Here is a 57347-nt window from a genome sequence, read left to right on the forward strand (position 1 = left end):
ATGTACTCAGGGCGGGAGGTAGCGCCGTGCGCAGCCCTTTGGACTCATTGGCCGGCAGTGAGACACCCCAAAGCGGCCGTTGGTGAACTTCCGCAACCAGCCTGCCACGGCCTTTCACAGGATGGCAGGCAGGTCCGCAGCGGCTGCGGCACTTCACATTGCCAAACTTGACGCCCGAGAGCGGCCGCTAAACGTTGGAGGAAAGTAGTTGGTTGTAGGGAACTCGCAGACAAGCATGCTCATGCATGCGCGACGTAGGCAAAGCCAGTACCCGGAACTGAGCCTCAGGGATTTTCTGAGACGGCTTCGGGCGGGCGTGGCTCAGAAGGGTTGCCCGAGGGAACCCCAGCCGTTCTTCTTCGGGCGTTGGCAGCAGGCCATCGGCAGAGGAGATAGCACAGCTACAGCGGAAGGATTGTTTCGCATGGATGACTGGCCGGTGTGCGAAGTCGGCGAGCACACGCAGCCGCTGATCCTCGTGCACCTCACGGGCCACCGTGTTGCCCTCTCGGGTGGAACAGTAGTACATCGGCGGCCCCCCCGAAAGGTCAATCGTGCCTAGGCTCGGCCGGGCACTTGGCACTTGGGCCGCCTGCAGTCAGGAATGCCAGTACATCAATTTCGTCCTTAAGGATTTCTCTCTCTGGAATCCCGTGCATCCGTGCAAGGTGCGTACTCAGTCGAATGCACTGAGCATTGGCTTCCGTGGAGAAGACGAATTCAACCATTCGCGCCTTCGGCAGGAACTCAGCACGCAACTCCTCCAACGCCTTCCGATGCTCAGCACTCAGGGCCGCGAGGTTGTCCTCCAACTTCTTCTGCACCGCATCCTGCAACTCCTTTGACGCATTGCTCACGATGGTGGTGACCATCTTGCCGGCAATAGAGCCGATGAGCGCGCCGAGAATGGGGACAGGGATTGCCGTCTGACCAGCGACAGCGAACATCGTCGCGATGCTCACGTCCGTACACAGGAAAAGCGCTTGGTCCACGAAGGCCGGAGCGTCGATTTCGCCGGATGTATAGCTCGGCAGGAGCACCGCGATGCCGCGGACTGCACCCACAAAAGCACCGGCTACAGGAGCAGACGTCCCAACGAAGTTCGTCAACACATAGATTACGCCAGCCGAAACGCCTCCGACAGCCGCGCCTTTGGCGGTGTCGAGCCCCACGTCCTTCCAGTCTTGGTTGCTGAAGTCGCCTTTAAAGAGGTTCTTACCTTCCTTGAAGTACTTGTTCGCTGCACTGCCCACGAAGCCAAATGCGCCGCCAACCGCCGCGCCGCCAGCAGCGGCCTTCAGCGCACCGCCTAATGAAGGTGCGTGTTCGTCAACGATTTCCTGTTCGCGTTCATCGTTCTTCTCGTACAACTCCTCTTCGACGTCATCCAGCGTCTTATGCACCGCTCCCTGCTGCACTTGGGCATATGTCGTCGACGATGCCTTCACTACCTCATCGAACGGCTTTCCAGACAACCGTTCAATCTCAGCAACCTTCTCCTTGATGGCGTCGACCGTTGACGATTTCAGTCCGGCCGTATCCCCTGCAAGTACCCTCTGAATGGTTGCGAGCTGGTCCTTTGGAATCAAGTAGAACGACTCGTCGCGTCCGAACTCAGGATACTTGCTCATGTGCTTCAACACATGGTCAAGCCCCTTGTTGACCCCGTTGATAGTTTTCATCTGAACGTCGACTCCGTTCAGAACGATGTCCTCGGGTGCGGTGCGATTGGAAGCGAGTTCCGCAGTCGGCGTCTGTTGGGTGACGTAGTCGAAGGCGTTCCGAACCCCAACCTCCACCACCTCAGCAATCTCTCCGTGCTTGGTGTCTGGATTGCCCAAAATCTCTTCAGGGCGGCCGATGAACTCTCGAACGTTTATGACCTCGGACAGCGCCTTGGAAAGGGCGTCTCGCTGGGTTTCAATCGCTGCGGCCTCGCTGGCGTGGCGGGCGGCATTCATCGCGCCGACCATCGCTGCCGACAGCTGGGCCTCACCAGCTGAGTTCGACGCGTTTTCCTGCTTCTTGCTGCCCCCTTGCGCCCTCATCGGAATGTCCCCACAAATCGCGAGAACCAGCCTTGGCCCTCGGCGCCTCGCGCGACATCGGCCGCAAGTGTCTTCAAGGCATCGTCGATGTCAGATGACCGCGGAGCAGCACCGCCCACCATGATGAAGTTGGGCAAGTCGGAGCTAGGTGCTTCCAGAGCAAGCGTTGCGTGCGGCTCAACGGCCGTCGGCGCGCCTTCCTCCTCGGCTTGCGCAGCCTCGGTCGCGTCGCCTGACTCTGCTGCCTTGGCCCTTCCTTCCACCGTCGTGTTCAACAGAACCGAGAGTGAATGCACGTGGTTCACAAGGGCTCCAATGGCCTCCAGCTGCTCCGTGCTGAAATCCCAATAGGACGCGGGGAGCGACATCCCTTCAAGCCTGTTCAGTAGCTGCCGCACTCCAGAGGCATGTAGCGTCGTCTGCTCGAGCAGCTGGGAGACGAGCTCGCGAGCCTCGAGAATTTGGTTGGTAGCCCGTTCAACCGACAGACGCGCCTCGTTCGCGCTCTCAATCGTCTGCTGGTTCTTGTAGTAGAAGTAAACCAGTCCACCAGCAGCGCAGACGCCAGCAGCCGTCCAGCCGATGGGACCCGCCAGCGCCAGCAGTGCATTTCCGGCGGCCATTCCACCGCCACCGGTCGCAAGCGCGCCGCCTCCGAGCCAGGCCAATGCCGCATTGGTAGCCGCAGCACCGGAGAGCCCAGAAATGGCAGCGCCCGTGGAAGCCGTACCAAATGTCGTGGCGACCGCCATCGCGGCGGTTGGTCCAACGAATGCCGTAGCTGCGCCCGCAGCAATGCCGACACCAGCAGCGGAGCCGCTTTCGATTGCAGCGTCGCGATGCTGCTTGCCTATGAGGTCTTGGATGTCCTGGAACTTGGCAGCCTCAACGTGGAACTCAGCGAACGTCTTGTCGAATTCCTTCGGGTGGTCGGCAATCTCATTGACGAAGGCCTCGGCCCTCCCAATGAGTGCCTCCCCAACTTGCTGCCTGAGTTCGAACAGCGACGTTGAAGCCTCAAGCACTTCTGCTTGGAAGCCATTGAACTTCTTGATTGCCGCTTCTGCAGCTTCTTTCGCATCTGCAGCAGCACTTCGGTTCAGCATCACTCTCTCCCTGTTTTCCGTGTTCTTTGGCCGGGACCTACTTAATGGCTCCGACGGTCGGCGATGTTGGAGGCTGGCTTGGCCTTTCTTGCACCGTAGGCCGTCATGGCCAGCGTCGAAATGACGCCCATTGCAAAGACGATGGCGAAGGCGGCCAAGTGCTCCAGCGGCGAGTTGTTCCCATTCATCGGTCGTTCTCCCAATTAAGATGTTGATGGTCTGGTGGAGTTTTCACCACCAGTGGCTCACCAAGTGAGCCACCCAAAGAAATCGTGAGAAATTCACGATGAAAGCGCCCCCTCGGTATGAGCCAGTATTTCTCTCAAACCGGCGGGGGTATCCGAATGAATCGGCAGATGCTGCGACATCCTCAACAATGTCGCCTGTTTGTGTTAGTCACATCGCATTAACCAGGTGAACTGCTCGGTCATCTGTGTGCGGGTGGAAGCAGCTGCTGGTGAGCTAGCGATGCACCGGTGTCTAAGGAACCCGGCGCTGATCCGAATTGAATCGACCTGGGTTCCTTAGGCTTAGGCGCACTTTGGCCTCTAGTGAGCTGCCGCACAGCAGTCACTCGTGAACTTCCGCTTCCAGCCTGAAGCTGACATCCCGTGGCTAACGGCAGCAATGCAGCGGGTGCCGACATCCGCGTCATCGAGCTGGGCTCACCCTCCGGAAGCTGAAGCCGTCATCGGTTCATCGGTCGACGCGCCATCGGCGATGACCGCTCTCGAAGGTGGAGCAGCCGTCCACGTCGTCGGGCCGCCGCAGACCACATCGGCCCGCAGTGAACGTCCGCTGCCGAACGTGTCGAGCTGGTGCTTTCGACCCAGTGCTGTCGATCGGCGTGTGGCAAAGCAGTCATTCGCTGCGGCCACAACCTTCCGGCCGTTCGGTGGGTTCAGCGACGTCAAGAGGGCCACCCGCCCAAACCGCAGGGGCTCCGCTGGACCAGGCTGCTGAGCGCAATGCGATGATCGCCGCGCCACGTTCCGACCGCGCCAGCGTGACTCAACTTCTAGTAGGCGGATCACGAACTTGCGCCGCGTAGGACATCTTCATAGGGCCACCATGACGCACCGAAGCGATTGGAATTCGAGTGCGGACATGCAGACGCGCGGTCGCATCCGAAAAGCCGCCGAGCAGGTACTGACCACACGCCGAATAGTCCCCGCCCCCCGTGCTTTCACGAGTGGGCGAGTGAATCATGGTCGGCGTTAGCAGCCAACCGGACAAGAGCTGATGCGGATCGTCAGCGCCAAGCGTCGGATAGTAGGTGAACTGCACTGGTGCCTGGACGTCGCGAAGATCAAGCTGCAACGCAAGACACTGCCCGCCCACGGAGAGTGTTTCGCCGCTTCTCTCCGCGATCGCATCGACGATGCGTCGCTCCACGTCGTCGTGCGTGAGCCTTTCGGTTGTGTGCGCGATGGCGCTCATCCGCTTGTCAAACGCGTGATTGGTGTCGCCCCATGAATCCATCCAGAGTCCGGTCGGATACTGCCGAAAGTGCTTGGCCACCTGGTGCCGGACGATCAACATCGACCCGCCGACCTTCTCAGCTTCAGGCCGCCATTTCATTTCCCAAACGAAGGGCCCGGGCTTGGGCCCCATGTGCCAACCCGCGATCGCGAGCGTCAGCCCGAGCGTGGATACCGACGGCACCGACCTAAGCCGAATCGGCAGATTGAATGCCAGATTCTCGAGCAACTCGTGCACAGGTCGAGCGAGGAAGAACCCTCCGCCTGGCTGAACCATCGCCGGCTTGATTTGTCGAAACGCCAAGCAGCTGGCGATGGCTTCGTCCATCCACATTTCGCTTGCCACCGCAATGCCGGTATACGAGATGGAAAACAGCGCATTGGCGCACATCACGACCAAGAGCTTTGAAGCCTCGGCGTCAACCACCTGTAACCCCGAGGGGGTCCGTCGCGATACCTGCCGGTCGACGACGACCGACACCCGCCCTCCCCAGACCGATGCCGCGAGAATAGTCACAGTAGCGATGATGCACGATTGCCCGCGGGTGGTACGACCGATGACCGTGAATGGCTTCTTCGATCGCTGGCAGCATCATCGACCCAACGTGCATCCGGCTGCGATGCCGACGTTGCGAGGTGAACACCTCGGTGCCCAGGCGAGCCCTGGTCGACGGCAGCAGTTCTAAACCAGAGCTCAGCGTCCAACTTGAGTAGCGGCTACTTTTCCACCTTCGGCTACAGATTGCCGTCCGAGAATCGGGCTGCGGCTGCACGCGCTAGGACCTCGCAGTATCGGAGTAGAGCGGAGATGACCTCCTCAAGGAAGCCCTCCTGCAGCTCAAGCTTCTTCCTGTGCAGGGTCAATAGCGTGGTCTCCTTGGTGTAAGCGGTGATGGTCCTGTCGCCCTCCTTAACGATCCCGTCAGCATGCACGAAGCAGTTGCGGACTTCGCGGATCTTCGTGATCGCGTTCCATTCCCTTTCTCCGGCGCTGAGGTCGAAGCCACCGACCTTGATGAGATAGTTGCGAGCCCGCTCGACGCCGTTGCCGTTGAGGTCTTGAAATCGCAGGCCTGAACCGACCGCGCTTTGCACTAAGTCGCACAGCCGGTTCAACTCGTTCTCGAACGCGCTGTAGATCGCGGCGAGGGCAGAACTCCGTTGCAACGACGGAAAGTACTCTTCGAAGACGTCTTCCAAGTCCTTGACGTGGCCTTTCAAGCCGGCATGCTCGAAGTCCGGCTCCTCGGGGTGCGGCTCGCTCTGCAGCAGTTCGGTGAGTTCGTCTTCCCAGTCCTTGCGCCGCGCGTGATACTCGGTGATTGACGTTTTGACCTGGACCTCAACGCTCTGTGCGTATGACCGCAGGATGTCCATCGAGTAGGCTGCGTCGAAGTGGAACCACTGCTTTAGGCGAGTCTGCCGTTGAAACTCCGACAGGGGCAACTTTGAGAGAGCCATGAGTGATTTAAGACTCTTTGCTCTTCAAGATCGGTTCGCCAGGACCGGCACTACTTGGGAACTGGTAGCCCATGACCGTCACGGAGTCGATCACATCGCAGGCTAGCTCAAGCGCTTCGGCACGGAGCTGCCGCAGCCAAGCGATATCAATGCGCGTCCCGAACTTCTCAAGGTTCGCAACCTTCCTTCCAGGCATGCTGAAGTAGGAGAGCTCCGATTTGCCGGAGGAATCGGGAATCCCCCAGAATCCATGGCAAAGGGCGTTTCGACTCTCCGCAGCCTTCTTAATCGATGCTTCCAGGGCATCGATCCCGGGAAAGTTTGCGGTCTTGTTCCTGCGTACGGAAGCGGCGTACTTTTGCGCAAGGGAGACGAGCGTGTCCGCCATCGCGAGTGCGAGCTGCTCGCCCCATTTCTCGACCGCTGCCTTCGCCTCTTCCTCAGTCTGCCATTCGTACGAGGTCGTGCCCGTGATCGCGAAATACGCCTTAACGAGCACGTCCTCAAGGAAGCCGAAGGTGGCAATGGTCCGGCCAAGCTCGTCCCAAAACTCGGGTGGGTGCGCGTGCGTCGGGTAGTTAGGGAGAAGTGCGCTTCGGTTTAGCTTGTTCGGTGACTCGGGCATGGTGGCAGTGGTTGTTGGGACGGCTCGAATGGTAGCGTTCGCAGTGCCCAGAGTATCCGCGCAAAACGACACAGGGGGGCCCATCACATCGTGCATTTCCGGCTTTTCGCGTCCGAGCAGCATCTGCATCACGCGCAGGTTCCTCGTCTGCTGGAAAACAGCTTCGCGAAGTTGGACGAACGCTGACTGGCGGCACGCCAAACGTCTCTTGATGGCCGTCAGCGTGAGGTCAACCAGGCGCCCGAAAGCTGACCCTCGCACTGCGGACGGCGGCCAGCGCGGTCAGTACCGCAACGACGCATGCTGTTGGGCCCTCAACTCGATGGGAGACCATCATGGGATCACCAGCCAGCATCCTCTCGCGCGAGCCGTGGAACAAGGGCAAGATCGTCGGTCAGAAGGCACCCTTCAAGGTCAAGGACATCTGGGCACTTCGCGTCCGGCTACAGATGGAGAACCGTGTGCGCGAGCTAGCGTTGTTCAACCTCGGCATCGACAGCAAGCTTCGAGGCTGTGACCTCGTCGCGCTTAAGGTGCGAGATGTCTGCCACGGTGACGCCGTCGCTAGCCGGGCGGTGGTGATGCAGCACAAGACGCAGCGCCCCGTTCAGTTCGAGCTCACGCCGGTGACCCGCGACGCCGTGCAGCGCTGGATCAAGCAAGCCGCACTCAGATCCGAAGACTTCCTGTTCCCGAGTCGCATGCACGGCTCGCCACATCTGGGCACACGGCAGTACGCCCGAATTCTGGAACGCTGGGTGGAAGAACTCGGGCTGGACCCCGCCGACTACGGAACGCATTCGATGCGAAGGACCAAGGCGACGCTGATCTATCGGAGGACAAAGAACTTGCGCGCCGTACAGCTGCTGCTCGGGCACTCCAAGCTGGAATCTACGGTCCGGTACCTTGGCATCGAGGTGGATGACGCGCTCGAGATTTCGGAGCAGACGGAAATCTGAGAAGCCACCCGGTGGTCGCTGCTTGCCATGGGCCGGTCGGCCGGGCGCAACGCCGGCTTTCGGGTACGGGGGCACGTCGAAGCTCCCGGCCTGCTCCGTGATTCCGACGCAGCGCCGCGGATGGCGGCGTGGTGCCCAAAGCCGACGCTCCCGACCGACGACGGATGACAGATCGGCAGCTAACGCTGGCAGATGGCTGATTTTGGGTAGGCTAGGGGTTGGCGTCGCAATAACTCACTGAGCATTGGCGCCTAGAGGGAGGAGCGTCATGCCCGACACGTCGTCAACGACCTTGAAGATGCCAGAGCTGCTCGTGTTCACGCGGGCCATACTGCTGGGCGCAGTGCTGTTCGAGATTTTCTGGGTAGCACTGCTAGCCACCGAGCCGTTCGGGCGCTGGCTCTATGCCCGAAACGGGATTGGACTGGCCATCGTGGCCTGGACCTTGGCCATCTTCTTCATCGGCGCGTACGGCCGCAAGCGAGGCGTCTATGACCACGCCAAGCGGATCTACGAAGGCCGTCGGCTGGATCTGCTGCTGCTGACCGTACTGGGCGCGGTCGCGGCCTGTATGCTGGAGCCGCAACTCGCCAAATTCCATACGGCGGTGGGGCGCGCTGGCGCGGGCTGGGCGCCGGTCGCCTTTGGCGTTCTGTTGCTGATGCTGGTGTCGCCGATGTGGCGCGAATTCATGCGCCGCAAGCGGCCCGACACAACGCAGCTCTACTTCCTGGCCGACGCCGAGATCAAGGATGCCGAGCAGGACGTGCTAGGTGTGGCCCGCCAGGCGAGCGAGTTTGCCGACACCGTGCTTACAAGCGGCGCGCACTCCGGGTTGGTCTTCGGTGTCGACGGGCCGTGGGGCGTCGGCAAGACCAGCTTCCTGAACTTGGCCAAGAAGCGCTGGGAGACCGAGGCCGGCGACTCGGTGATCGTCTTCACCTTCGAGCCGCTGCGCTATGCGTCGGAGCCTGACCTGTCAGAGCGGTTCATTAAGGATCTGTGCGCGGCGATCCAGCAGAAGGTCTTCGCGCCCGAGTTCCTGCCCGCGGCGACACGCTACTCCCGAATGCTGAAGGGAAAGACCGATTTTTCACTGCTGGGCATCAAGCTCTCGCTGGAGCCGTCGTCCGAAACGATTGACGAACTGCTGGACGACATCGACGACCTGCTCAAGCAGATCGACCGGCGGCTCATCGTGATCGTCGATGACCTGGATCGCCTTGAAAACAAGCTGGTCAACAACGTGCTGTTCACCGTCAGGCGCACCTTCAAGTTGACCCGGGCCACCTACATCCTCTGCTACGACACCGACACGCTGATCGCATCGGCGACAGGCAAGGACGACGGCGCGCGAGCCCGCGAATTCCTGGAGAAGTTCATCACCGCGAAGTTGAGCCTCTTTGTCGATCTCAAGGCCATCCACGACTACCTCGGCACCGGCTGGGAAACAAAGGCGATCAAGAGCGACACAGTGTCCGCCACGGCTAAGGGGCAGCTCAAGAGGCTCATGACGGCGACGCAAGCCCTGCTCAAAGACAAGGACGGGTACCGCTATGGACCGCTGCTGGGCGACATGCGCAAGGTGAAACGCTTCGTCAACGCGGCGCTGCTGATGAGAATGGATACCGTCAGGCTGGACGGCACTGACTTCGACGAACGGGACCTCATACACCTGATGCTGCTGCACCTCTGCTATCCGGGTCTCTTCCGCCGGATCTATGCCGAGGAGACCGAAGGCCACGCCGGGACGTTCAGTGCGCAACAAGGCGACAGATCGACCCACACGGGTCCAATCAACGGCAGTGGCTTGGACGAAGCGATCAAGCACGCGGACCCGGCGGCCAAATTCCTGCTCAGGCAGCTCTTCGACGTCGAGTCCTGGAAACCGTGGACGGCTTCGAACGATGAGACGCCATGGCGGACACGGGCCTGCTTTAACCATCCGCACCGCAATCTTGAAAAGTACTTGCAGCTCATCGTGCGACTGAAAGTCCCCGAACCGAGGGAGAGCTATCGCCTGTACAAGGATCTGCTGCAGGCGGTCATGGACCACCAAATCAAGGTGGCCGACGTGCTACTTCGGCCTGACTTCGCCCTGAACATCTCCGAGTCAGCGCAGGACAAGTTCTGGACTATGGTGGTCAATCACGCCCACGCACTCGACCGAAGGGCGGCGAACGATGTCATAGATACGCTGGTGCAGTGGCTACCGAAGTACTCCTCCCTGCAGTTCAGCCACTACAGCATGAGACACCGGGCTGTCGTGTCGTTGCTATTCATCTTGGATCGAGCTGGCTTTGGCGAACTCCCAGGCGGTGACCGAGTTCGCGACCTGGCCGACCTACCTCAGTTGGCGATCCGGTTGTTGGGCGGCGGCCTGTCTGCGTCGTCGCCATCGCTCATCCAGCAACTGGTGGCGCCCGACAGGGGCGCTCTGGGATGGGGTGACCTCATGCTGCTGCGCCTGTGTTGTTCGGCCGACCGGCAGTCCAGCGCACACAACATCTACACCGCGCTCGCGAGGCTTGAAGAACCCGCCGACAAGGTGACCGGCAACGTCGAGCACATCGCAACGAGGTCGATGCGCCGCCTATCGCAGCGGGTGTTCGAGGAGTTCCGGCGGAACTATATTGACGCGCGGGTCAACTACTTCCTTGAGGCCGACCGCATTACAGATGCTCAGATCCTGGGTGAAGGTGGCCACGCCATCCTGGAAGACGTCAAGGATCTAGAAGCGGAGCTGAAGTCCTCGATTTCGGGTCTCAAGAGCTTTGTGATGTACCAGCTGATCAACGACCGGGGCGGCAACGGCGAAGGCATCGGGTGCGGCAGGTACGACGAGGTGGGCACGTTGGACGGCGGCGGTATCCGCAAGGCCATGACGGACTACCTGCTGGGCTTCTGCTTCGACCCCAGCTACGGCCTTGCTCATGCCCGGGCCTTCGCCGACTACTGCATCCGCAGCCTGCGAGACGAGCCTTTCGAGTTCATCGGCGTGGACAACGTGGAAGGCACGATGAAGGCGGTCACCAAGCTGCTCGGACGGGATGCGATGGTCGCCTTTTGGACTAGGTCAGGTGACCAGATCAAGAAGCTGCTGGCGTCGGCCCGAGGCACCGTCTATTGCTATAACAACTTCAAGGCGTCCTACGAGGACCGGATTCCCACACTTTTCCTGGCAATGGATCGGTTGGTCAAAGAGCCTCCACTGGCGGCCGAACCAATGCCACCTGCGAAGTCAAAGTCGCCCCTTTAGCCGGCCAGCGTCGCGGCAAGCACGCGTGAGAGCTTCACGACGACCGTGCACTCGACTTGCTGGCCCTCCTGCAGCGCAGCAAGGTGAACGCCCCCGGTATTTCGGGTAATGGCGTCCTGTCGGTCTTGGCTGTCGAGCATCCAAGCTTGGTGGAACTCCGGCACGAGACCGACACCTTAGCCGTGATGGCGCGGAGCCAAGAGAGCCGCCTCAACATCCAGCGTCGGAGGACGGCTTTCAGCCTCCTGCCCCTACCCGATCAATTTCGGCTTTGGGCACATAGCTGCCGGCCGGGACCGAGGGGCCGCGGTGGCAATGGATCGCATTGAGCCGGACAGGGTCTGCGGGAGCGGTCGCTTGGCGCCGCCTCCCGGTCGCCGGCCGTGTTCAGACGGGAATGGGCGGTCAAGCGGTCGGCCGAGGCTACCGGCGCTCGATGACCGGTGTTCGCTGCTCCCGTCGTTCAAGCCTCCAGCGACGAACGTCTCACACCAGCCTAAAACTGCCGTTGCTCCAGAAAAGGCAATCACGCAGCGAGCGTGACCCTCGCAAGGACCCGTGACCTGCGTGATGTGGACGAAGCGAGGTCGTTGAACCGATGCCGAGCGTGTCGGCTCGCTTCAGATGAGGGCGATGGGCCCGAGGAGTCGACTCCAACTCGGGGCAGGCCTCGTTGGCCAGCCCCGAGCTCATCGTCATTCGCTCGCCGCAGACTCTTGCTCTCCCGTGTGCCGCTCAGGCTCCATGGTGCGGAGGATTTCGTTCAGGACGGAGGTGGCGTAGTTCCCCGCAGGCAAGGTGAAGGTGAGCACCAGCTGCTGGGCCTGCGGCCATTCCCATGTCATGTCCGCCGGGCTCGCCACCAGGGCGCGGCGTTCCTGGTCCAGGCCGGCGTGTTCCATGCCGTCGCACAAGGCGGCGTGACGTTCGGCCACGCCCATTTCCAGGGCCTGCGCTTGATCGGTGCTGCTCACGCGGCCCCGGCCCCAGAGCGGTCCGGTGGGTTGGCCCGCCTCGTCCATCACGTCACCGGGCAGGGTCTTGCCCCAGAGCCCCTGCTGAATGCGCAGCGCCAGCACTTCATTGAAGACGAAGGCGCGCACCGCCGACAGGTAGAGGCCTTTCTTCTTCGGGTTGCGCACGCGGATCTCGCGCGCCAGCATGGCCCGTCCCTGCTCGACGTTGCCGCCATCGTGGCCGAAGCGCTGAGCGCCGAAGTAGTTGGGCACGCCCTGTGAGGCCACGGCCTTGAGGTTGGCTTCGATGGCGTCTCGGTCACCGCTCACGTCACGCAGCACGATGCGGAATCGGTTGCCCTGCAGATCGCCGGGGCGCAGTTTCTTCACGTGGCGGCTCTGGCTCAGCACCTTGAATTCGGGGTGCTGAAGCTGGGTCAGGTCGGGCGTCTCGCCCTTGGGCAGATAGATGCTGAACCATTGGCGGGTGAGGGCGTAGCGGTCCTTGAGTCCGGCATAGCCCACGTCCCGCTCATGCACGCCGGCGGCCTCGGCCAGCTGCTGGGCGACGAAGGCGGTGTTGGCGCCGTTCTTTTCGACATCCAGCCAGAGGTGCTCACCCTCGCCGGAGGGCAGCTGCAGCGGCAGTTCGGTCACGATGAAATCTTCGTTGAGGCGTTTCAGCGTGGCGCTGGCGCCGCTGATCGGATAGGCGTTGGGCCACTGCGGCAAGGTCGTGTATTGGGCGTCGGTCATGAGCGGTTCGGCGGCAGCAGCTGTAGATGGGGGCGGACTGCCCGGCCGGCCTGGGGCAGTCCAGGCCGCGATTCTCCCCCCACCCGCGGGTCTCAGCGCGACCCCAGGCGGAGGACCGCGCCGACCGCCTGCGCGCTACGGGATCGGTCCGGCCGCCGCAAGATCGAGGCTGCGCTGCCGTTCGACAAACCACGATCGCGCCAGCCCACTTTCCGAGCCGCCCCAAGCCATGCGCTTAAGCTCTTGACCGAATACGAAGAGACTTCCCGCCCTCGGGCACATGGCGTCGATGCGCCAGGATTGGTGGTGTTCGAAGTCATCAATCTGCAGCCATGTGAAAAGAGAAGTCCATGAACGAAATTGCCCGAGTCGGGGTGAATCTGGCCAATCGGGCTATCCAGGTGCACTGGCAAATCCAATGACACCGCCGGCGAAGGCTCCTAGGCACAGGCCTCAAGAGAGTCCGTGGATGTAGATGTTCTGGTCCGGAAGCAGTGAGGCCCCTGCCAACAACAATGCCGACGCAGCAATCGCGTAGAACAGGTATTCACGCCAGAGCACAAAGAACAACACCGCTGCGCAGACTGCGGCGACCACCATAGCCCCAATCACCAGCGGCGGGTACTTAGTCTTCAAGTAGAGCATGACCTTTAACCTGTGCGGTAAGCGGACAAGCCAGCGTAGCTGGCGCAGGTCCGCTTGACCAACAGGTTGGCCCTGGCGTTAATCATGGTGGTGGCCTGATTGATTCTGCACAGACGCAGGCCGAGGTGGCGGGCGTCGACGGATAGCGCGACCCGACAGTGGCATTGACGCGGTACTGGGCCTTGCCAAGCGATGATTCGCCACAGAGCAGTTCGCAATCTCGCGTTTTCACTTGGACAAAGGTATACGAAATGCCAAAGACAAGAACAACTGCGGCGGCGATGAGCCACGCCAGTCGGCTTCGTAGAAGGGCAACGACTCGCGACATACCTGCGGCCTAACTAGGTTGTAGCGCGACAGATTCGCTGCATGACACCGGAACCTGTCTGCATAGCATCGAACTCCTCCCCGGCCTCCAGGCCGCGCCATTGTTGGGCTGCATGTTGATCGAATATCAATTTGTACAGCATTCACAGACCGGCCAATCTGGCGCGCCGTAAGTGCCATCGTCGAGGCCCACAAGAAGACTTTGCGCTGACGGATGTCCGTTTCGTGGGGCGGATTGGATGCAAGGGTGCCGGGCTCGTCAATCGCACCTGAGAGGGGGCACCACCGGTCGTGGTCGTCAACTGCCCCCCCTCCACTGCAGTCGATGCGGCTCCCGGACCAGTTCAGAGAGCCTGTTCGTTTGCTGCATTACAGCTCAAGATTTGTCCGCAGCCGCCAAGGTCATAAGCAGGTCCTGGACGACGGTGAGCGCCGCTTCCAAATTGATCGCGCGGCATCGCTCCCCAACTTGCCTTGCCATCGAACCGGACAAGGGCGCGCGGCGCGCGGCTGTCCACACCGGAATGACCGATGGCAAGGGCGGCGCCGACCCTGACAATGCGCAGGCGCGAAGCGCAACGTCGGCCTTTTCCAAGGCCCCGACTGACGGCCCTCTCTTCGAGCCCACGACATGGACCGCTTCCTCTTCGCCGCCCTGTCCGCCATTCGCCAATGGACCCTGGCCGCGGCGTTGACGCTGCTCGCCGCCTGCGCGGCGCCGCCCGACGCCGGCCCGGCCACGGCGGGGGCCTCGCCCGGTGAGCAGCTGCAGCGCCTGGCGCAGCGCCACCAGATCTGCGCGGCGGCGGTGGCGGTGATCCGGCAGCGCCAGCTGCAGTCGGTCACGACGGCATCGGGCTGCAGCCCCGCGCTGGCGGTGCGGCCGGACAGCGTCTTTCAGGCCGCGTCGCTTGGCAAGCCGGTGTTCGCGTACGCCGTGCTGAAGCTGGTGCGGGAAGGCCGGCTGGCACTGGACGCCCCGGTGCTGCAGTACCTGCCGCAAGGCTATCGGCATGCCTTCGACCCGTTGCAGCCCGGGCTCGACGGGCGGACCGACGAGGTCACCGACCCCCGCCTGCGTTCGGTCACCGTGCGCATGCTTCTGCAGCACACCGCCGGGTTTGCGAATTGGGCCCGGGGGCCGCTGCGCTTCGACACGGAACCTGGCGCGCGCTGGGCCTACTCGGGCGAAGGCTATGTGTTGCTGCAGCGCGCGGTCGAAGCGGTGACCGGCCAGCCCCTGGACGAGCTGATGCGGGAGCAGGTCTTCACGCCGCTGGGCATGACGCACAGCAGCTATCGCTGGACCCACGAGATCGCCGAGCGCCTGCTGCCCGGCACCAAAGCGAATGGCGCGCCGCGCAAGACCCTGGCGCTGCGGCAGCCGGTGGCGGCGTTCAGCCTCTACACCAGCGTGGAGGACTACGCCCGCTTCCTCGTCGCGCTGCTGAACGACCCGGCGCTGTCGGCGCAGATCGCCGATGCGCCGGTGGAGGTCGACCCCGCGCTGAACCTGGCGTGGGGGCTGGGCTGGGGCCTCGAGCAGGCGGCCGATGGCGTGCACCTCTGGCAATGGGGCAACAACCCCGGCTATCGCGCCTTTGCGATCGCCAGCCCGGGCTCGGGCGACGCGCTGGTGATGCTGAGCAACAGCGACGGCGGCCTGAAGATGGCCGCACCCCTGGTGCGCGCCGTCATGCCCGGCGAGCACCCGGTGCTTCGCTCGCCCTTCCTGAGCGAAGGCCTGTGGGTCACGCTGTGCGAGGCCTTGCGCCTGTGCTTCTGAGCCCCAGCGGGCCCCCGCCGGAGATCAAGGCCGCCTGCCGCCCGCCGCCGGCCCCGCCGCCACGTCATGCCAGCGGCCGTCGCCATAGCGAGCGAATCCTCCGTCGTCGCCGAAGCGCCAGAGGTGCAGCCATCCGTGGTCGACCAATTGCCGGACCACCGTGTGGCGGTCCATCACCCGCTCGATCGCCGCGGCCGGGGCGTCGATCAGCACCGTCAGCCTGAGCGGCTCGTGCAGCCAGCGTGAACCGTCGTGCAACGACTGGCGGGCGAGGCCGATGCGCAGGTCGCCGCCGTTGCCCTCGAACACGCCAATGCGGCCGCCCACCACGTTGTGCAGCAGTTTGTTGCCGCTGCCCAGCCGCTGCGGGTCGCAGGTGGAGGCGTGGTACTGCCAGTTGATCCAATGCGTCACCAGCATCGGCGCGGTCATCAGCGTTTCCAGCAGGCGGCCGTCGGGGTCGTTCGCCGCGTCGTAGTCGTGCAGGAAGGCGCGACCCTCGAGCACCGCGCCCCGGCTGCGCGCGCGGGGCGCGATCAGGAAGGCGGCGTTGCCGGCCAGGCCCCATTCGGGCCGCGTCTGCGCGCCGTCGTTCGCGCGGCGGCGCAGCTGGTCAAGCAAGGCCCCGCGCGGCGCCCTAGGGTCCAGACCGAAGGCCGCCGCACGCAAGCGCCGCGCCTGGTCCCCGGCCTGGTCGAACACCGCGCGCAGCCGGGACCAGCGTTCGCGTGCCGCGTCGTGGAGCAGGTCCAGATCGAAGCCCTCGACTTCATCGGTGGTGGTGTTGTGCAGAGCGGCGACGAAGGCCGTGCCCTCCGGCACCGGGATGCCGCGGCCGCGCAAGCCGTTCTGAACCTCCGGGTCGTTGAGCAGCCGTGCCAGCGCCCGCGCGTTCACCTCGCCCGATTGACCGCAGCAGGCGCCGCAGTCCAGCGCGGCGGCCTGGGGGTTGTTGGCGCTCTGGCTGCCATGCCCGACCAGCAGCACCAGCGGCGCCATGTCGCGGTCCAGCCCCATGGCCTGCAGCACGCGGGCGGCCAGATCGATTTGCGCGGCCCGGTCCAACCCCGTGATCACCGGCCTGCAGACATGGCGATAGCGCGGGGCCAGGCCGGCGCCGTCGAGTCGGTGGCGCGCCGCCGGCCGTGGCCGCAGCCACTGCGCGAGTTTGCCGAGGTAACCCAGGCCGGCCGCTTCGACAAAGGAGAAGGCGGCGTGCGGCCAGCGCCGACCGGCCTCCCATTGATCGAGCTGCGCGAAGCGGCGTTGCCGCGCCTGGCGCGCGGGCTCCTGCAGCGCGTCGCCCTGGGGGCCGAGATCCGCCGCGCTCGCGGCGATGCGCTCGTGGACCTCCAGCGACGGCGCCAGCAGCCCTGGCAACTGGGGGCGCCGCGCCGCGGTGGCCAGAGGCGTGTAGGCCAGGGGCAGGCCGAAGAAGCCCGCAAAGCCCAGCGTTTGAACCGCGGGCGAGACCGACTCGATCGCGCGCCGCAGCGGCTCGCTGCGCACGTCGATGCAGAAGACCGCCTGGGCCTCCGCCGGCGGCGCCATGTCGACGGGCCGCGGGGCGACAGCCGCGAGCCGCTGCGCCAGCTCGCGCTGATAGCCCAGGTCGTAGGCGAGTTGCCAGACCTCGTCGACGAGCAGCATGTCCTCGGCCTGGCGCAGCAGCTCGGCGGCGCGTTCCCACTCGACCTGCAAGGCGGCGAAGGCTTGCTGTGTCTGAGCGTCCTCGCGGCATTCGAGCAGGACCGCTCCCCAGGCCAGGCGGATCGCGAGCAGGTCGCGCAGATGCGCGTCGCCGTCCCCGCGTAGGCGCGCCTCCCAGGCCAGATAGGCGCACCACGACGCCCATCCGTTCACCGTGAGCAGCACCGCCTCGAGGTAGTCGGCCCAGCATTCCTGGGGCAGCCCGAGTCGACGCAAGGCCCACCGCTCGGCGTCGGCGCGGGTGGCGGGCAAGGCCGCAAGACCGCGCGCGATGTCGGGCAGCCCCATCAGCCGGCCGATGCCGTGGTCGTGCGTCAGCGTGTCGCGCCAGAAGGCGTAGAGGCCGCCGGTCCGCTCGGGCTGCCAGTCGGCCTGCTGGCGGTCGAAATAGGCTGCGCAGACCTGGCTGACCTGGTGGGCGATGGCCTGGCGCCATGACAGGCGGGTGTGGCCCTGGGGATCGTCGTCCAGCACGTCGATGAGCAGCGGCAGTCGCGGCAGCGCCGGCGTCTCGTCGAGCGCCGCCACCGCGGCTGTCGCGTCGATCCCGGCGTGCTGCGCGGCGGGCAGCTGTGCCAAGGCCTGGTCGAGATCGGCGCGGCGGATGCGCCCCGACGTCCAGGCCTCGCGCAACCGGCCGCGCGGCGGGAGCACACGGATGTCGCCGAGCACCGCCATGCGCGCCGCGACGCCGCGCAGCGACCGGTCGATGCGCTGCCAGTGCGGGTTGACCGCGATCGCCCGGTCCAGAGGCCAGGCGGGCGCGATGGTTCGGCAGGCCTGCACGCAGGCCTCGTCGATGTGGCGGTTCAACGCGGCCGGGTCTGCGGGCGTTGGCAAGGTCGCTGCGGCTGCCGGTGCGGGGGCTCCGGCCAGCGGCGGTTCTGCACGCGGCATCAACAGGGTGTCCATCAACACGTCCTCGGTTGGGTTCGGTTCTGTTCGCTTCATTGGGCGGCCGTGGCCGTCCAGCGCGTCGGCCACAGGCGCAGCGAGGCGCGCGTGACGAACTCGTCGATGTAGAAGCCGGCATAGCTCCAGCGGCGCCAGCCGGCCAGCGCCTGCGGGCGCACCTGCAGCAGGGCCAGGCACAGGTAGAGCCCGGTCAGGCCCCCCAGCACCAAGGGGCCGGCTGCCGCATGCGGCGCGTCGCTCAGCCCGAAGGGCAGGGCGTGCCCCAGCAGCGCCGCGAGGGTCAGCGCGGCGATCATCAGGCCGCCCGCACCGGCGCGGCGCACCGCGCCAGCCGCGCCCGCCTGCGACGAGGTCGGCATCCACAGCAGCGGTGCCCAGGCCAGCGCAAGAACGCCGCTCCACCACCAGGGCCAGGCGGCGACTGGCGCCGCGGCGACCAGCGCGGCGATCAGTGCCCCCGCCCCGGCAGGTGCCATGGCCAGACTCGCGAGCGAGGGGCGCGGGGGCGCGCGCAGGGCGCGCAGCCGGGTCTCGTCGACGGCCGTCGAGGCGGCCAGGAACGCATGCGCCTTGTAGAGCGAATGGCCGATCAGGTGCAGCAGCGCGAGCGTGTACAGGCCGAGTCCGCACTCCATCACCATGAAACCCATCTGCGCGATGGTGGACCAGGCCAGGCGCACCTTGATGCTCACCCGCGTCAGCATCACCAGGCTGGCGAGCAGCGCGGTCGCGAGGCCCAGCGCGACCAGCAGCCCGCGCGCCACCGGCGCCGCCTCGAGCAAGGGCGCGAAGCGGATCAGCACGAAGCCGCCGAGGTTGACCACGCCGGCATGCAGCAGCGCGGACACCGGTGTCGGGGCCTCCATCACTTGCGTCATCCAGCCGTGCACCGGCAGCAAGGCGGTGCGCAGCACCACGGCGAGCGCGAGGCAGACCGCACTGGCCTGCAGCGCGGCGGACGGTGCGCCGGCCTCGAGATGGCGCCACAGCGCGGGCAGCGACCCGGACCCCACGTCGGCCCAGGCCAGCGCAGCGGCGACGAGCAGCAGCGCGTCCGCGAGCCGGTCGGCCAGGCGCTTCTTGTGCGCGGCCAGCAGTGCCCAGGGCCGGTCGGTGTAGAAGCACAGCAGCTGCTGCAGTGCGACGCCCACGGCCGCCCACGCGGCGATCAGCAACAGCCAGTGATCGGCCAGCAGCAGCACATGCACCGCGGCCAGAACCCCGGCCAGTGCCGCGACATAGCGGGGCTGGCCCGGTTCACCCTGCAGATAGCGCGACGAGAAGCCGGCGATGACCACACCGAGCAGCTGCACCAGCACCGCCACCCACGCGCCGGGCAGGGTCGTGCCCAGTCCGGGCGGCAGTGTGGCCTGATGGGCGGGCGTGGCCGCCAGCTGCAGGCCCAGGTGGGCCAGGGCGCTGGTCAGGGCCGCGGCCCCCAGCCAATGCAAGCGGCGCCACGCCGGCCGCTCCCCCGCGCCGCCGCGCCGTGGCAGGGCCGCGAGCATCAGCGCGGCAGGCAGCAGGGGGAGCAGGGCGGAGAGGCTGGCAGGCGTCATGGTCATCGCTCGGGTGCGGAACGGAGCGAATGATGGGCGGCTGCCTTGGTTCTGTAAATTACATTAATGCGAACGGATTGATATGGAAAACAGAATCGTGGACCTGGGGCAGCTGAACTTCCATCACTTCTTCTACTTCTGGCGCGTCGCCAAGACCGGGCATCTGACCCGGGCCGCGGAAGAGCTGCATGTCTCGCAGTCGGCCCTGTCCAGCCAGATCCGCCAGCTCGAGGAGCGCCTGGGCGACGCGCTGTTCGAGCGCACCGGCCGCCGCCTGGTGCTGACCGACACGGGCCAGCTCGCGCTGTCCTATGCCGAGAACATCTTCGGCCTCAGCCAGGAGCTGCTCGGTCGTCTGCAGGGCCGCAGCGCCGGCATGGTGAGGCTGCGCGTCGGCAGCGTCGCGACGCTGTCGCGCAACTACCAGGAGAACTGGATACGTCCGCTGCTGAGCGACCCCACGGTGACCCTGTCGCTGGAGTCCGGCCTGCTCGACGATCTGCTGCACCGGCTGCTTCAGCACCAGCTCGACGTGGTGCTGGCCAACGACGCGGTGCCGGCCGATGCGGACCGCCCGCTGCATTGCCGCTTCCTGGGCAGCCAGGCGATCTCGCTGGTCGGCCCGGCGGCCGCATGGCGCGGGCGCACGCTGCGCCTGCCCGAGGATCTGCAGGGGGTGGAGCTCGCGCTGCCCGGTCCGCGCCACGCGCTGCGCGGGCAATTCGACGCGCTGTGCGCGGCCGCCGGCGTCACGCCCCGCCTGCGCGCCGAAGTCGACGACATGGCGATGCTGCGCCTGGTGGCGCGCGACAGCGGCTGGCTGACGGTGCTGCCGGAGGTGGTCGTGCAGGACGAGCTGCGCTCCGGCGTGCTGGTGAAGGTCGGCGGCTCCACGCGGCTGAAGGAGCACTTCTATGCGATCACGACGTTGCATCGCCATCGCATCGAGCGGCTCGAGCAGCTGCTGGCGGGAGCGCCCCGCAGAGCGCGCAAGCACGCCGGCCAGCCCGAGGACGGCGAGGCGCGCCGCCCTGCGCGTGGTGCCTGAGCGCCGCGTCCCTGCCCTGGCGGACGCCCGGCCGGTTCGCTCAGCCCTGCGGCGCCTCGCCGTCCTGCATCAGGTCGATCAACTCGCGCACGAAGGCCAGCGCCTCCTCGGCGGTGGCGAAGTAGTACTCGCCGCCCAGGTCGGCGGCGTCGCCGTCGGGGCCGACATGGACCACCGACCAGCCCTCCGCGCCGCCGCCGATCGCGCAGACGCCGAAGCTGCCCGGGGCCAGCTCGCGGGCGCTGCCGGCGGTGATGAAGATGTCCTTGCCCCGATGGGCGTGGTAGCGCTTGAGAAGGCTCATAGGGCATTGTCCCTGGGCCACAGCGCCCACAGGCGCAGGGGCTGTTTCATGCGGCCGGCCTGGGCCTCGGCCTCGCTGCCCCAGCCCCAGAAGAAGTCGGCGCGCACCGCGCCGACGATGGCGCTGCCGGTGTCCTGCGCCATCACCAGGCGGCGCAGCGGGGTGCTCGACAGTGGCTCGGTGCTGTCCAGCCAGACCGGCGTGCCGTAGGGGATGCTGGCGCGGTCCACCGCGATGGAGCGCCCCGGCGTCAGCGGCACGCCCTGGGCGCCGCGCGGCCCCACGGCCAGGTCGGGCAGCGGTTCTTCGCGGAAGAACACATAGCGCGGGTTGGCGCCCAGCATCTCGCGCAGGCGCTGCGGGTTGCGCCGCGCCCAGTCCTTGATGCCGGGCCAGGAAGCCTCGCCGGGGCGCAGCTCGCCCTGGTCCAGCAGCCAGCGGCCCACCGAGCGATAGGGCTGGTCGTTGTGGCCGGCGAAGGCCAGGCGCACCCAGCGGCTGCTGCCATCGGGTTCGGTGATGCGCAGCCGGCCCGAGCCCTGGATGTGCATCACCAGCGCGTCCAGCGGGTCCTCGACCCAGGCCAGGCTTTCGAAGAGCGGACCGCCGCCGCGTGCGTCCTGATGCCGCGGGGCGCCGTGGCGCGCCAGCTGGGCGGCGGCCTCGGCCTCGATCTGCTGGCGCGTCAGGTAGGGGCGGCGGCGTGCCAGGTCTTGCGGCGGCGCGAGCAGCGGCACGCGAAAGCCCGCCTGGGCCTGGCGGCGCGCTTCCAGCTGCGGCTCGAAGTAGCCGGTCACCAGGCCCTCGGCCTGGCCCTCCAGGCTTTCGACGCGCCAGGGCTGCAGGTGCTTCATCAGCCACAGCCGGATCTCCCAGTCGTCCGCCGGGCGGGCCTGGCGCGCCTGCGCGCACAGCGCGGCCCAGCCAGCGGCCGGCTTTTCGCAGCCGCGCAGCAGGGCTGGCCAGGCGGCCTGCACGGCGTCGTCGCCCCAGCCGGGCAGTTCGGCCCAGTCGGCCGAGACCCAGCGCGAGCGCTCGCGCAGCAGCGTGCGCCGCTCGCCGGAGGCGGCCGCGGCTTGCGGCGGCGGGGCGGGCGTGGCGGGCGTCGCGAGGGGAGGCGCGCTGCGCGGCGTGGCCGGAGCGCCGGAAGGCGAGGGGGGCTGGGGGGTGCTGCAGCCAGTCAGCACGCCTAGAATCGCGGCCGCCGCCCAGCCGGGGCGGCCCATCCAACGGAACATCATGGGCGTGATTTTGCTGGAGGCCCTGGGCGCGCTGGCCCTGCTGGTCTTTATTGTGTGGTGGACCATGTTCTCCGGCCGCAAGAGCGGGGAGCGCCACGACGAGGAGGCGCCGACGTCTTCCCGTCCGGATCGCCCGGACGAGAAGGGCTAGCGGGGCGCGAGCGCCTGCCGCCCCCGCTCAGCGCGGCGGCAGCAGGAAACTCAGCGGCGCGCGACGCAGGCGCTGCCAGATCGCGGCGCGCAGCGCGCGCTGCTGGTCCACGCGGATGCCGCGCGAGCGCAGCGCCACGCGCAGCGCCAGGTAGAAGCTCACGCCCACGTTGAGGAAGCCGGTGAACAGGATGCCGGCCACGCAGAGCCAGAACGCGGGCAGGCTCAGCACCGGCATGCCCAGCGCGCCGGCGGCGGCGGCCAGCTGCCCGGTGGACAGCGTGACGTGGCGCACCTCCAGTGGCAATCCGAAAAAGCCCAGCAGCGCCGGCACCAGGCCCAGCATCAGGCCCAGGCTGATGTTGGCCGCCAGGCCGGAGATGTTGGCCCGCCACCAGGCCGACCAGCGCTGCGCGCGCGCCTGGCCCAGCCGCGCGACGATGCGCGGGTTCCATGCGATCGCGCTGTCCAGCCGGTGGAACACGAACCAGTTCTCCACCCAGCCGGCGATCAGGCTGGACGAGAACAGCAGCACCCCGGTGAAGGCGGCGAACAGCAGCGACGGACCCAGCAGTGTCAGCGTCTCCAGCACATGGTGGGCGTCCTTGGCGCCGACCAGCGGACGCCCGAAGGCCCACTGGCACAGCAGCTGCACGCCCAGCACCAGCGGCGCGCAGACCGCGAGGTTGCCCAGAATGCCGGCGGTCTGCGAGCGGAACAGGTGCGCCACCTCGTCGACGAAGCCCTGCACGCCCTCGGCGTTGTCCACGTGCTGCAGCTTGGCGGCCATCGCCGGCGCCGTCATGGCCGGCTGCTTGGTCGCCACCGTCCAGTGCAGCAGGTGGATCAGCACGAAGCTGAGCGCGTAGTTGGCGCCGGCCCAGAAGCCCGACCAGAAGGCCGACAGCCCCAGCGCCATGATCGCGAACTTGGCAAAGGTGGTGCCGGCGATGACCGCACCGCCGCCGCCGGCACGTCGCAGCATGTCGCGGTATTCCTGACGGTTGCGCGTGATGTAGTGTTCGCCGGTCTCGGCGCTGCGCTCGGCCACCTTGCGCGCCAGCAGCGAGTAGTGGCGCGCGAACAGGGTGCGCAGGCTGCGCCGCTCGTGCACCACGCCGACCAGGCTGGAGACCAGACGCAGCAGCTCGCGGCGCGGATGCGGCGCCAGCAGGCAGGCCAGCAGGTCCTCGACGCGGCGCAGGCGCGATTCCATCTGCTCCACCGAGAACATCAGGTCCACCGAGACGCCGTGCGCCTCCAGGTGGTCGGGGATGGAGCGCAGCGCGCGGCGGCATTCGTCCAGCAGTCCGCGCAGGTATTGCAGCCGGGCCGGCAGGGCCTGGACGTCGCCGTCCTGCAGCGCGGTGTCGGTCTGCTCCCAGGCCGTGGCCAGGCGGGTGAAGGGGCGGTTCTGCAGCAGCTTGGGGTCCATGCGCTGGCGCAGCGGGCCGGCCAGGCCGCTGGCATGCACGGAGCCGATCAGCACGGTGACGGCCTCGCGCATCTCCTCGCGCCAGTCGCCCTCGGGCGCGCCGGCGAACAGCAGGCTCAGGCGCTCCAGCAGCTCGTCGTCCAGCGCGGCGATCCAGTGCTCGTCTTCCTCGTCGGGAAAGAGCAGCTCGAACAGCGTGGCGAGGTCGCGCGTGTCGGCGCTGTCGGGCAGCAGGCGGCGGCGAAGCCGACCCAGGAACTCGTGCCACAGCGCCATGCGCGGCGCGAAGCCGACCTCGGCGAACAGGCTGACCGCGTCCACATCGGCCCAGACGCTGGCGATCACGCCGGCGAAGGCGCGCGCATGGTCGGGGTGGCGCTCCAGCACGTTGAGCAGGTGCTTGAGCCGGCGCAGCGGCATGGGCGTGGGACCGGCGCCGCGGCTTTCGTCCTTGGGCGCGGGGGCGTGGCGCAGCCATTCCACCAGGCGCACCAGCCACAGGTTGCGTTCCGCCAGCGGGGCCTGCGGATCGGCGGCGTTGAGCAGCGCGGTGAGGTCCCAGCCGCGCGAGAAACCGGGCAGACGCAGCGCCATCAATGCAGGCTGCCAGCCTGGGCCAGCAGGAATTCGGGCACCTCGGCGTAGAACACCTCGGCCGTGTCGGTCACGCACAGATAGCGGCCGCTCATGCTGCCCTGCGGCGTGCTGATCTGAGCCCAGGAGCTGTACTGGAAGCGTTCGCCGGGGCGCAGCAGCGGCTGCTGGCCGACGACGGCGAGGCCGCGGACCTCCTCGATCTGGCCATTGGCATCGGTGATGCACCAATGCCGGGCCACCAGCTGGGCGCTCACGTCGCCGCGGTTCTCTATCGTGACCGTGTAGCTGAAGGCGTACTGCCCCTGCCGTGGGTCCGTGTGCTCGGCCAGCGGCGTGACCATCACGCTGCAATGGAAATGCGGGTTTGCCATGCGATCGATTCTAGGGGGAGGGTCCGCTATGCTCTCAACGGTCACACAAGCAGGACACGGCGCACACCAAAGACACACAGGGAGCGGGGTATGCGCGCAAGCACGGATCGACGGTGGGTCCTGGGTTGGCTGGGACTGCTGCCCTTCGCGGCCCGCGGGCAGCCGGACGCGCTGCACCTGCGCAGCGCCGCGCAGGCGGGGGCGCCGTTCAAGTACGGCAGTGCCGCGAGCGCGCGGCCGGGCTTGTGCCTGGAGATCGCGCAGGCGGTGGGCCAGGGTGGATCGGGGCTGCGCATCGTCGGCCTGGACCGCGAGGTGACGCTGCGCCGCCTGGAGCTGCTGCTGGAGCAGGGCGAGCTGGACGTGTTCTTCTGCCTGCTGCGCTCGGAGCGGCGGCTGCGCATGATGCGCTACCTGCCGGTGCCGCTGTACCGCGTGCGCCATGTGCTGGCGATGCGCATGGAAGACATGGACATGCCGCGCACGCTGGACGAACTGCGCGAGGTTTCGCGGCGCCGGCCGGTGCTGGTGGCGCAGGGCACGCAGCTGGCGCAGACGCTCAAGGACGCGCGCGTGAACCATGTGGAAGAGGCCAAGTCCGACCGCGAGGCGCTGCAGATGCTGCTGCGCGGCCGCGCGGACCTGGTCTATGGCCAGGAGCAGAACCTGCGCGCGCTGGTGCGAGAAGCGCAATTGGAGGCCTTGCTTCGCGTCGGCACGCAGGCCTTTGCCGAGGAGTTCCAATATGCTGTGGTGTCTCGCCAGTTGCCGGAGAGCGCGGTGCAGCGCCTGCTGCAGCGGCTGAGGCAGCTGGAAGCCAGCGGCGAACTGGCCCGCATTGTCCGGAGATACGACTGAATGAGCTTGAAGACGGTGAGCTGCGACGACGGCCGCACGCGCTGCGCCTGGTGCGAGGTGCCAGGTTTTGCCCCCTACCGCGACTACCACGACCGCGAATGGGGCTTTCCGGTCGACGAGGACCGGCGCCTGTTCGAAAAACTGTGCCTGGAGGGCTTCCAGTCCGGCCTGTCGTGGCGCACCATCCTGGCCAAGCGCGAGGGCTTCCGTGCCGCCTTCGCCGGTTTCGAGATCGACAAGGTGGCGCGCTTTGGCGAGGCCGACGTGCAGCGCCTGCTGCAGGACGCCGGCATCGTGAGGCACCGCGGCAAGATCGAGGCGGCGATCCACAACGCCAGCCGCGCGCTGGAGCTGCAGGCCGAGGCTGGTTCGCTGGCCGCCTTCTTCTGGGGCTTCGAGGAGCGCCTGCCCGAGGGCGAGTTCCGCGCCGAGTCGCCGGGCTCGCGGGCGCTGTCCAAAGCGCTGCGCCAGCGCGGCTGGAAGTTCGTCGGGCCCACCACCGCCTATGCCTTCATGCAGGCCATGGGCCTGGTCAACGATCACGCGCCGGACTGCGCCGGCCATGCCGCGGTGCAGGCCGCGCGGCGCAAGTTCAAGCCGCCGCGCTAGCCGCGGACGGGGCGGCGGCCGCTCTTCCTACAATGGCGGCTTTCCTCCCGTCACGAGCCCAGCCATGAGCGCCATCCAGCACCGCATCGCCCCCAGCATTCTTTCCGCCGACTTCGCCCGTCTGGGCGAGGAGGTGCGCGACGTGCTGGCCGCCGGCGCCGACTGGATCCACTTCGACGTGATGGACAACCATTACGTGCCCAACCTGACCTTCGGCCCCATGGTCTGCGAGGCGCTGAAGAAGCACGCCGTCAAGCCCGATGGCAGCCCCGCGCCCATCGACGTGCACCTGATGGTGCAGCCGGTGGACGCGCTGGCGCAGGCCTTCTGCAAGGCCGGCGCCGACCTGGTGAGCTTCCATCCCGAGGCCTCGGCCCATGTGGACCGCACGCTGCAGCTGATCAAGGGCGAGGGCAAGCAGGCCGGGCTGGTCTTCAACCCCGGCACGCCGCTGGACGTGCTGGAATGGGTGATCGACAAGGTGGACCTGGTGCTGATCATGAGCGTCAACCCCGGCTTCGGCGGCCAGAGCTTCATCCCGTCCGCGCTGAAGAAGCTGGCGCAGGCGCGCCGCCTCATCGAGGCCAGCGGGCGCGACATCCGCCTGGAGATCGACGGCGGCGTCAAGGTGGACAACATCCGCGCCATCGCCGATGCGGGGGCCGACACCTTCGTCGCCGGCTCGGCCATCTTCGGCAAGCCCGACTACAAGGCCGTCATCGACGCGATGCGCGCCGAGCTGGCGCGCTGAACGGCGCCGGACCCCGTTTCCGCCCGCCGCCGCGCGCCGCGCGTCCTCCCGCATGACCTCGGTCCTGCTCGTCTGCGCCGCCAACCTCTGCCGTTCGCCAATGGCGGAGGTGGTGTTCCGCGCCCGCGCGCCGCTGCTGGGACTGCAGCAGATCGCGTCGGCCGGCGTCTGGGCCGCGTCGCGCCCCCAGCCCATGGACCCGCGCGCCGTCGCCGCGCTGCAGCGGCGCGGCTACAAGCCGGAGCGGCGCTGGCATTCGCGCCGCGTGCAGCCGCTGGACTTCAGCCGCTACGAGCTGGTGCTGGCGATGGACCAGGAGGTGCTGGACGGCCTGCACAAGAGCCGTCCCGCGCACTGCGCCGCGGAGCTGGGCCTGTTCCTGGGCGGGCGCTTCGCCAGCCCGCCGCAGGAGGTGCCCGACCCCTACTACGGCAGCGCACAGGGCTTCGACCGCGTGCTCGACCTGATCGAGGCGCGCAGCAGCCACTGGCTGCAGCACGGGCCCTGAGCGGCGCCGCGGGCGCGCCAGGGCTCAGGCCTGGTGGTGCTCGGTCATGCGCACATGCGCGACCTCGCGCGTGTCCGGACCCTTGCCGCTGAAGCGGTCCAGCGCCAGGTAGATCACCGGCGTGATGTACAGCGTCACCGCCTGCGACAGGACCAGCCCGCCGACCACGGCCAGGCCCAGCGGCTGGCGCAGTTCGGCGCCGGCGCCCAGGCCCAGCGCGATGGGCACGGCGCCCATCAGCGCCGCCAGCGTGGTCATCATGATGGGGCGGAAGCGCAGGATGCAGGCCTCGCGGATGGCCTCGGCGGGGCTCATGCCGCCGTTGCGCTGGGCGTCGAGCGCGAAGTCGATCATCATGATGGCGTTCTTCTTCACGATGCCGATCAGCATCAGGATGCCGATGGTGGCGATCACGGTGAGCTCCATGCCCGCCAGGCGCAGCGTGATCAGCGCGCCCACCGCGGCCGAGGGCAGGCCGGCGAGGATGGTGAGCGGGTGGATGTAGCTCTCGTAGAGCACGCCCAGCAGCACGTAGATCACCGCCAGCGCCAGCCCGATCAGCAAGACCTGGCCCCCTTGCGAGTCCTGGAACACCGCGGCGTCGCCGCCGTAGCTGGTGATGATGGAGGAGGGCAGCTTGATCTCCTTCGCGTAGCCGTCCAGCTTGGCCGTCGCCACGCCCAGCGGCACGTCGGGCGCGAGGTTGAAGGACAGCGTGATCGCCTGCAGCTGGCCCTGGTGGTTGACCGCCGTGGGCCCCAGGCCGCGCTCGACGCGGGCGAAGGCAGTCAGCGGCACCAGCGCGCCGCTCTTGCTGCGCAGATAGATCTTGGCCAGCGCGTCCTCGCTGGTGCGGTCGGCGTCGCTGGCCTCCATGATCACCTGGAAGGTGTTGCTCTCGGCGTAGATGCTGGAGATCTGGCGTTCGCCGAACGCGCTGTACAGCGCGTTGCGCAGGTCCTGCATCTGCACGCCCAGCAGCGTGGCGCGCTCGCGGTCGATGACCAGGTTGGCCTGCAGCCCACGCAGCTGCGAGTCGCTGGTCACATCGCGGAAGATGGGATCGTTGCGCAGCTTGTCCTGCAGCTGCGTGGCCCAGCTGTTGAGCTCGCCGGCGCTGACCGACTGCAGCGTGTACTGGTAGCGGCTCTTGCTCTGGCGGCCGCCCAGCTGCAGGTTCTGCACCGGGCGCAGGTAGACGGCGATGCCGGGCACCTGACGCAGCTTTTTGCGCAGGCTCTCCAGCACCTGGGCCATGGGGGGGCGCTCGGCGCGCGGCTTGAGGTTGATGAACAGGCGGCCGGCGTTGACGTTGCCGCCGCTGTTGCCGCCGCCCACCGCGGCGGCCACGCTGGCCACGGCCGGGTCGCTCTTGATCACCGCGGCCACGCGCTCCTGCAGCACCGACATCGCGGCGAAGGAGATGTCCTCGGCGGCCTCGGTGCTGGCCTGGATCTGGCCGATGTCTTCCTCGGGGAAGAAGCCCTTGGGAATGCTGACGTAGAGCCAGGCGCTGCCGACGAAGGTGGCCAGCGCGACCAGCCCGACCAGCGCACGGTGGCGCAGCGCCCAGTCCAGGCTGCGCGTGTAGGCGTTCAGCACGGCGTTGAAGCCGGCTTCGAAGAAGCGGCCCAGCCGGCCTTCCTCCACCTCGTGGTGCGGGCGCAGGAAGCGGCTGCACAGCATGGGCACCAGGGTCAGCGAGACGCCAGCCGACACCATGATGGACAGCGAGACCACCACCGCGAACTCGTGGAACAGCAGCCCGATGACGCCGGGCATGAAGAAGATGGGGATCAGCACCGCGACCAGCGACACCGAGATGGACACGATGGTGAAGGCCATCTCGCGCGCGCCGCGTATCGCCGCCTCGAAGGGACCCGCGCCCTCCTCGACATGGCGCACGATGTTCTCCAGCATCACGATGGCGTCGTCCACCACCAGGCCGACGGCCAGCGTGATGCCCAGCAGCGAGATGTTGTCCAGGCTGTAGCCCAGCGCGTAGAGCAGGGTCAGCGCGCCGATCAGCGAGATGGGCAGCGACAGCGTGGGGATCAGGGTCGCCACCATGCGGCGCAGGAAGAGGAAGATCACCAGCACCACCAGCGCCACCGTCAGCGCGAGCGTGAAGTACACATCGTGCAGCGATTCGCGGATGGACAGCGAGCGGTCGTTCAGCGTCGTCATTTGCACCGAGGCCGGCAGCTGCGCGGCGAAGCGCGGCAGCATGGCCTTGACCGCGTCGACCACCTTCACCGTGTTGGCGTCGGGCTGGCGCTGCACGGCCAGCACGATGGAGCGCTCGCCGTTGAAGTTGGAGAAGGACTTGACCGTCTCGTAGCTGTCCTCCAGGTCGGCCACGTCGCGCAGGAAGACCGGCGCGCCATTGCGCGTGGCGACCACGATGGCGCCGAACTCGGCCGCGCTGCGCAGCTGCTTGTTGGCCTGGATGGTGAGGGTCTGGCGCGAGCCGTCCAGCGTGCCCACCGGCGTGTTCGCATTGGCGCCGCGGATGGCCGCCTGCAGCTCGTCCAGCGTCAGGTTGCGCTGGGTCAGCAGGTCGGTGCGCGCCTTGATGCGCACCGCATAGCGCTTCTGGCCGAAGATCAGCACCTGGGCCACGCCGTCGATGGTGGACAGGCTGGGCGTGATCAGGTTTTCGGCGAAGTCGTTCAGCTCCGACAGGTTCAGCGACGGCGAGGTCAGCGCCACCAGCAGCACCGGCGCGTCGGCCGGGTTGACCTTGCGGTAGGACGGCGGGTTGGTCATCTCGGCCGGCAGCGCGCGCAGCGAGCGGAACAGCGCCGCCTGCACGTCCACCGCGGCGGCGTCGATGTTGCGCGAGGGGTCGAACTCCAGCGTCAGCGAGGTCGAGCCCAGGGTGTTGGTCGACGAGATCGTCGTGATGCCGGCGATGGTGGAGAACTGCTTCTCCAGCGGCAGCGCCACCGACGAGGCCATGGTGTCCGGGCTGGCTCCGGGCAGCGAGGCCTGCACGTTGATCACCGGCGTGTTGAACGAGGGCAGGGCCGCGACCGGCAGCTTGCCCCAGGCCGCGAGGCCGGCGATGACCAGCGAGATGTTCAGCAGCACGGTCATCACCGGCCGCCGGATGAAGAGTTCGGTGAAGCCGCCGGCGATCATGCCGAGGCTCCGGAAGCGGCGCGCGTCGCGGCGGCCGGGTTGGCCGCCGCCGGCTGCTCGCGCACCGGGGTGCCGGGGCGCAGGTTCTGCTTGCCGTCCACCACCACGCGGGCGCCAGCCGGCACGCCGTCCACCACGGCCTGCTCACCGAAGGTGTAGCGCAGCTTCACCGGGCGCAGCTGGGCCTGGTTCTGCTCGTCGACGGTGTAGAGCTGGCGGTCATTGCCGCGCAGGATGATGGCCGCCTGCGGCACCACCACCGCGTCCTTCAGCGTGCGCAGCGTCATGCGCACGCGCAGGTACTGGCCCGGCCAGAGCTGCTGGCGCGGGTTGTCGAACTGGGCCTTGAGCTTGATGGTGCCGGTGCTGGCATCGACCTGGTTGTCGACGAAAACCAGCCGGCCGCGCGGCCGCTCGCCGGCCGGGGCGGCGCTGTTGTTGCGGCGGCCGCCGCGCGACGCGCCTTCCTCCACCGGCGGCACGACCTCGACGACCGGGGCCGCGTCGGGCTTGCCGGCGGCGGCCTGCATCGCGTCCAGAATGGGTGGCAGCTGGCTTTCCGGCAGCGTGAAGCTGACGCCGACCGGATCGATCTGCACGATGTTCAGCAGCGGCGTCGCCGTGGCGCTGGGCTGCACCAGGCCGCCCGGCCAGACGTTCACCGCGCCAGCGCGGCCCGCCAGTGGCGCGCGCAGCTCGTTGTAGCCGGTCGAGACCGCCGCGGCCTGCACCGCGGCCTCGTCGGCCTGCACCAGGCCACGCCCGGCGTCCAGGTTGGCGCGCGCGGTGTCCACCGCGCTCTGGGTGACGAAGTTCTGCGCCAGCAGCTCCTGCGCGCGCTGGTATTGGCGCTCCAGGTCGGCAAGGCTGGCGCGGTCGCGCGCCAGCTGGGCGCGCGCCTTCTCCAGGTTGGCGCGGTCGGCGCGGTCGTCGAAGCGGAACAGCAGCTGGCCCTTGGCGACCATCTGGCCTTCCTTGACCAGCACCTCGCGCACGGTGGTGGTGGTCTGGGCGCGGATGTCGACCTGGTTGAGCGCGCTGACCGTGCCGCTGGCCTCCACGACGACCGGCACGTCGCGCTGCTGCGCCAGCACCACGCCGACCGCCTGCGGCGCCGGACCGCCCGCCTTGGCCGCCTGGCCCTCGGCGGCGGGCTGGCCGCCGCGCCAGCGCCACCCCACGCCGGCTGCAATCAGGACCACGGTCAGCAGGGCGAGGAGGGCGAGAGGCTTGCGGCGCATGCGACAACTTTCTTCTGGGTCGGGGCCTGGATCCCCAGCGGGGCCGGGCCGTTGCGGCGACGCCGCACCAGCCCGGAAGGCGCGCTAGCTTAGGCCTCCATGTCGCACGCCTTATTTCGCGAATGTGAAGTTGCGTCGCCGGCACGCGCCGGTGGGACATCCCTCACATTCGCGCCGCCCATTGTGCGTCCTTGTGCGCAGAGCGCGCGCTCAGCGGTCGGCCCCCAGGGCCGCGGCCAGCGCGGCGCCGGCGCGGGCGTTGTTCAGCACCAGCGCGATGTTGGTGGCCAGGCTGCGGCCGTCGCTCAGTGTCTTGATGCGGGCCAGCAGATAGGGCGTGACCGCCTTGCCGCTGATGCCCTGGGCCCGTGCCTCGGCCAGTGCCTGGCTGATGTAGCCGTCGATCAGCGCCGCGGGCAGCTCGTGCTCGGGCGGCACCGGGTTGCTGATCACCGCGCCGCCGCCCAGGCCCAGCGCCCACTTGGCGCGCAGGAAGGCGGCCTGGTCCGCAGCCTCGTCCATGCGGAAGTCGGCCTTGAGCCCGCTGCTGCGGCTGAAGAAGGCGGCGAACTCATCTTGCTCGCGCGCGATGACCGGCACGCCCTGGGTTTCCAGGTATTCCAGCGTCAGCCCCAGGTCCAGGATGCTCTTGGCGCCGGCGCAGACCACGGCCACCGGCGTGCGCGCCAGCTCCTGCAGGTCGGCGGAGATGTCGAACGATGTCTCGGCGCCGCGGTGCACGCCGCCGATGCCGCCGGTGACGAAGACCTGGATGCCGGCCAGATGGGCGCAGATCATGGTCGCCGCCACCGTGGTGGCGCCCACCTTGCCGCTGACCAGCGCATAGGGCAGGTCGCGGCGGCTGAGCTTGAGCGCGTCGGACGAGCGGCCCAGCAGCTCCAGCTGCGCGTCGTTCAGGCCGACGCGGATCTTGCCGTCCAGCACCGCGATGGTGGCCGGTACCGCGCCGTGCGCGCGCACCGTGGCTTCCACCTCGCGCGCGGTCTGCACGTTCTGCGGATAGGGCATGCCGTGGGAGATGATGGTCGACTCCAGCGCGACCAGCGGCCGGCCCTGTTCATGGGCCTGGGCGACTTCGGGGGAGAGTTCCAGATGGGGATTGAGCGTCATGGGGCGAGCAGCGCGGGGCTGAGTTCGGGGGACACGGTGGCGCTGCTCCTGAGGGTCAGCGCGGAAAGCCTCTGGCCCAGGCGGCAGGCGGCCGCCAGGTCCTCGGGGTTCTGGGACAGCGCGGCGCAGACGCCGGCCGAGAAGGCGTCGCCGGCGCCGGTGACGTCGATCAATTGGTCGGCGGCCACGGGCTCGGCTGCCAGGGTGGACCAGCCGCCGTCGCGGTCGGCGAAGCGCAGACCCTGCCGGCCCTGGGTGACGATCACCCGCGCCAGCCCCTGCCCGCGCAGTTGCGCCAGCGCGGCCTGCCAGTCCGCCGCCTTTTTCAGCGCCAGGCCGCAGCGCGCGGCCAGTTCGTCGCGGTTGAGGATCAGCAGCGCCAGCCCGTCCAGCCGCTGCGGCAGCCGCGCCATCTTGGCCACCGACACCGCCACCGCCACCAGCGGCACGCCATCGGCGCGCGCCTCGGCGATCAGCGCCGCCTGGGTGGCGGCGGGCAGGTTGAGGTCCATCACGCGCATCGCGGCGGCGGCGCGCTGCGCGGCGCTGTGGCGCAGGAAGTCGGCATCCAGCCGCTCGCACAGCCCCATGTGGGCCAGGGCCAGCTGCATCTGGCCGCGCGCGTCCAGCACCGCGGTGTAGCTGGGGGTGGGCTGGTCGGCGCTGAGCAGGCTGCCGTCGGTGCCCACGCCCAGCTGCTGCAGCTGTTGCAGCAGGGCCTGGCCGGCGCCGTCCTGGCCCAGCGCCGTGAGCAGGTGCACCGGCAGGCCCAGCCGGGCCAGATTTTCGGCCACGTTGCGCGCCACGCCGCCGGCGGACTCGTGGCAGCCCTCCACGGGGTTGGAGCTGCCCATCACCAGCGGTCCGGCCAGCCGCAGCTTGCGGTCCAGGTTGGTACCACCCACGCAGACGATGGGCCGGCGCTGCGGCAGCACATAGGCGCGGCCCAGGATGCGCCGCTCGCGCGTCAGCGCGGCGATGTGGCCGGCCACGGCGGAGCGCGACAGGCCCAGCTGGTCGGCCAGCTCCTGCTGGCTCAGAAAGGGATTGCCTTGCAGCAGCGCGAGCAGCTCTTCCTTCATGCGGCGACGGCCGGCGGTGGCCGGTTAAAAACAATTGTCCGTCGATTATGACAAATGTTTAGTCATCGGAGGGCAGGGGCTTGTTGATCCAGCGCTCCAGCCAGCCGACGATGCGGCGCACCGCGTCCAGCCGGTGCGCCGGCCGGCCCTGGCCGATGAGGTGGTGGGAGCCGCCTGGGTAGAGCACCAGCTCGGTGGGCGTGCCGGCGCGCTGCAGCTTGACGAAAATCTCTTCGGACTGCCCGCGCGGGCAGCGTTCGTCGTCCTTGCCCTGGATGAACAGCGTGGGCGTGCAGGCCTGCTCGATCTGCGCCATCGGCGACAGCCGCAGCATCAGTTCGCGGTTGGACTCCGGCTTGCCGTCCATCGAGTACGGGTCGGCGAAATAGCCGCTGTCCGAGCTGCCGAAGTGCGACTCCAGGTTGGCCACCGGCGCCGAGATCACCGCGGCGCGGAAGGTTTCGCAATGGCCGATGGCCCAGGCGCCCAGATAGCCGCCGTAGGAGCTGCCGGAGATGGCGACGCGCTCGTCCGCCAGACCCTGCTCGCGCAGCGCCTCGATGGCGCCCAGGTGCTGGGGCAGGTCCAGCTCGCCCCAGCGCGCGCGCAGCCGCTCGCTGAATTCGCGCCCGTAGCTGCTGGAGCCGACCGCGTCCAGCGCCAGCACGGCCCAGCCGCGGCTGGCCAGCACCTGCCAGTGCGGCGAGGTCCCATACTGCAGCGAGACATAGCTCGCCGGCCCGCCATGGACGTCCACCAGCAGCGGCATGCGGCCCTCGGCGCCAGCCCGGCGCAGCAGCCAGCCTTCGACGGTTTCCTGTCCGCCGCGCCCGTCGGGCAACTCGAAGCGGCGCCGCTCCAGTTGCAGCGGCTGGCGCTCGCGCCACCAGGCGTTGAAGTCGCTCAGCCGGCGCGGGTTCGCGCCGCAGGCGTCCGCGCCGTGCAGCTCCTGCGGATGGTCCACGCCTTCTTCGGTGTAGAAGAGCCGCTCGGCCGCGACCAGCGCGCCCACCTGTCCACGCTCGGGGGCCACCAGGGCGCGCACCTCGCGCGTCCGCAGCGTCAGCTGCGCGACCTGCTGCGTGCCGCGGTGGGCGCGGATGAAGCGCAGGCGTTCGCTGTCGGCGCTCCACTGCAGCGGCTCGGGCACCACCTCCAGGTCGGCGTCGCCGACCGGCCGCACCTGGCCGGTCGAGACCTCGCGCAGCCACAGCCGCATCACCGCGTCGCCGCCGTCGAGCGCGCCGACGAAGGCCACCCAGCGTCCGTCGGGCGACCAGGCCGGCGATGCGGCGGTGCTGAGCTCGCAGCGCCAGCACTCGGGCTTGCCCTCGGCGCCCTGCGGGCCCAGGTTCAGCACCCACAGATCGCTGCAATGCTGCTGCCGCGCCTCATCACGGCTGCGGCTGTAGACCAGGCGCCGGCCATCGGGCGACCAGGCGATCTCGCCGACATCGAAGTCCCCGTGCGTCAGGAGGCGGCCCTCGCCGCTGTGCGCGTCGACGAGGACCAGGTGCTGGCGGGACGCCAGCGCATAGCCCTGGCCATCGAGCTTGTAGGGCAGCCGCCAGGCCAGCTCCGGGTCCTCGGTCGAGCGGGGCTTGCGGTGCAGGTCCAGGTCTTCGCAGCCCTTGGCGCGCCGCTCGGGGTCGACCGCGAGCGCGCACACCGCGGCCAGCTGGCGGCCGTCGGGGCGCCATTGCAGCTCGCTCACCGCGCCGGCGAAATCGGTCAGCGCGCGCGCCTCGCCGCCGTCCGGCGAGATCAGGTGGATCTGCGCCGTGTCGCCGGCGCGGTCGCTCAGGAAGGCGATGCGGCGCCCGTCCGGAGACCAGCGCGGCGACTGCTCCCGCGCTTCGGCGCGGGTCAGCTGGCGAGGGGGCTGCGGCTGGGCCGGATCCAGGTCCACGAGCCAGAGCTGGCTGAGGGTGCGGTCCTGCGGCCGGTCCACCTGCTTGAGGCTCAGGGCCAGGCGGCTGCCGTCGGGGGCCAGATGCAGTTCGGTGATGCGGCGCTCCAGAAAGAGATCGTCCGGAACGAATGGGGCGGTGTCGGTGTGGCTCATCGGGGCGACCTCGGGGCGTTCAGCAATCGTGGACGCGGGCCAGGTCGCCGGCGGCGAGCCGGTCGCGGTAGGCCTCGATGGACAAGGTCGCGTGGCGCGCCAGTCCGTCCTCGGTCCAGCTCAGGGTGGCCTGCTGTTCGCCCTGCTGCAGCCGGCAGGGGCCGCGGGGCACCTGCTGTGTCGCGCCGGAGCGATCCCGCAGCGTGAAGAGGCGCCGCACCAGGCCTTCGCAGGGGGCGGCCAACGGTCCTTCGAGCGGCGGCCATCCCGGCCCGGGAGGCGCCGCGGCCGGCGTGCCGGCCGGCTGCAGCGACCAGTCCCGCGCGTCGCGCAGCGTGGTGTGGGGTTCCAGCACCTGGGTCGCGGCCGTCGCGGCGATCGGGTCGCTGGCGGGAAAGGTGGCCTCCAGCGCACTGTCCAGCAGCTCCTGGTAGGTGGGCAGCCGGTGTTGCGGCAGCCGGGCCTGCCCGGCCATCCGCCGCGCTTCGTTCTCGAGTTGGTCCGCCTGAGGCATCTGGGGTTCCTTCCGCGCGGCTTCGCCACCGCGGCGAAGCTGGCAGCCCAGCGGCAATCGGCGGACCCGCTGCGGCGTTCAGCGCGGCGCCGCGGGCTCCGGCCAGACGAAGGTGACCACGCCATGCGCCGGCAACTGGTGGCTGAACTGGCGGCCGCCTTCACGCACCGTGAAGCGCTGCGCGCGCCGGCTGGCGTTGCTGACGATGAGCACGCGCGAGCCGTCGTCGGCGTTGCGGAAGGCCACATGGTCCAGGTCCGGCCGCAGCGCGCCGGAGTCGATGCGCTCGGCACCGGGGCGAACGAAGCGGCTGGCATGGCCGAACACCGCGTACTCCACGTTGCGCGTGATCGCGCCCGTGCGGCTGTCGATCGTCACCACGCCGCGGCAGTCGCCGCAGCCGCCCAGGTGCGGGCCATGGTTTTCGTCCAGCGCCAGGTTCCACATCAGCACGCCGCGCGCCCAGTGGCGCGTGCTGCCGATGATCAGCTGCTTCATCATCCAGCTCATGGACTCGCCCCAGCGCGGCGCCCAGTTGCCGCCCGAGCATTCGGTGAACCAGACCTCCTTGTCCGGATGGGCCTCGCGCACCCGGCTCTGCGCCGCGACGTCGCCGGCATAGCAATGCCAGGCCACGCCGGCCACATAGGGGCGGGCGACCGGATCGGCCAGCACCACCAGCGGCGATTGCGGCTGGTCCCAGTTGTGGTCCCAGTCCAGGATCCGCAGCTGGCCCAGGCCGCGCTGCTGCAGCAGCGGCCCGAGGTGGCGGCCGATCAGCTCGGCGCGCTCATGCGGCGACACGCGCATGCCGGGGTAGTTGTCGGGCTCGAAATGCGGTTCGTTCTGCACGCTCAGCGCGAAGATGGGCACGCCCTCGGCGCCCATGGCCTCGACATAGCGCACCAGGTAGTCGGAGAAGGCGCCATACATCTCGGGCTTGAGCCGGCCCTGGACCAGGCTGTTGCTGGTCTTCATCCAGGCCGGCGCGCTCCAGGGCGTGGCCATGATCTGCAGCTGCGGGTTCACGGCCAGCGCCGCGCGCACCACCGGCAGCACGTCGTCGCGCTGCTTGTCCAGCGAGAAGTCCCGGCCCAGGTCGGGGTCGGTCCGGCCCGGCGGCAGGTCGGCCAGCGAATAGTGGCGCGAGGAGAAGTCCGACGCGCCGATGGTCAGCCGGGTGAAGGAGAAGCCCAGGCCGCCCTGGTCGCGACCGAACAGCTCGGCGATCAGCGCCTGGCGCTGTTCGGGCTTGAGCCTGCGCTGGATCAGCTCCGCCGACGCGTCGGTGATGGACGCGCCGAAGCCGGCCATGCGCTGGTAGCGCTGCCCGGCGTCCACGGTGATCAGCGCGCCGCGCGCCGCGCCCTCGGGGGCCGGGGCCAGGGCCTTGTCCGGCTGCGCGGCGAGCAGTTGGCGGCCGTCGCCGCTGGTCTGCCAGGCCTGCACCGGCTGGGCCTGGGCCAGGCCGGCGCCCAGCAGCGCGGCCAGCAGCAGGGCCTGCGGGAGGAGGCGGCGCCCCGGGCGGGCGCTGCGGGAGAAGGGGGTCGGGTCTTGCATGGGTCCTCGTGAGCGGGTCGTCGATGCGGGCGTGGCGGGGGTGTTCAGAGGCGCTGGCCGCTGGCGCTGTCGAACAGCGAGGCGCGTGTCAGTTCGGCGCGCAGCCGCAGCCGGGCGCCGGGTGCATGGCCGCGCGCGGTCTGGGTGTCCAGCGCGGCGAGCGACTGGCCCTGGGCCTCCAGCCACAGCACCTGGTGGTTGCCCATGCGCTCGACCACGCTCAGCGTGGCCTCGTGCGTGCCGTCCGGGTCGGGCAGCAGCTGCTCGGGCCGCAGGCCCAGCTGCACCGCGCGGCCTTCGGCCAGCGATTCGGGCGCGACCTCGGCGGGCAGTGGCAGCGCGCCCAGGGCCAGGGTCTGCACATACCAGCCCTGCGGCCCATGGCACAGCGTGCCGGGCAGCAGGTTCATCGGCGGCGCGCCCAGGAAGCCGGCGACGAAGAGATTGGCCGGACGTTCGTAGACCTGCTGCGGCGTGCCCAGCTGCTGGATGCGGCCCTGGCGCATCACCGCGATGCGGGTGGCCAGCGTCATCGCCTCCACCTGATCGTGGGTGACGTAGATCATGGTGGCGCCCAGGCGCTGGTGCAGCAGCTTGAGTTCGCGGCGCAGCTCGCCGCGCAGCTGCGCGTCCAGGTTGGACAGCGGTTCGTCGAACAGGTAGACGGCCGCCTCGCGCACCAGCGCGCGCCCGATCGCGACGCGCTGGCGCTGGCCGCCGGAGAGCTGCGCCGGCTTGCGTTGCAGCAGCGCCTCCAGCTGCAGCATGCGCGCGGCGCGCTGCACGCGTTCGTCGATCTGCGCGCGCGGCAGCCCGGCCACGCGCAGGCCGAAGCTCATGTTGCGTTCCACCGTCATGGTCGGATAGAGGGCGTAGCTCTGGAACACCATGCCGATGCCGCGCTCGGCAGGCTCGGCCTCGGTCATGTCGCGGCCGGCGATGCGCAGCCGGCCGGCGCTGACCGGCGTCAGGCCCGCGATCGCGTGCAGCAGCGTGGACTTGCCGCAGCCCGAGGGGCCCAGCAGCACCAGGAACTCGCCCGGTTCCACATGCAGGTCCAGCGCGGGCACGACCTCGTGCTGGCCGTAGCGCAGAGTGAGCTGTTCGATGTCGACGGCGCTCATGGGGGATCAGCCTTTCAATGCACCGGCCGCGATGCCGCGCACGAACCAGCGGCCGGACAGCAGATAGACCGCCAGCGGAACGGCGGCGGTCAGCAGCGTGGCGGCCATGTTCAGGTTGTAGAGCCGCTCGCCGGTGGTGGTGTTGATGATGTTGTTCAGCTGCACGGTCATCGGCAGCTGCTCGCGCCCGGCGAAGACCAGGCCGAGGATGTAGTCGTTCCAGACGCCGGTGATCTGCATGATGGCGGCGACCACCAGCATGGGCGTGGACATGGGCAGCATCAGCTGCAGGAAGATGCGCCAGAAGCCGCCGCCATCGACGCGCGCCGCCTTGAACAGCTCCTGCGGCAGGCTGGCGTAGTAGTTGCGGAACAGCAGCGTCATCACCGGCATGGAGAACACCAGGTGTACCAGCACCAGCCCCGGCAGCGAGCTGTACAGCCCCAGGCCGGCCAGGCCCTTGACCAGCGGGTAGATCATCACCTGCACCGGGATGAAGGCGCCGACCATCAGCACGCCGAACAGCCATTGCGCGCCGCGCGGACGCCAGAAGGACAGCGCATAGCCGTTGAGCGCGCCGACCAGTACCGGGATCACCGTGCTGGGCAGCGTGATCGCGACCGAGTTCCAGAAGCCGCCGGCGATGCCCTCGCAGGCCAGGCCGGTGCAGGCGCCGCTCCAGGCCTCGCGCCAGGCGGCCAGGCTGGGCGCCGCGGGCCAGGCGAGCAGGCCCGCGCCGTGGCGGATCTCGTCCATGCTCTTCAGCGAGGTGGCAAGCATCACGTACAGCGGCGCCAGGAAGAAGGCGGCCGCGGCGAGCAGGAAGGCGTACAGGCCCCAGCGGCCCCAGCGCTGCGTCTTCATGCCTGGCCTCCCGCGGCCGCGCGGCGGCTGCGCCAGTACAGCAGCGGCGCCGCGACCGCCAGCACGCCCAGCAGCAGCACGATGGCGCCCGCCGACGCGAGCGCGATGTTGGCGCGGCCGAAGAGGTGGTCCATGATGAAGCGCGCCGGCACGTCGCTGGCCGTGCCGGGGCCGCCCTGGGTCATCGCGACCACCGCGTCGAAGACCTTCACCGCGGCGGTGAACAACAGCAGCAGCACGGTGGCATAGGTGGCGCCCAGCTGCGGCAGCACGATGGAGGCGTAGCAGCGCCAGCGCGGGATGCCGTCCAGCGCGGCGGCCTTCCAGACCTCCTCGTCGACGCCGCGCAGGCCCGCCAGCACCAGCGCCATCACCAGGCCCGAGGCCTGCCAGACGCCGGCCAGCGCGACCGCGTAGAGCACTTTGTCCTCGTTCTGTAGCCAGTCCAGCTCGAAGCCGCCGTTGCCCGGCGTCAGCAGCCATTGCCAGATCAGGCCGGTGGCGACGAAGGACAGCGCATAGGGGTAGAGGAAGGCGCCGCGCCACAGCGATTCGCTGCGCACGCGCTGGTCGATGGCGATGGCCAGCAGCGTGCCCAGCACCAGCGTCGCGGCGATGAAGACCAGCCCGTACAGCGCCAGATGCTCCAGCGACTGCAGCCAGCGTTCGTTGCCGAACAGTCGTTCGTACTGCGCCAGGCCGACGAAATCGTCCTTGGGGAAGCTGCGCGAGCTGGACAGCGAGATGCGCAGCGTCCACAGCGCCGAGCCCAGGTAGGCCAGCAGCACGGTGGCGGCCATGGGCATCAGCGCGCCCCAGGGCGTGAGCCGGCGCAAACGCCGGGCGAGAGGGCGCGGGGCTGCGGCCATGGCTCAGTCCCTCAGCGCCGCGGCGATGTCCTTCTGCACCTTCTCCACCGGCAGGTTGCGGTTCCAGTAGGCGGTCAGGATGTCGGCGAGCGCGCCGTTCTGGTCGGGCGTCAGGTAGACCTCGCCGTTGCCCAGGTGGCGGCTGCGGTCCTTCATGATCGCCAGGCCCTTTTGCGCGCACAGATCCAGCGCGCCGGCGTCGACATCGGTGCGGATCGGGATGGAGCCCTTGCGCGCGTTGAAGGCCAGCTGCGCGGCCGGCGAGGTGACGACCTTGGCCAGCAGCAGCTGCGCCTGGACCGTCTCGGGCTGGCGGCTCTTGGGGAAGACCAGGACATCGCCCTGGATGATGTAGGGCGACTGCGGGCCGAAGCCGGGGATGCAGCCATAGTCGCGGCCGGGCTGCTGGCGCGCCAGCGTGAACTCGCCCTTGGCCCAGTCGCCCATGAACTGGAAGCCCGCCTTGCCGCCGATCAGCAGCGCGGTCGCGTCGTTCCAGTTGCGGCCCGGCGAGTTGCGGTCCACATAGCCCTGCAGGCGCTTGAAGCTCAGCAGCACCTGCTTGAAGGCCTCGCCCTGGATGGCCTTGGGATCGCGGTCGCGCAGCACCTTGAGGTAGAGATCGCGTCCGCCCTGGTTGGCCAGCACCGCGGTGAAGACGATGTTGTCCTGCCAGGCCTGGCCGCCGTGGGCCAGCGGCGTCAGGCCGGCGGCGCGCAGCTTGTCCATCGCGGCGAAGAGCTCGTCCATGCTGCGCGGCTCCTGCGCCACGCCGGCCTTGGCGAGCGCGGCCTTGGAATACCACAGCCAGGTCGGCATGTGGATGTTGACCGGCGCGGCGTAGTAGTGGCCCTTCACGCGGATCACGTTGAGCACGGTCTCGGGCAGGAACTTGTCCCAGCCCTCTTGCTGCGCCACCGCGTCGACCGGGTTGAGCATGCCCTGCTCGACCAGGTCGAGGAACTGGCGCGAGGTGTTGAACTGCGCCGCGGTCGGCGGCTTGCCGCCGACGATGCGGTTCACCGCCACCGCGCGCGCCTGCTCGCCCAGCGCCACCGCGGTGTCCACCCATTCGCCGCCGGCCGCCTTGTACGCCTCGGCCAGCGACTTGACCGCCGCGGATTCGCCACCCGCGGTCCACCAGTGGATCACCTCGGCGCGCAGCGGCGCCTTCTGCGCCATCGCGGCGCCGCAGGCGGCGGCCAGCGCGCAGGCCAGGACGGCGAGTCGGACGCGGCGGGGCCGGCGTCCGTGGCGGGAGAGAGGGGTCAGGTCTTGCATGTGAGGGGTCTTGCGCGGATGGGCGGATGGATCAGGCGGCGTCGCCGCGGCCGTGCAGGAAATCGCTGTACCAGCGGCCGCTGGCCTTGATGCGGCGCTGCTGCGTGGCGTAGTCGACGTGGACCAGGCCGAAGCGGCGCGTGTAGCCCTCGGCCCATTCGAAGTTGTCCAGCAGGCTCCAGGCGAAATAGCCGCGCAGCGGCACGCCCTGCGCGCGCGCGTCGCGCGCGGCGGCCAGGTGGCGCGCGAGGTAGCTGCGCCGCTGCAGATCCTCGATGCGGCCGTCGGGCAGCAGCTCGTCCTCGTAGGTCGAGCCGTTCTCGGTCAGGTAGACCTCGGCGGGCGCGTAGTCGCGCTGCACGCGCTGCAGCAGCTCCACCATGCCCTGCGGGTCGACCTGCCAGCCGAACGCGGTGCGCTCGACGCCCTCGGGCTCGACCACGCGGGTGCCGATGGGGTTGGCGCCGGTGGCGTCGGCGACGACCTCGGGGAAGTAGTAGTTGATGCCCAGGAAGTCGCAGGGCCGCGCGATCTCGGCCAGGTCGCCGTCGTGCATGCGCGGTGCATGCGCGCCGTACAGCGCCCAGGTATCGGCCGGGTAGCCGCGCCCGTGCAGCGGATCCAGGAACCAGCGGTTGCGCGAGCCGTCGTGGCGCCGCACCGCGGCCTGGTCGGCGTCGCTGTCGCTGGCCGCACGGATCGGGTGCAGGCTCAGCGTGATGCCCGCGCGGGCGTCCTTCACATGGCTGCGCAGCACCGGCAGCGCGCGGCCATGCGAGAGCAGGATGTGGTGGCAGGCCTGCAGCCCGGCCGCCAGGCTCTTCAACCCCGGCGCGTGCACGCCGTCGTGATGGCCCATCAGCGCGCTGCACCAGGGCTCGTTGTGGGTGATCCAGTGCTTCACCCGGTCGCCCAGCCGGCGCGCGACGAGCTCGGTGTACTCAGCGAAGGCGTCCACCGTGTCGCGCGACAGCCAGCCGCCCTGCTCCTGCAGCGCCTGCGGCAGGTCCCAGTGGTACAGCGTCAGCCAGGGCTCCAGGCCGCGTGCCAGGCAGCCGTCGACCAGGCGCTCATAGAAGTCCAGCCCGCGCTCGTTGACGCCGCCGCGCCCCTGCGGCAGCACGCGCGGCCAGGCCACGGAAAAACGATAGGCGTTGACGCCCAGCGCGCGAGCCAGGTCCAGATCCTCGGGCCAGCGGTGGTAGTGGTCGCAGGCGACGTCGCCATGGCTGGCGTCGCGGATGCGGCCCGGGGTGGCGCAGAAGCGGTCCCAGATGGACTCGCCCTTGCCGTCCAGCCGCGCGGCGCCTTCGATCTGGTAAGAGGAGGTGGAGCAGCCCCAGCGGAAGTCGGCGGGGAAATCGCTGCGGGCCAGCGAGGGCATTGGCTTGGTGCTCATGTCGGGCTTCGGGGTGAATTCGCGTCGGTGTTGAGGTGCGGCCCCGCGCTGCGTGCGCGGGGCCCGCCGGGCCGAGGCCCGGCGGCGGTCGTCACGGGGTCAGGTCTTGACAGGCGAGGGCCTCGGGGCCGCGCGCCGCGCCGGCGACGATGCGCACGCGCGCCAGGCTGAGGTCCAGGCCGGCGTCGGCCTGCAGCGCGAAGGGCATCTCCACGCGGCTGGCGTCCAGCCCGGCGGCGCCGAAGCAGGCCAGCGGCACGGCATAGCGCTGCACGCGGCCGGGCTCGGCGCGGCGCAGCAGCGCCTGCAGGTCCAGCGTGGCGCCGCAGCCCGCGCCGCAGCCCATGCTCAGGCGCACCGGACCGGCGGGCGGCTGGTCCACGCGCAGGTCGAAGACCAGGGCCGCGTCGGGATAGACGCTCAGCGCGGCGCGCTGCGGCGCCCACAGCGCCAGCTGCGCCGGGCCCTGCCATTGCAGGCGCTTGGCGTCCTGCTGGGTGTGCAGCTGCACGGTGGACAGCAGCAGGTCGGGGCGCTCGGCGCCCTCGGGCAGGCGCCATTGGCGGTTCAGGTCGTCGCCGATGCGCTGCGCCGCCCAGCGTCCCGGGCCGCCGGAGACCTGCATCTCGTAGGGCGCCTGGGCATTGCGTTCGAACAGCAGCAGCTCGGTCTGCGCCGCGCAGCCGCCGCTGGGGCTGCGCTCGTCCAGCCGCGGCAGCCGCGCGGCCTGGCCGTAGCGCAGGCCGTGGCCCAGTGCGAACAGCGGCGTGCCGCCTTCGCCGCGGTTCAGCGGTGTCTGACAGGCGCCGCGCGGCCAGGAGAAGGGCAGGCGGCCCGCGATGGGATGGGCGACGCGGCCCTGCGCGTCGCGCAGCAGCACGTCGGCGATGCCGCCGCCCTCGGTGCCCGGCAGCCAGGCGGCCACGAAGGCGTCCGAGCGGTTCAGCAGGTCGTTGACCCACAGCGGCCGGCCGGCGATGAACACGGTGACGACGGGGCGGCCCTGGCCCGCGACGGCGTCCAGCACGGCCAGGTCTTCCGGATGGCGGCTGCTGTGGCGCAGCGTGCCGGACGGCGGGATGTCGCCGTTGCCTTCGGCATAGGGCGTTTCGCCGATCACGGCGATGACGGCGTCGTAGTCGGCCACGCGCACGTCGCGCCCGTCGGCGCTGTAGCGCACCCGCGCGTCGCCCAGCGCGGCGCGCAGTCCGGCCAGCGCGGTCTCGCCGGCGGGGAAGTCTTCGTTGCGGTTTTCCGTGCCCTGCCAGGTCAGTGTCCAGCCGCCGTTCTGGTTCTGCAGGCTGTCGGCGCTCTTGCCCACCACCAGCACGCGGGCGTCGCGGCGCAGCGGCAGCACCTGACGCTCGTTCTTCAGCAGCACCAGCGATTCGCGCACCGCGCGGCGCGCCAGTTCGCGGGCCTGCAGGGCCTCGGCCCGGCCGGCGTGCACGTTCTGCTGCGGGGCGCGCTCGAACAGGCCGGCGCGCAGCTTGACGCGCAGGATGCGGCGTACCGCGTCGTCGATGCGCGCCATCGGGATCTCGCCGCGTTCGACCTCGGCGATGGTGTTGGCGATGAAGCGCTTCCAGTCCTCGGGCACCATGACCAGGTCGATGCCCGCGCGGATGGCCTGCGGACAGCTGGCGTCGCGGCAGCCGGGAATCTGCGCAATGCCGTTCCAGTCGGAGACGACCAGGCCGTCGAAGCCCATCTGGCCCTTCAGCACCTCGCCCAGCAGGTAGGCGTTGCCGTGCATCTTGCCCTGGTCGAGCTGGCGGCCGCTGTCGTACCAGCTGTTGAACGAGGCCATCACCGTCTGCGCGCCGGCGCCCAGCGCGCCGACATAGCCGCGTCCGTGCAGGTCGCGCAGCGTGCGCTCGTCGACGCGGGTCTGGCCCTGGTCCTTGCCCTGGTGGGTGCCGCCGTCGCCGATGAAGTGCTTGGCGGTGGCGATCGCGCTGTCGTCGCTGCCCAGCCGGCCCTGCAGGCCGCGCACATAGGCCGTGCCCAGGCGCTCGACCCAGGCCGGGTCCTCGGAGAAGCTCTCGTAGCTGCGGCCCCAGCGGTCGTCGCGCGTGACGGCCAGCGTGGGCGCGAAGGTCCAGGCAATGCCGGTGGCGCGCAGCTGGCGCGCCACCGCGGCGCCGATTTCCTGCACCAGGGCCGGGTTGCGGCTCGCGCCCAGGCCGATGTTGTGCGGAAACAGCGTGGCGCCGCGCACGTTGTTGTGGCCGTGCACGGCGTCCGTGCCCCAGATCACCGGGATGGGCTCGGCCAGGTCGGTCTGCAGCGAGGCCTCGTGGTAGGCCTGCGCCAGGCGCAGCCAGTCCTGCACGCTGGCGTTCTTGTCGTTGCCGGGCCAGGAGCCGCCGCCGTTGAGCACCGAGCCGATGTAGTAGCGCCGCACCTCGTCGGGGCTGATGTGCTTGATCTCGGGCTGGGTCATCTGGCCCACCTTCTGGGCCAGGGTCATGCGCGCGAGGATGCGCTCGATGCGCGCCTCGATCGCGGCGTCGCGCGGCACGGCGCTGGCGACCGCGGGCCAGCGCGTGGCGGCGGCGGTCGGGCTGGCGCCTGCGAGCGCCGGCAGGGCCAGCAGGGCGGAGGCAAGCAGAAGGCGGGGGCGCATCATGGCGTCTGTCGTCAACTCGGTACCGGGACGACGGATTCTTAACGAAGCGCGATGTTTGTTAATATAACGTTAACCCTTGATCGAGGACCGATGGCGCTACAGTGCGGCCACATCCCTGGTCACCCCAAGACATGGCTTCATCGATGCATCTGCTGCTCGCCGAGGACGACGCCCTTCTCGCCGACGCGCTGTCCGCGCAGCTGCGGCGCGCCGGCTTCGAGGTCGAGCATGCGCCCAATGGCGCGGTGGCGGAGTACCTGCTGGGCAAGCAGAAGTTCGATGTCGCCATCCTGGACCTGGGCCTGCCCCTGGTGGACGGGCTGACGGTGCTCAAGCGCGCGCGCGCGGCGCAGCGCCTGCTGCCGGTGCTGGTGCTGACCGCGCTGGACAGCCTGGACGACCGCGTGTCCGGGCTCAACGCCGGCGCCGACGACTACCTGACCAAGCCCTTCGATTTCCCCGAGCTGGAGGCGCGGCTGCATGCGCTGATGCGCCGCGGCCGTCCGCCCAGCAGCGCCGCGACCATGGGCAGCCTGGTGTTCGACCGCGGCACGCGGCGCGCCGCCGTGCGCGGCGAGACGCTGGACCTGAGCCCGCGCGAATGGATGCTGCTGGACCTGCTGCTGACGCAGCGCGACCGCGTCGTGACCAAGGACCAGATCACCTCGGTCTGGGCCCAGGACGGCTCGGACACCAGCGGCAGCGGCTCCATCGAGGTCTACATCCACCGGCTGCGGCGCAAGCTGGAGCAGTCGGGGCTGGCGATACGCACGGTGCGCGGGCTGGGCTATCTGCTCGAAGACGAGCCCGGCGCGGCGGGATGAGCGCGGAGGGTCGCCGCCACTGGCTGGTGTCGGTGCCGGGCGCGCGCTCGCTGCGCCGCCAGCTGCTGGTGTGGCTGCTGCTGCCGCAGATCGTGCTGTGGGTGGCGGCGGCGATCTTCACCTACAACCTGGCCGCGAGCTATGCCAGCCGCGCGATCGACGCCAGCCTGTCGCAGGCCTCGCGGGCGCTGGCGCGCCAGGTCAAGCCGCTGGACAGCGGGCTGCTGATCGACTTCCCGCGCGCCGCGCAGGACATCCTGGAGGCCGACCCCAGCGACCGCGTGCTCTACATGGTCAGCACGCCGCCGGGGCAGTTCATCCTCGGCAACCGCCATTTGCCCGGCGTGCCGGCGGGAGTGCCGACGACCGAGGGCGAACCGTATTTCTACGATGGCGTGCTGCGCGAGGCCGATGGTGCCTCGCATGTTCGCGTGGCCGCGCTCTACCTGCGCTATGGCGAGGCCGATGGGCCGGCGCAGACCATGCTGGTGCAGGTGGCGCGCTCCAGCGCCAACCGCGAGGAGCTGGCGCGCGAGATCCTGCGCGACACGGTGCTGCCCCTGTCGGTATTGATCGTGCTGATGACCATGATCGTCTGGACCGGCATACGCGCCGGGCTGGCGCCGCTGTCGGTGCTGCAGCGCCAGGTCGAGGGCCGGGCCGCGAACGACCTGGCGCCGATCAAGATCAGCGCCGCGCCGCCCGAGGTGCGCGCGCTGGCCGGCGCGATCAACACCCTGCTGGGCGAGGTGCAGCACAGCGTGGCGGTGCAGAAGCGCTTCATCAGCGACGCGGCCCACCAGCTGCGCACCCCGCTGGCCGGGCTGAAGAGCCAGACCGAGCTGGCGCTGCGCGACGCCAGCGACCCCGAGCTGCTGGCCCGGCTGCGCCGCGTGCACGAGAGTGCGGTGCGCAGTGCCCACCTGATCAACCAGCTGCTGCTGCTGGCGCGCGCCGAGCCGGAATCGGCCTCGCTGCAGGACCGCCGGCCGCTGGACCTGCGCCGCCTGGCGCGCGAGCTGTGCACGGAGATGGTGCCGCGCGCGCTGCAGGCGGGTGTGGATCTGGGCTTCGACGAGTCCGGCGACGAGGAGCCGCCGGTGATGGTCAGTGGCATCGCGCTGCTGCTGCGCGAGGCGATCAGCAACCTGATCGACAACGCGATCCGCTACGCGGGCCGCGGCGCGACCGTCACGCTGCGCGTGCGCCAGCAGGGCGCGCAGGCATTGCTGGAGGTGGAGGACAACGGGCCCGGGCTGCCGCCGTCCGAGCTGGAGCGCGTGTTCGAGCGCTTCGTGCGCGCCACCCACGACGGCAGCGGCTGCGGCCTGGGGCTGGCCATCGTGCGCGAGATCGTCGAGCGCCACGCCGGCCAGGTGCGCCTGGCGCCGCTGCGCCCGCACGGGCTGGTGGCGCGTGTCACCCTGCCTTGCGACGACGGCCGGACGCCGGCCCAGGGTTAGCCCTTGCTTTAAGGCGTTAAAGTTTCATTAATAATCCGTCGCAGGCACCGGCTGCGAGGCCGGGGTCTCAGAGATCAGGAGACACCGCGAATGAATTCCCCCTCCCCGAAGGCGGCGCGCCGCCGCCACCCGCAAGCGCGACCCCTGCTGTTGGCCGCGGCCCTGGGCCTGGCGGCCCTGGGCGCCCGCGCCGGCGAGGTGGAGGTGCTGCACTGGTGGACCAGCGGCGGCGAGGCCCGCGCGGCGCAGGCGCTCAAGGCCACGCTGCAGGCCAAGGGCCACACCTGGAAGGACTTTGCCGTGGCCGGTGGCGGCGGTGATTCGGCGATGACGGTGCTGAAGTCGCGCGTGGTCTCGGGCAATGCGCCGTCGGCGGCGCAGATCAAGGGCCCGGCGCTGCAGGAGTGGGCGCGCGAGGGCGTGCTCAGCCCCATCGACGACGTCGCCCGCGCCGAGCGCTGGGACGAGCTGCTGCCCAAGGTGGTGGCCGACCAGATGAAGTACCGCGGCAGCTATATCGCGGTGCCGGTCAACGTTCACCGCGTCAACTGGCTCTGGGCCAATCCGGAGGTGTTCAAGAAGGCCGGCGCCAAGCCGCCGACCAACTGGGACGAGTTCTTCGCCGCCGCCGATGCGCTGAAGAAGGCCGGGGTGATCCCGCTCGCCCATGGCGGGCAGAACTGGCAAGACCTGACCCTGTTCGAGGCGGTCGCGCTGGGCCAGGGCGGCCCGGAGTTCTATGCCAAGGCGCTGGTCCAGCTCGACCCCGCGGCGATCGCGAGCCCGACCATGGAGAAGGTGCTCGCCACCTTCAAGCGCATCAAGCCCTACACCGACAAGAACGCGCCCGGCCGCGACTGGAACCTGGCCACCGGCCTGGTGATCAAGGGCGAGGCCGGCATGCAGATCATGGGCGACTGGGCCAAGGGCGAGTTCCTGGCCGCGGGCAAGAAGCCCGGGCGCGACTTCGTCTGCCTGGCCGCGCCGGGCGCGGTCAAGACCTTCAGCTACAACATCGACTCGCTGGCGATGTTCGCGCTGAAGAAGGACGCCAACGTCAAGGCGCAGAAGGACCTGGCGGCCGCCGTGATGGGGGCGGAGTTCCAGGAGAGCTTCAACCTGGCCAAGGGGTCCATCCCGGTGCGCCAGGGCGTCAAGCTGGACCGCTTCGACGACTGCGCCAAGGCCTCGGCGGCGGACTTCGCCGCGACCGCCAAGGCCGGCACGTTGCTGCCGTCCATCGCCCATGGCATGGCCGTCTCGGCCGCCGCCGAAGGGGCGATCAAGGACGTGATCAGCAACTACTGGAACAGCGAGCGCATGACCCCGGCCGACGCGATCAAGCGCCTGCTGGCGGCGGCCAAGATGCGCTGAGCGGCGCGGCGGCACGTCGCCCGCCACCGCGGCCCGCGCGGCCGCACCATGAGACCGACGCCGGTGGCAGGCCCCCGGCGCGGGAGGACTTGCGCGGGTCGACCGGCCCGCGGAACTTGCGCGGGTCGCCGGACCCGCGGGGGGAACGAGGTGCGCTCGAGATGAAGTTTCAGACCTGGTTGCCGCGGCTGGTGGTGGCGCCGTCCTTCGTGCTGTCGCTGCTGTTCATATACGGCCTGATGGCGTGGAACGGCTACCTGAGCGTGTCCGCGTCGCGGCTGCTGCCCAACTACGAGTTCGTCGGGCTGGCGCAGTACGAGATCCTGTTCGAGAGCGAGCGCTGGTGGGTGGCGCTGCGCAACCTGGCCGTGTTCGGCGCGCTCTTCATCGGCGGCGCGATGGGGCTGGGGCTGCTGATGGCGGTGTTGCTGGACCAGAAGGTGCGCGCCGAGGGCGTGCTGCGCACCATCTACCTCTACCCGATGGCGCTGTCCTTCATCGTCACCGGCACAGCCTGGAAGTGGATGCTCAACCCCGGCACCGGCGTGGAACAGCTGTTGCGCGACTGGGGATTCGCGGACGCGAGCTTCGACTGGCTGGTGGATCCGGACATGGCGCTGTACTGCATCGTCATCGCCGGCGTGTGGCAGAGCGCGGGCTTCGTCATGGCGCTCTTCCTGGCGGGGCTGCGCGGCATCGACGACAGCATCCTCAAGGCCGCGCAGGTCGACGGCGCCAGCCTGCCGCGCATCTACTGGCGCATCCTCATTCCCAGCCTGCGCCCGGTGTTCTTCTCGACGCTGCTGGTGGTCAGCCATCTGGCGATCAAGAGCTTCGACCTGGTGATGGCGTTGACCGGCGGCGGCCCCGGCTATGCCACCGACCTGCCGGCCACCTACATGTATGCGATGGCCTTCAGCCGCGGCCAGATTGGGCTGGGCGCGGCCAGCAGCATGGTGATGCTGGCCACCGTGGCGGCCATCGTCGTGCCCTATCTGTACAGCGAACTGAGGGTCAAGCGATGAAGGCCTCGCGCATGCTGCTGCTGGCCGTGCTCGTGCTGCTGGCCCTCGTCTTCCTGGCGCCGCTGTACGTGATGCTGACCACCTCTTTCAAGGGCATGGACGAGCTGCGCGACAGCGGGCTGCTGTCGCTGCCGTCCCAGCCCGGCTGGGACGCCTGGGCCAAGGCCTGGTCCAGCGCCTGCACCGGCGCGGACTGCGCCGGGCTGCGGCCCTATTTCATGAACTCGGTGCTGATGGTGCTGCCCGCCGTGCTGCTGTCCACCGCGGTCGGCGCGCTCAATGGCTATGTGCTGTCCAAGTGGCGTTTCCGCGGCAGCGAACTGCTGTTCGCGCTGATGCTGTTCGGCGTCTTCATGCCCATGCAGGTGGTGCTGCTGCCGATGAGCCAGGTGCTGGGCTGGCTGGGCCTGGCCAGCTCGCTGTGGGGGCTGGTGCTGGTGCATGTGCTCGCCGGCATCCCCAGCACCACGCTGTTCTTCCGCAACTACTACGCCGGGCTGCCCGATGAGTTGGTCCGCGCCGCGATGCTGGACGGCGCCGGCTTCTGGCAGATCTTCTGGCGCATCGTGCTGCCGCTGTCCGCGCCCATCCTGGTCGTGACGCTGATCTGGCAGTTCACCAACATCTGGAACGACTTCCTCTACGGCGTGGTCTTCTCCGGCGCGGACAGCAAGCCCATCACCGTGGGGCTGAACAACCTCGCCAACACCTCCAGCACGGTCAAGGAATACAACGTGGACATGGCCGCGGCACTGATCGCCGCGCTGCCCACGCTGGTGGTCTACGTGCTGGCCGGCAAGTACTTCGTGCGCGGGCTCACCGCCGGCGCCGTGAAAGGCTGATGAACATGGGCGCCCTGGCCATACGACAACTGCGCAAGACCTTCGGGCACACCGAGATCCTCAAGGGCATCGACCTGGAGATCGAGGCCGGCGAATTCCTCATCCTCGTCGGCCCGTCGGGCTGCGGCAAGAGCACGCTGCTGAACATGATCGCCGGGCTGGAGCAGCCCAGCAGCGGCAGCATCCACATCGGCGATCGCGAGGTGACCCGTCTGCCAAGCAAGGACCGCGACATCGCGATGGTGTTCCAGAGCTATGCGCTCTACCCCAACATGAACGTGGCGCAGAACATCGCCTTCGCGCTGGAGATGCGCAAGGTGCCCAAGGCCGAGCGCGAGGCCGCGGTGCAGCGCGTGGCCGCGATGCTGCAGATCGAGCATCTGCTGCAGCGCCGCCCGGCGCAGCTCTCGGGCGGCCAGCGCCAGCGCGTCGCGATGGGGCGGGCGCTGGCGCGCAACCCGCGGCTCTTCCTCTTCGACGAGCCGCTGTCCAACCTGGACGCCAAGCTGCGCGTGGAGATGCGCGCCGAAATCAAGCTGCTGCACCAGCGCACCCGCACGACCACCGTCTACGTGACCCACGACCAGGTGGAGGCGATGACGCTGGGCGACCGCATCGCGGTGATGCGCGCCGGCGAGGTCCAGCAGTTCGGCACGCCGCAGCAGATCTACGAACGGCCGGCGAACAAGTTCGTCGCCGAGTTCGTCGGCTCGCCGGCGATGAACTTCTTCGCCGCGCCCGACCGGCCCGGGCAGGAGTTCGGCGTGCGCCCCGAGCATCTGCTGCTGGGCGCGCCCGGCGACGGGCTGCCTGGCCGCGTGCTGATGCTGGAGCCCACCGGGCCGGAAACCTATGTGAAGCTGGAGACGCCGCTGGGCACCATGACCGCGCGCGTGGCCGGCCGCGCGAGCCAGCAGGCCGGCGACAGGGTCGGGCTGAGCTGGGCCGCCGAGCATGCGCACCGCTTCGACGGCGACAGCGGCCGGCGCGTGGAGGCCGCCTGATGGACGCGCCGGATCCCGCTTTGCCGCGCCTGCTGGCCGACATCGGCGGCACCCACGCGCGGCTGGCGCTGCAGCGCCACGCGGACGCGCCGCTTGAAGCAGTGGCGAGCTATGAATGCGCGGACTTCGCGTCGCTGTCCGCGGCGCTGCAGCACCATCTGCGGTCCTGGTCCGGACCAGCGCCGCGGGCGATGGCGCTGGCCGTGGCCACGCCGGTGGACGGCGCCGACGCGGTGCGCATCCTCAACAACCATTGGAGCTTTTCGCGCGCCGCGCTGCAGGCTGAGTTTGCGCTGCAGCGCCTGGTGGTGCTGAACGATTTCGCTGCGCTCGCGCTGGCGCTGCCGGTGCTGAGCGAGACCGAGCTGGAGCCGGTCTGCGCCGGCCAGGCGCAGCCGGGCGCCCCGGCGCTGGTGATGGGGCCGGGGACCGGCCTGGGCGTGGCCGCGCTGCTCAGGCCGCCCGGCGGCCGTCCGCTGGTGGTCAGCGGCGAGGGCGGGCATGCCACGCTGGCCGCGAGCACCCCGCGGGAGGCCGCGGCGCTGGAGCGGCTGTGGCGGCGCTTCGGCCATGTGTCGGCCGAGCGGGTGCTGTCCGGCCCGGGGCTGGTCAACCTCTACGTCGCGCTGAGCGAGCTGGCCGGCGCGCCGGCCCAGGCCCTGCGGCCCGCGGACGTGGTGGCGCGCGCCCAGGCGGGCAGCGATGCCTGCTGCGCCGAGGCGGTCGCGCTCTTCGTCGACTTCCTCGGTTCGGTGGCGGGCAGCCTGTTGCTGAGCTTCGGCGCGCAGGGCGGGCTCTACCTGGCCGGCGGCGTGCTGCCGCGCCTTGGCGCCTTGTTCGACCACGAACGGTTCGCGACGCGGCTGCGCGCCAAGGGCCGCCTGCAGGGCTATCTCGCCGCGCTGCCGGCCTGGCTGATCCGCGCCTCGCAGCCCGGGCTGCTGGGCGCCGCCCAGTCCCTGCGCTGAGCCGCCCCGCGTTGCGTCATTGCCGACAGCGGGGGTATTCCCGTAATGTTAATTAATTAACAAAACATTAAAAATGCAAGCAAGGCGATGGGAGCCTCTTGTCCCGCCGCCGGCGCAACGACCCATCCACGTGGGTCGGGCTTCTCTCCCGGCCGAATCCGCGGGCAGATCCATTAACAGACAGTTAACGGATGCGCCGGCGCAGACGGCCCCCGAATCGCGTCCCTCCCCAGCCGGCGCGTGCGACCCGAGCCTCGACGAACGAGCTGATCCACAAGACCACAAGACAGGAGACCCTTGCATGAGTACCCGATCCCACTCCGCCGCCTCCGCACGGCGCCTGCTTGCCACGCCGGTGGCACTGGCCTGCGCGACGTTCGCGCTGCACGCGGGCGCGCAGACCCAGCCTGCGGCGCCAGCCTCCGAGGTGAAGGCCTTGGACCAGGTCGTCGTCACCGGCATCCGCGGCGCGATCGAGAGCTCCATCTCGGTGAAGCGCAATGCCGATTCCATCGTCGAATCCATCACCGCCGAAGACCTGGGCAAGCTGCCCGACGTCAGCATCGCCGAGTCGCTGGCGCGCCTGCCCGGCCTGGCCGGCCAGCGCGTCAACGGGACGACGCAGGGCATCTCGATCCGCGGCATGGGGCCCAAGTACGGCGTGACCCTGCTCAATGGCCGCGAGATGATCAGCAGCGGCGCGGACCGCTCGGTGGAGTTCGACCAGTTCCCGTCCGAGCTGATGGGCGGTGCCACGGTCTACAAGACGCCCGACGCGGCGCTGGGCGCGCAGGGCCTGTCGGGCACGGTGAACATGCTGGCGGTGCGGCCGCTGGCCTTCGCTGGCCGTCAGGGCAGCATCAACGTGCGTGGCGAGTCCAACTCCAACGGCGCGCAGATCCCCGGCATCAGCAACAAGGGCAAGCGCCTGAGCTTCTCCTACGTCGACCAGTTCGCGAACCGCACCCTGGGTCTGGCCGTGGGCTTCGCCCATCTGGACAGCCCCGAGCAGCAGCAGCACTACAAGAACTGGTGGTGGGCCAACACCGCCAACACCACGGCCTATCCGCCGGACTGGTGCGGCGGCGACTGCGGCATCAAGGGGCTGGCGCGCGACGCCGTCGCGCTGCAGGGCTTCGAGGCCACGGCCTACTCGGCCAACCAGGTGCGCAACGGCACCATGGCCGTGCTGGAGTACCGGCCCAACCCCCAGATGCACACGGTGCTGGACCTGTACTACTCCGACTTCAGCCGCAAGTTCGTCGGCCGCGAGTTCCAGGCGGAGATGAACCCCTGGAACGGCGTGACCTATCGCAACCCGGTGTACGGCGACTTCCAGGGCGAGAAGGTGGTCGTCGGTGGCGCGATCGACGACATCTCGGCCAAGCTGCTGTCGCGGCGCAACCGGCGCGACGACCACATTGGCGCGCTGGGCCTGAACCATGAGCACAAGCTGGGCGACTGGACGCTGATCGGCGATCTGGCCTACTCCAAGGGCAAGCGCAACGAACGCACCGGCGAGCTGTATGCCGGGCCGGTGGGCGCGTCGGGCTTCAGCAGCATCAACGTTTCGCTGAACGGCTTCTCGCAGTTCGTGCCGACGCTGGACTGGGCCGATCCGTCCAAGGTCCAGCTCAAGCAGGTCGACGCCTGGGGCCAGATCGGCTCGACGCGCTACTTCGACGTGCGCGACGAACTCAAGAGCGCGCGTGTGGCGGTCAAGCGCGACCTGGAATGGGGCCCGGTGACCCACTTCGAAGGCGGCTTCAACTACAGCGAGCGCAGCAAGGACTACAGCCAGATCAAGGAAGCCTACGACCTGAAGAACGGCGCGAAGAGCCTGCCCTTCCCGCAGGGCAGCCTGATGGCGCCGGCCAGCCTGGGCTTCGGCAGCATCCCGGCGGTGGCCAACTTCGACGTGCAGGCGCTGCTGGACATGGGGTTGTTCAATGCCCGTCCGTCCGACCTCAGCGACGCGCCCAACCGCCAGTGGGGCGTGCGCGAGAAGGTCACGACCGGCTTCGCGCGCTTCAACCTGGACTTCGTCTGGGGCCTGCCGGTGCGCGGCAACGCCGGGCTGCAGGTGGTGCACACGCAGCAGACCGGCTCGGGCATCCGCTGGCAGGACAACACGGCCGCGCCGATCAGCGGTTCGCTGAGCTACACCGACGTGCTCCCCAGCCTGAACCTGGCCGCTGACCTGGGCGCCAGCAGCGTGCTGCGCCTGGGCCTGGCGCGTGTGCTGGCGCGTCCGGCGATGGAGGACATGCGCGCCGGCATCCGCGACATCTCGCGCGCGCAGACCGGCCCGGGCCTGTGGTCGGCCAATGGCGGCAACCCCAAGCTGGAACCCTGGCGCGCCGACGCGGTGGACCTCTCGCTGGAGAAGTACCTCAGCAAGCGCAGCTATGTGTCGGCCGCGGTGTTCTACAAGAACCTGAAGTCCACGGTCTACAAGCAGAACGTGCCCTATGACTTCAGCGGCTTCCCCGACCCCTGCAAGGAGCCCACCTGCAAGCCCATCGTCACCTACATGGGCAGCGTGAACGCGCCGGCCAATGGCAATGGCGGCTGGGTGCGCGGCACCGAGTTCACCGCGGCGCTGGACGGCGCGATGCTGACGCAGGCGCTGGACGGCTTTGGCGCGCTCGTCAACGCCTCCTTCACGAAGAGCAACATCCACCAGGGCAATGACCTGAAGAACCCGCTCGACGGCCTGTCCGGTACGGTCTACAACCTGAGCGTCTACTACGAGAAGCACGGCTTCCAGGCGCGCGTGGGCCAGCGCTACCGCTCGCGCTTCCTGGCGCAGGAGCGCACCGCGATCGGCGACACGGAGTACACGCTGATCGAGCCCGAGCGCCTGGTGGACCTGCAGATCGGCTATGGCTTCGAGCAGGGGCCGCTGAAGGGCCTGTCCTTCACCTTCCAGGTCAACAACCTGACCAACGAGCCCTATCGCACCAAGATGAGCGTGGCGGCGAACAGCGGCAAGGTGGCGGACCTGCTCTATCCGGCCATCTACGAGAAGTACGGCCGCCAGTACCTGCTGGGCGCGAGCTACAAGTTCTGATCGCCAGGCGCCAAGGCGCCATGAACGGCGCGCTGCCTCCGGGGCGGCGCGCCGTTTTTTCATCGCCGTCTACACTGCCCACCCATGTCCGCCTCGCTGCCCACGCCCCATGCCTTTCTCGTCGATCTCGACGGCACCCTGGTCGACACGCTGGGGGATTTCGTCGCCGTGCTGGCGCTGACGCTGCAGGAGCTGGGCTACCCGGCGGTGTCGCGCGACTTCGTCGAGCACACGGTGGGGCAGGGCAGCGAACACCTGATCCGCAGCTGCCTGCGCGAGGTGGGCGCGCCGTCCGAGCGCTACGACGAGGCCTGGGCCGCCTACCAGCGCCACTACCGCGCGCTGAACGGCCGCCATGCGCGGGTGTACGACGGCGTGGAGCCGGGGCTGCGCGCGTTGCGCG

Annotated in this window: 45 protein-coding genes (1 of these 45 running past the window's edge); 18 read left to right on the forward strand and 27 right to left on the reverse strand. The window is 69.0% G+C overall.

The features are described from left to right. Window positions 1–548: 548 nt before the first annotated feature. From LZ017_RS05940 to LZ017_RS05965, 6 genes are all read right to left on the reverse strand, one after another. Window positions 549–2048 carry a hypothetical protein gene (locus LZ017_RS05940; RefSeq protein ID WP_241299290.1) on the reverse strand — a complete coding sequence of 500 codons (1500 nt, stop codon included), beginning with the start codon at window positions 2046–2048 and terminating at the stop codon, window positions 549–551. After that, a complete protein-coding gene (locus LZ017_RS05945) occupies window positions 2045–3154 on the reverse strand; it encodes a hypothetical protein (RefSeq protein ID WP_241299292.1) in 1110 nt (369 codons plus the stop codon). The genes LZ017_RS05940 and LZ017_RS05945 overlap by 4 nt, the downstream gene beginning before the upstream one ends. Window positions 3155–3195: 41 nt before the next feature. Further along, window positions 3196–3342 carry a hypothetical protein gene (locus LZ017_RS05950; RefSeq protein ID WP_241299293.1) on the reverse strand — a complete coding sequence of 49 codons (147 nt, stop codon included), beginning with the start codon at window positions 3340–3342 and terminating at the stop codon, window positions 3196–3198. A gap of 823 nt (window positions 3343–4165) precedes the next feature. Beyond that, on the reverse strand, window positions 4166–5116 hold the full coding sequence (locus LZ017_RS05955; protein WP_241299295.1) for a hypothetical protein: 951 nt from the start codon (window positions 5114–5116) through the stop codon (window positions 4166–4168). A 254-nt stretch (window positions 5117–5370) separates the two neighbouring features. Continuing rightward, on the reverse strand, window positions 5371–6012 hold the full coding sequence (locus LZ017_RS05960; RefSeq protein WP_241299297.1) for a hypothetical protein: 642 nt from the start codon (window positions 6010–6012) through the stop codon (window positions 5371–5373). Between the two features lie 91 nt (window positions 6013–6103). Continuing rightward, window positions 6104–6853: a hypothetical protein gene (locus LZ017_RS05965; protein ID WP_241299299.1), complete on the reverse strand. Its 750-nt coding sequence runs from the start codon at window positions 6851–6853 to the stop codon at window positions 6104–6106. 203 nt (window positions 6854–7056) lie between these two features. Between LZ017_RS05965 and LZ017_RS05970 the strand changes: the two genes are divergently transcribed. Together LZ017_RS05970 and LZ017_RS05975 are read left to right on the forward strand one after the other, a co-directional pair. Further along, window positions 7057–7680 carry a tyrosine-type recombinase/integrase gene (locus tag LZ017_RS05970; protein ID WP_241299301.1) on the forward strand — a complete coding sequence of 208 codons (624 nt, stop codon included), beginning with the start codon at window positions 7057–7059 and terminating at the stop codon, window positions 7678–7680. Between the two features lie 268 nt (window positions 7681–7948). Next, window positions 7949–10939, forward strand: coding sequence for a P-loop NTPase fold protein (locus LZ017_RS05975; RefSeq protein ID WP_241299304.1), 2991 nt, complete (start codon window positions 7949–7951; stop codon window positions 10937–10939). A 695-nt stretch (window positions 10940–11634) separates the two neighbouring features. Here LZ017_RS05975 and truD read toward each other — a convergent pair. Continuing rightward, window positions 11635–12651 carry a tRNA pseudouridine(13) synthase TruD gene (truD, locus tag LZ017_RS05980; RefSeq protein ID WP_241299306.1) on the reverse strand — a complete coding sequence of 339 codons (1017 nt, stop codon included), beginning with the start codon at window positions 12649–12651 and terminating at the stop codon, window positions 11635–11637. Between the two features lie 453 nt (window positions 12652–13104). After that, on the reverse strand, window positions 13105–13296 hold the full coding sequence (locus LZ017_RS05985; protein WP_241299308.1) for a hypothetical protein: 192 nt from the start codon (window positions 13294–13296) through the stop codon (window positions 13105–13107). 958 nt (window positions 13297–14254) lie between these two features. Between LZ017_RS05985 and LZ017_RS05990 the strand changes: the two genes are divergently transcribed. After that, entirely contained in the window at window positions 14255–15409 is a 1155-nt protein-coding gene (locus LZ017_RS05990) for a beta-lactamase family protein (RefSeq protein ID WP_241299312.1), read from the forward strand. A 24-nt stretch (window positions 15410–15433) separates the two neighbouring features. On the opposite strand, the gene LZ017_RS05995 is transcribed toward LZ017_RS05990, so the two are convergent. Then, window positions 15434–18031 carry a YbcC family protein gene (locus LZ017_RS05995; protein WP_241299316.1) on the reverse strand — a complete coding sequence of 866 codons (2598 nt, stop codon included), beginning with the start codon at window positions 18029–18031 and terminating at the stop codon, window positions 15434–15436. 35 nt (window positions 18032–18066) lie between these two features. Continuing rightward, a complete protein-coding gene (locus LZ017_RS06000) occupies window positions 18067–19593 on the reverse strand; it encodes an NADH-quinone oxidoreductase subunit L (RefSeq protein ID WP_374109889.1) in 1527 nt (508 codons plus the stop codon). Window positions 19594–19690: 97 nt separating this feature from the next. Between LZ017_RS06000 and LZ017_RS06005 the strand changes: the two genes are divergently transcribed. Then, a complete protein-coding gene (locus tag LZ017_RS06005) occupies window positions 19691–20641 on the forward strand; it encodes a LysR family transcriptional regulator (RefSeq protein ID WP_241396088.1) in 951 nt (316 codons plus the stop codon). 40 nt (window positions 20642–20681) lie between these two features. On the opposite strand, the gene LZ017_RS06010 is transcribed toward LZ017_RS06005, so the two are convergent. Beyond that, window positions 20682–20945: a hypothetical protein gene (locus LZ017_RS06010; protein ID WP_241299321.1), complete on the reverse strand. Its 264-nt coding sequence runs from the start codon at window positions 20943–20945 to the stop codon at window positions 20682–20684. Further along, window positions 20942–22252 carry a murein transglycosylase A gene (locus LZ017_RS06015; RefSeq protein WP_241299323.1) on the reverse strand — a complete coding sequence of 437 codons (1311 nt, stop codon included), beginning with the start codon at window positions 22250–22252 and terminating at the stop codon, window positions 20942–20944. The genes LZ017_RS06010 and LZ017_RS06015 overlap by 4 nt, the downstream gene beginning before the upstream one ends. On the opposite strand from LZ017_RS06015, the gene LZ017_RS06020 reads away from it, so the two are divergent. Continuing rightward, window positions 22185–22337, forward strand: coding sequence for a hypothetical protein (locus LZ017_RS06020; RefSeq protein WP_241299325.1), 153 nt, complete (start codon window positions 22185–22187; stop codon window positions 22335–22337). The two genes, LZ017_RS06015 and LZ017_RS06020, sit on opposite strands and share 68 nt — an antisense overlap. Window positions 22338–22364: 27 nt before the next feature. Here the strand turns inward: LZ017_RS06020 and LZ017_RS06025 are convergent, their stop codons facing one another. Further along, window positions 22365–24365 (reverse strand): site-specific recombinase, encoded by a 2001-nt coding sequence (locus LZ017_RS06025; RefSeq protein WP_241299327.1) that lies wholly within the window; start codon window positions 24363–24365, stop codon window positions 22365–22367. Then, entirely contained in the window at window positions 24365–24739 is a 375-nt protein-coding gene (gene apaG / locus LZ017_RS06030; protein ID WP_241299329.1) for a Co2+/Mg2+ efflux protein ApaG, read from the reverse strand. Before apaG ends, LZ017_RS06025 begins: the two co-directional genes overlap by 1 nt. 90 nt (window positions 24740–24829) lie before the next feature. Here apaG and LZ017_RS06035 point away from each other — a divergent pair, with 90 nt between their 5' ends. From LZ017_RS06035 to LZ017_RS06050, 4 genes are all read left to right on the forward strand, one after another. Continuing rightward, a complete protein-coding gene (locus tag LZ017_RS06035; protein ID WP_241299331.1) occupies window positions 24830–25597 on the forward strand; it encodes a transporter substrate-binding domain-containing protein in 768 nt (255 codons plus the stop codon). Further along, the gene (locus LZ017_RS06040; RefSeq protein WP_241299333.1) at window positions 25598–26206 is read left to right on the forward strand and encodes a DNA-3-methyladenine glycosylase I; all 609 of its coding nucleotides are present in this window, start codon (window positions 25598–25600) and stop codon (window positions 26204–26206) included. A 64-nt stretch (window positions 26207–26270) separates the two neighbouring features. Beyond that, window positions 26271–26957 carry a ribulose-phosphate 3-epimerase gene (rpe, locus tag LZ017_RS06045; RefSeq protein ID WP_241299336.1) on the forward strand — a complete coding sequence of 229 codons (687 nt, stop codon included), beginning with the start codon at window positions 26271–26273 and terminating at the stop codon, window positions 26955–26957. A gap of 52 nt (window positions 26958–27009) precedes the next feature. Then, window positions 27010–27465 carry a low molecular weight phosphotyrosine protein phosphatase gene (locus LZ017_RS06050; protein ID WP_241299338.1) on the forward strand — a complete coding sequence of 152 codons (456 nt, stop codon included), beginning with the start codon at window positions 27010–27012 and terminating at the stop codon, window positions 27463–27465. A 24-nt stretch (window positions 27466–27489) separates the two neighbouring features. On the opposite strand, the gene LZ017_RS06055 is transcribed toward LZ017_RS06050, so the two are convergent. From LZ017_RS06055 to LZ017_RS06115, 13 genes are all read right to left on the reverse strand, one after another. Then, the gene (locus tag LZ017_RS06055) at window positions 27490–30609 is read right to left on the reverse strand and encodes an efflux RND transporter permease subunit (RefSeq protein WP_241299340.1); all 3120 of its coding nucleotides are present in this window, start codon (window positions 30607–30609) and stop codon (window positions 27490–27492) included. Beyond that, on the reverse strand, window positions 30606–31850 hold the full coding sequence (locus LZ017_RS06060; RefSeq protein ID WP_241299342.1) for an efflux RND transporter periplasmic adaptor subunit: 1245 nt from the start codon (window positions 31848–31850) through the stop codon (window positions 30606–30608). Before LZ017_RS06060 ends, LZ017_RS06055 begins: the two co-directional genes overlap by 4 nt. A 210-nt stretch (window positions 31851–32060) precedes the next feature. Continuing rightward, window positions 32061–32981, reverse strand: a complete 921-nt coding sequence (locus LZ017_RS06065) for a pseudouridine-5'-phosphate glycosidase (protein ID WP_241299344.1) — start codon at window positions 32979–32981, stop codon at window positions 32061–32063. Then, window positions 32978–34063 (reverse strand): carbohydrate kinase, encoded by a 1086-nt coding sequence (locus LZ017_RS06070; RefSeq protein WP_241299346.1) that lies wholly within the window; start codon window positions 34061–34063, stop codon window positions 32978–32980. The genes LZ017_RS06065 and LZ017_RS06070 overlap by 4 nt, the downstream gene beginning before the upstream one ends. Window positions 34064–34121: 58 nt before the next feature. Continuing rightward, window positions 34122–36128 carry a S9 family peptidase gene (locus LZ017_RS06075; RefSeq protein WP_241299348.1) on the reverse strand — a complete coding sequence of 669 codons (2007 nt, stop codon included), beginning with the start codon at window positions 36126–36128 and terminating at the stop codon, window positions 34122–34124. A gap of 19 nt (window positions 36129–36147) precedes the next feature. Continuing rightward, window positions 36148–36642, reverse strand: coding sequence for a hypothetical protein (locus tag LZ017_RS06080; RefSeq protein WP_241299350.1), 495 nt, complete (start codon window positions 36640–36642; stop codon window positions 36148–36150). A 78-nt stretch (window positions 36643–36720) separates the two neighbouring features. Further along, the gene (locus LZ017_RS06085; RefSeq protein WP_241299352.1) at window positions 36721–38202 is read right to left on the reverse strand and encodes a glycoside hydrolase family 30 beta sandwich domain-containing protein; all 1482 of its coding nucleotides are present in this window, start codon (window positions 38200–38202) and stop codon (window positions 36721–36723) included. A gap of 44 nt (window positions 38203–38246) precedes the next feature. Beyond that, complete coding sequence (locus LZ017_RS06090; protein ID WP_241299354.1) at window positions 38247–39326, reverse strand: ABC transporter ATP-binding protein; 1080 nt, start codon at window positions 39324–39326, stop codon at window positions 38247–38249. 6 nt (window positions 39327–39332) lie between these two features. Then, window positions 39333–40190 (reverse strand): carbohydrate ABC transporter permease, encoded by an 858-nt coding sequence (locus LZ017_RS06095; RefSeq protein WP_241299356.1) that lies wholly within the window; start codon window positions 40188–40190, stop codon window positions 39333–39335. Next, window positions 40187–41059 (reverse strand): carbohydrate ABC transporter permease, encoded by an 873-nt coding sequence (locus tag LZ017_RS06100; protein ID WP_241299358.1) that lies wholly within the window; start codon window positions 41057–41059, stop codon window positions 40187–40189. Before LZ017_RS06100 ends, LZ017_RS06095 begins: the two co-directional genes overlap by 4 nt. Window positions 41060–41062: 3 nt before the next feature. After that, window positions 41063–42241 carry an ABC transporter substrate-binding protein gene (locus LZ017_RS06105; RefSeq protein ID WP_241396089.1) on the reverse strand — a complete coding sequence of 393 codons (1179 nt, stop codon included), beginning with the start codon at window positions 42239–42241 and terminating at the stop codon, window positions 41063–41065. Between the two features lie 130 nt (window positions 42242–42371). Beyond that, complete coding sequence (locus LZ017_RS06110; RefSeq protein ID WP_241299360.1) at window positions 42372–43739, reverse strand: GH1 family beta-glucosidase; 1368 nt, start codon at window positions 43737–43739, stop codon at window positions 42372–42374. 91 nt (window positions 43740–43830) lie between these two features. Further along, complete coding sequence (locus LZ017_RS06115) at window positions 43831–46371, reverse strand: exo 1,3/1,4-beta-D-glucan glucohydrolase (RefSeq protein WP_241299362.1); 2541 nt, start codon at window positions 46369–46371, stop codon at window positions 43831–43833. Window positions 46372–46514: 143 nt separating this feature from the next. Here LZ017_RS06115 and LZ017_RS06120 point away from each other — a divergent pair, with 143 nt between their 5' ends. The 9 genes from LZ017_RS06120 to gph form a co-directional block, all read left to right on the forward strand. Then, a complete protein-coding gene (locus LZ017_RS06120) occupies window positions 46515–47195 on the forward strand; it encodes a response regulator transcription factor (protein WP_241299364.1) in 681 nt (226 codons plus the stop codon). Then, window positions 47192–48658 (forward strand): sensor histidine kinase, encoded by a 1467-nt coding sequence (locus tag LZ017_RS06125; protein WP_241299366.1) that lies wholly within the window; start codon window positions 47192–47194, stop codon window positions 48656–48658. Before LZ017_RS06120 ends, LZ017_RS06125 begins: the two co-directional genes overlap by 4 nt. A gap of 90 nt (window positions 48659–48748) precedes the next feature. Continuing rightward, the gene (locus tag LZ017_RS06130) at window positions 48749–50032 is read left to right on the forward strand and encodes an ABC transporter substrate-binding protein (RefSeq protein WP_241299368.1); all 1284 of its coding nucleotides are present in this window, start codon (window positions 48749–48751) and stop codon (window positions 50030–50032) included. Between the two features lie 161 nt (window positions 50033–50193). Then, window positions 50194–51057, forward strand: coding sequence for a carbohydrate ABC transporter permease (locus LZ017_RS06135; RefSeq protein ID WP_241299370.1), 864 nt, complete (start codon window positions 50194–50196; stop codon window positions 51055–51057). Then, window positions 51054–51899 carry a carbohydrate ABC transporter permease gene (locus LZ017_RS06140; RefSeq protein ID WP_241299372.1) on the forward strand — a complete coding sequence of 282 codons (846 nt, stop codon included), beginning with the start codon at window positions 51054–51056 and terminating at the stop codon, window positions 51897–51899. Before LZ017_RS06135 ends, LZ017_RS06140 begins: the two co-directional genes overlap by 4 nt. A 5-nt stretch (window positions 51900–51904) precedes the next feature. Then, the gene (locus LZ017_RS06145; RefSeq protein ID WP_241396090.1) at window positions 51905–52903 is read left to right on the forward strand and encodes an ABC transporter ATP-binding protein; all 999 of its coding nucleotides are present in this window, start codon (window positions 51905–51907) and stop codon (window positions 52901–52903) included. Beyond that, window positions 52903–53871: a glucokinase gene (gene glk / locus LZ017_RS06150; protein WP_241299374.1), complete on the forward strand. Its 969-nt coding sequence runs from the start codon at window positions 52903–52905 to the stop codon at window positions 53869–53871. The genes LZ017_RS06145 and glk overlap by 1 nt, the downstream gene beginning before the upstream one ends. 301 nt (window positions 53872–54172) lie before the next feature. Then, complete coding sequence (locus LZ017_RS06155; RefSeq protein WP_241299376.1) at window positions 54173–56944, forward strand: TonB-dependent receptor; 2772 nt, start codon at window positions 54173–54175, stop codon at window positions 56942–56944. A gap of 84 nt (window positions 56945–57028) precedes the next feature. Then, window positions 57029–57347: the start of a phosphoglycolate phosphatase gene (gph, locus tag LZ017_RS06160; protein WP_241299378.1), read on the forward strand. It continues 353 nt past the right edge of the window; the window shows 319 of its 672 coding nt (coding positions 1–319); it begins with the start codon at window positions 57029–57031; the stop codon falls past the right edge of the window.

This window comes from Pelomonas sp. CA6, from assembly GCF_022549225.1.
In the GTDB taxonomy this organism is placed as follows: Bacteria; Pseudomonadota; Gammaproteobacteria; order Burkholderiales; family Burkholderiaceae_C; genus Roseateles.

What these genes read in the sequence shown, in the direction of transcription:
- LZ017_RS05940 (WP_241299290.1), bottom strand. Translation starts at nt 2,048, where the DNA reads ATGAGGGCGCAAGGGGGCAGCAAGAAGCAGGAAAACGCGTCGAACTCA.
- LZ017_RS05945 (WP_241299292.1), bottom strand. Translation starts at nt 3,154, where the DNA reads ATGCTGAACCGAAGTGCTGCTGCAGATGCGAAAGAAGCTGCAGAAGCG.
- LZ017_RS05950 (WP_241299293.1), bottom strand. Translation starts at nt 3,342, where the DNA reads ATGAATGGGAACAACTCGCCGCTGGAGCACTTGGCCGCCTTCGCCATC.
- LZ017_RS05960 (WP_241299297.1), bottom strand. Translation starts at nt 6,012, where the DNA reads ATGGACATCCTGCGGTCATACGCACAGAGCGTTGAGGTCCAGGTCAAA.
- LZ017_RS05970 (WP_241299301.1), top strand. Translation starts at nt 7,057, where the DNA reads ATGGGATCACCAGCCAGCATCCTCTCGCGCGAGCCGTGGAACAAGGGC.
- LZ017_RS05975 (WP_241299304.1), top strand. Translation starts at nt 7,949, where the DNA reads ATGCCCGACACGTCGTCAACGACCTTGAAGATGCCAGAGCTGCTCGTG.
- truD (WP_241299306.1), bottom strand. Translation starts at nt 12,651, where the DNA reads ATGACCGACGCCCAATACACGACCTTGCCGCAGTGGCCCAACGCCTAT.
- LZ017_RS05985 (WP_241299308.1), bottom strand. Translation starts at nt 13,296, where the DNA reads ATGCTCTACTTGAAGACTAAGTACCCGCCGCTGGTGATTGGGGCTATG.
- LZ017_RS05990 (WP_241299312.1), top strand. Translation starts at nt 14,255, where the DNA reads ATGGACCGCTTCCTCTTCGCCGCCCTGTCCGCCATTCGCCAATGGACC.
- LZ017_RS05995 (WP_241299316.1), bottom strand. Translation starts at nt 18,031, where the DNA reads ATGGACACCCTGTTGATGCCGCGTGCAGAACCGCCGCTGGCCGGAGCC.
- LZ017_RS06000 (WP_374109889.1), bottom strand. Translation starts at nt 19,593, where the DNA reads ATGACGCCTGCCAGCCTCTCCGCCCTGCTCCCCCTGCTGCCTGCCGCG.
- LZ017_RS06010 (WP_241299321.1), bottom strand. Translation starts at nt 20,945, where the DNA reads ATGAGCCTTCTCAAGCGCTACCACGCCCATCGGGGCAAGGACATCTTC.
- LZ017_RS06020 (WP_241299325.1), top strand. Translation starts at nt 22,185, where the DNA reads ATGGGCGTGATTTTGCTGGAGGCCCTGGGCGCGCTGGCCCTGCTGGTC.
- LZ017_RS06015 (WP_241299323.1), bottom strand. Translation starts at nt 22,252, where the DNA reads ATGGTCCACCACACAATAAAGACCAGCAGGGCCAGCGCGCCCAGGGCC.
- LZ017_RS06025 (WP_241299327.1), bottom strand. Translation starts at nt 24,365, where the DNA reads ATGGCGCTGCGTCTGCCCGGTTTCTCGCGCGGCTGGGACCTCACCGCG.
- apaG (WP_241299329.1), bottom strand. Translation starts at nt 24,739, where the DNA reads ATGGCAAACCCGCATTTCCATTGCAGCGTGATGGTCACGCCGCTGGCC.
- LZ017_RS06035 (WP_241299331.1), top strand. Translation starts at nt 24,830, where the DNA reads ATGCGCGCAAGCACGGATCGACGGTGGGTCCTGGGTTGGCTGGGACTG.
- LZ017_RS06040 (WP_241299333.1), top strand. Translation starts at nt 25,598, where the DNA reads ATGAGCTTGAAGACGGTGAGCTGCGACGACGGCCGCACGCGCTGCGCC.
- rpe (WP_241299336.1), top strand. Translation starts at nt 26,271, where the DNA reads ATGAGCGCCATCCAGCACCGCATCGCCCCCAGCATTCTTTCCGCCGAC.
- LZ017_RS06050 (WP_241299338.1), top strand. Translation starts at nt 27,010, where the DNA reads ATGACCTCGGTCCTGCTCGTCTGCGCCGCCAACCTCTGCCGTTCGCCA.
- LZ017_RS06055 (WP_241299340.1), bottom strand. Translation starts at nt 30,609, where the DNA reads ATGATCGCCGGCGGCTTCACCGAACTCTTCATCCGGCGGCCGGTGATG.
- LZ017_RS06060 (WP_241299342.1), bottom strand. Translation starts at nt 31,850, where the DNA reads ATGCGCCGCAAGCCTCTCGCCCTCCTCGCCCTGCTGACCGTGGTCCTG.
- LZ017_RS06065 (WP_241299344.1), bottom strand. Translation starts at nt 32,981, where the DNA reads ATGACGCTCAATCCCCATCTGGAACTCTCCCCCGAAGTCGCCCAGGCC.
- LZ017_RS06070 (WP_241299346.1), bottom strand. Translation starts at nt 34,063, where the DNA reads ATGAAGGAAGAGCTGCTCGCGCTGCTGCAAGGCAATCCCTTTCTGAGC.
- LZ017_RS06075 (WP_241299348.1), bottom strand. Translation starts at nt 36,128, where the DNA reads ATGAGCCACACCGACACCGCCCCATTCGTTCCGGACGATCTCTTTCTG.
- LZ017_RS06080 (WP_241299350.1), bottom strand. Translation starts at nt 36,642, where the DNA reads ATGCCTCAGGCGGACCAACTCGAGAACGAAGCGCGGCGGATGGCCGGG.
- LZ017_RS06085 (WP_241299352.1), bottom strand. Translation starts at nt 38,202, where the DNA reads ATGCAAGACCCGACCCCCTTCTCCCGCAGCGCCCGCCCGGGGCGCCGC.
- LZ017_RS06090 (WP_241299354.1), bottom strand. Translation starts at nt 39,326, where the DNA reads ATGAGCGCCGTCGACATCGAACAGCTCACTCTGCGCTACGGCCAGCAC.
- LZ017_RS06095 (WP_241299356.1), bottom strand. Translation starts at nt 40,190, where the DNA reads ATGAAGACGCAGCGCTGGGGCCGCTGGGGCCTGTACGCCTTCCTGCTC.
- LZ017_RS06100 (WP_241299358.1), bottom strand. Translation starts at nt 41,059, where the DNA reads ATGGCCGCAGCCCCGCGCCCTCTCGCCCGGCGTTTGCGCCGGCTCACG.
- LZ017_RS06105 (WP_241396089.1), bottom strand. Translation starts at nt 42,241, where the DNA reads ATGGCGCAGAAGGCGCCGCTGCGCGCCGAGGTGATCCACTGGTGGACC.
- LZ017_RS06110 (WP_241299360.1), bottom strand. Translation starts at nt 43,739, where the DNA reads ATGAGCACCAAGCCAATGCCCTCGCTGGCCCGCAGCGATTTCCCCGCC.
- LZ017_RS06115 (WP_241299362.1), bottom strand. Translation starts at nt 46,371, where the DNA reads ATGATGCGCCCCCGCCTTCTGCTTGCCTCCGCCCTGCTGGCCCTGCCG.
- LZ017_RS06120 (WP_241299364.1), top strand. Translation starts at nt 46,515, where the DNA reads ATGCATCTGCTGCTCGCCGAGGACGACGCCCTTCTCGCCGACGCGCTG.
- LZ017_RS06125 (WP_241299366.1), top strand. Translation starts at nt 47,192, where the DNA reads ATGAGCGCGGAGGGTCGCCGCCACTGGCTGGTGTCGGTGCCGGGCGCG.
- LZ017_RS06130 (WP_241299368.1), top strand. Translation starts at nt 48,749, where the DNA reads ATGAATTCCCCCTCCCCGAAGGCGGCGCGCCGCCGCCACCCGCAAGCG.
- LZ017_RS06135 (WP_241299370.1), top strand. Translation starts at nt 50,194, where the DNA reads ATGAAGTTTCAGACCTGGTTGCCGCGGCTGGTGGTGGCGCCGTCCTTC.
- LZ017_RS06140 (WP_241299372.1), top strand. Translation starts at nt 51,054, where the DNA reads ATGAAGGCCTCGCGCATGCTGCTGCTGGCCGTGCTCGTGCTGCTGGCC.
- LZ017_RS06145 (WP_241396090.1), top strand. Translation starts at nt 51,905, where the DNA reads ATGGGCGCCCTGGCCATACGACAACTGCGCAAGACCTTCGGGCACACC.
- glk (WP_241299374.1), top strand. Translation starts at nt 52,903, where the DNA reads ATGGACGCGCCGGATCCCGCTTTGCCGCGCCTGCTGGCCGACATCGGC.
- LZ017_RS06155 (WP_241299376.1), top strand. Translation starts at nt 54,173, where the DNA reads ATGAGTACCCGATCCCACTCCGCCGCCTCCGCACGGCGCCTGCTTGCC.